The organism is Pseudomonas sp. DE0157 (assembly GCF_007678615.1).
Lineage (GTDB): Bacteria > Pseudomonadota > Gammaproteobacteria > Pseudomonadales > Pseudomonadaceae > Aquipseudomonas > Aquipseudomonas parafulva_B.
This window is the reverse complement of record NZ_VEJN01000013.1, coordinates 1-57,539: the sequence shown is the minus strand read 5'-3', so window position 1 is coordinate 57,539 and position 57,539 is coordinate 1. Positions and strand designations below refer to the sequence as shown.

The window sequence follows — 57,539 nt, the reverse complement described above, 5'->3', positions numbered from 1 at the left end:
CCCATGGACGCGGCGCTGTGCGGGCTGGTAAAGCCGGTCAGTACGCGGCGCGACGCCGGTCGACGATGTGCGGCGCTACCGGCTCACTTGGGGTACAGCGGTGGCAGGCTGCCGCTCTCGCCAGTGGGCAGCAGCACCTGTTCGGCCGGTGGAATGGTGCCGATCGCCCGCCACAGGTCTTCGCCTTGCCAGTGCTGGCCGCTTTCGCTGTACAGCGCACCGTTCAATCCATCCAGGGCGTCGGACAAGGGCACGAAGCGCGCTGCCATTTCGGCCAGGGTCTGCGGTTGTTGCCGCGCCCAGGCATCCAGGGCCTGGCGCGTGGCCTGGGGGTCGTTGGCCAGGCAGGCACGCTTGAGGTCGTCCAGCAGGGTCCGAGGGCTGGGCCCTGTCTGTGCCGCACGCAGCACCGCTGGCTGCGAACGGGCGCGCCACCACAGGGTGAAGCCCAGTAGCGTGGTCAACGCAAGCACAAGGGTCGCCACCTGCCAAGGCCACAGCAGCATGCTGCTGCCATTGCCCACTACCGGAGTCTCGGCCACCAGGGCGGGGTTGTCCTGCACGGTGATCGAGCGTGCAGGCAGGCCACTGTGCTCGAGGTGATCTTCGCGTGTGTTCCACCAGGTCACTTCCAGCGCAGGTAAGGCCAGCGGGCCGCTGTGGGTAGGGATGAGCGCCTCGCGTTCCTCGCGGGTGGCTGTCATGCCCCGTTCGCTGATCTCGTTGCGCAACAACGGCTGGTCGGGGTAGCGGCGCAGGCCGTTGGCCTCGGTGGGCGGCACTGGCGGCAACTGAGCACTGGACAGGCCTTCGGCGCGCAGGGTGACGGTGCGGGTCAACGAGTCGCCGATCTGGGTCTGCTGAGCGGCAGGATCGGGGCTCCAGCGTTCCTCCAAGGTCAGGCTATGCGCGGGCAGCCAGGGCAGTCCGGCTGGCCACTGGGCCGGGACGGGCCGTACCGTCAGGCGCAGCGGCAGTGAGCTGACCTGTATCTGGCGGCCGGCACGTCCAGCGCCGTTGCCGTTCTGCTCGGCCTGGCTGCTGGCCGCAGCCGTGGCGGTGAAGGTCAGTGAAGGAATGTCCAGGGTGCCGCTTTGCTGGGCATAGACCGCATAGCGCGTTTCGATCACGCCATGGCGCACACCCTGGATTTCCTTTTCGTAGGTGCGCGATTCGCCCAAGGGCTCGACCTTGGCGTTGTCCAGTTGCAGCGGGCTGAGGCTGCTGTCGTCATACAGCGCCACCGAATGGTAGATGCGCAGGGTCAGTACAGCCTGGGCCTGCACGTAGACATCGGTGCTGTCCAGGGTTGCCTCGATGAATACCTGGGCGTTGTCCTCGCGGTTGGCATCGGCTTGCAGCACTTGCAGGTCCACCGGCTGGCTGAACGACTGCCCCAGTTGCAGAGCAGGAATCTGCAGGCTGCCGCTGCGCCGGGGCAGGAGCGTGATGATCCAGCGGGTGCTGGCGCGGGTTTCGCCATCGAGGGTGTGCAAGCTATTCAGCTGCCGGGTGCTGCGCACCTCGAAGTCGCCTTCCAGGGCTCGCAGGTCAGGCTTGCCGAACTCGGTCACATCCTGGCTTTCGAGGGTCAGCTCCAGGCTCTCGCCGGCTTCCAGGCGGGTACGGTCGACACTGGCCTTGAGCGACGGCTCGGCATGAGCCAGCAGGTTCCAGAGCAGCATGAGGAGAAAGACGCCGCAGCGACTCATCGTGGGGTTTCCTGTTGCAATTGCTGTTCGTACCAGAATTTGCGCCGGAGCAACTGCGCGGGATTGTCGGGGATTTCTCGTAGCCATTGTTCAAGCGCCTGGCGTTGCTCGGCATCCAGCGCGGTGGTGACAGGCGTGTGGGGTGGTTCGACCACATCGTCATCCTCGCCTGGCGGGTTGCCAGGTGCACCCTGGTCACTGCCGTCGCCTTGCGCCGAGGCGCCGTCCCCCGCCTGCTCGTCGGAACCGGGCGCAGGCTCTGCCGGGCTGCCTTGTGCGCTGCTGTTCCCCTCGGTTTCACGGCCTGGCGAACTCTGGGCTTCGGTGCTGGCGGGCTGTTCGGCAGCTTTGCCCTGGCGCTGGGCCAGCATTTGCTCGACCAGGGCCTGATTGTCCAGCGCCGCCTGCAAGTCCGGCTGACGCTCCAGGGCTTGATCATACGCGTCCAGCGCTGCTTCCAGTTCACCACTGTACGCCAGGGCATTGCCGCGATTGTAGTGGGCGGCGGCGGTGTCCACCTGCAGAAAGGCCTCGGCGGCGCCGGCATAGTCGCCCGCCTGGTACAAGGCCATGCCCCGCCATTGGGGGTCACGGAAGCGGCCGGCGGCTTCGGCGGCTCGACCCTGTTCGAGCAAGCGCTGGCCTTGCTGGTCGGGGCGCAGCCACAGATCCTCGAGTTCGAACGCCTGGCCGGGCTGGGGCAGGGCGAGCAATAGGGGCAGGCAGAATAGCCAACCCCGCCGACCGGCACAGGCTGCCAGCAACAGCAATGGAATCAGCAGCCAGTACCCTTGGTCGGCCCAGCTGTCCAGTTGCAAGGTCTGGCCCTCGCTGCGTGTGCTGCGCGGGTTGTCGAACAGCCCGAGGCCGCGCAGGTCCAGGTCATCGATGCGGGCATGCCGGTAGCGCCCGCCGGTGCCGTTGATGAAGCCTCTAAGGGCTGCACTGTCCAGCCTTGGCAACAGGATCGCGCCCTGGTCATCCTTGAGAAATTCGCCGTTGGCCTGGCGCACTGGCGCTCCGTCACGGCTGCCGATGCCCAGCATCAGCAGGCTCGGACCATGGCGACCCAGTGCCTGGCTGATGCCTTGGCGCTCGGCGGCGCTGAGCGAGGACCCGACCAACAGCAATCGCCCCTGGCCAAGGCCGCTCTGGGCGAGCAGCGCCAAGCCCTTGTGCACGGCAAGGTCTGCCCGTTGGCCGGGCTTGGGCATGATCGAGGGGTCGAGCGCTTCGAGCAGGTTGCGGGTGGTGGCCAGGTCATCGGACAGCGGCACCAGGGTATGCGCCGACCCCGCGTAGACCACCAGTGCGGTCTGGCTGTCACGGCGGTGCTCAAGTACGTCGAGGACCTTGCGGCGCGCCTGCTCAAGGCGATTGGGCGGACTGTCCTCGGCCAGCATCTGCGGGGTCAGTTCCAGCAGAATGACCAGAGGGTCGGCAGGCCGCTGGTGGTTTTCCTCCACGCGTTGCCAACTCGGGCCCAGCAGGGCCAGCACCACCAGCAGCCAGGCCAGGCCCAGGGCTATCCAGGGTAGCTTGCTGGTGGCGCCGCTGCCGCCACCGAGCAGCACGTTGTGGAAGGCCGGGGGCAGGATCATTTGCCAACGCCCGGCGCGCCTGCGCCGGTGCCATAGCTTGAACAGCAACCAGCCGAGCACGGGCACGCTCAACAACCACAGCGGGCGTAGCCATTGGGGCCACAGATCAATCATCGCGGCCTCCTCAGGCGCAGGCGTTTGAGGCGCTGCCGCCATTGTGGGTGCGGTTGCAGAAAGCGCGGCTTGCGCAGCTGGCGCTGCAGCGGGTTGTCCGGCCACTGTTCGCTGATCACCAGCAGCACGCTCAGCAGCAACGCCAGGGCCAGCGGCCAGGCATACAGGGCCTTGGCGGTACGCGCCTGGGTCGGCTGCTGCGCCACAGGTTCCAGCCGGTCCAGCGTGTCGCCGATGGCGTCGAGTTCGGCGCCATCATGGGCGCGGAAATACGCGCCCTGGGTGGTCTCGGCGATTTCGCGCAAGGACGCTTCATCCAAGTCCAGGCTGGGGTTCAGGCCCAGCAGGCCAGGGGTGCCGGTGGCTTGCGGGTCGGCGCCAATGCCGATGGTGTAGATGCGCACGCCCTCCTGAGCGGCCAGACGGGCGGCGGTGAGGGGGTGGATCAGCCCGCCATTGTTGGCCCCGTCGGTGATCAGCACCAGTACCCGGCTCTGCGAGGGCCGCTGGCGCAGCCGCTTGACGGCCAGGCCGATGGCGTCGCCGATGGCGGTGTTCTTGCCGGCGATGCCGATCTGGGCTTCATCGAGGAAGGTGCGCACCGTGCGCCGGTCGAAGGTCAGCGGAGCCTGCAGGTAGGCCTGGCTGCCGAACAGGATCAGCCCCACTCGGTCACCTTCACGGTCCTGCAAAAAGTCGCCCAGCAGGGCCTTCACCAGGTCGAGCCGGCTGATGTCCTCGCCTTGCCACTGCATGTCCGGGAAGTCCATCGAGCCAGACACGTCCACCGCCACCAGTAGATCGCGCCCACTGGCTGCCACCGGCATCGGCTCGCCCAGCCATTGGGGGCGAGCGGCGGCGCACAGCAACAGCAGCCAGATCACGACGAACGGGGCCTGCTGGCGCCAGGTTGGCAGGTTCAGACGGGCGCGGCGCCCCGCCAGGCTTTCGAGCTCGTGCAGGAAGCCGACTTTCAGCACGGGCTCGCCACTGTCGGCGGCAGGCAGGACGAGCCGTGCCAGCCAAGGCAGGGGCAGCAAGGCGAATATCCACGGCCAGGCCAGTTCAAACATGCTTGCGAATCCAGGTTTCCACCGCCTGGCTGAGCCCGGCGATGGCCTTGTCGTCCAGGCGGCATTCGGGTTTGTAGGCCCCTTCGACCAACACCATCCAGCGGGTCAGGCCTGCCGCCGGGCAGCGGTTGTCAAGAAACGCCAGCCACTGCCGGCCATTGAGCGTGTGGCTGTTGGCCAAGGGGTAGTGACTGCGACACAGCCGTTTGAGCAGGGCGTTGATCTGCTGCAGCCAGGCGCCGGCAGGCGCTTTGTCATAAGGGCGGGGCAGGCGCGCCAGTTCCTCGAGGGCGGCCACGCGCACCGGGTCCAGCGGCTGCTCGGTGCGCGGCACCGGCCGTTTGCGGGGGCGCCAGTGACGCACGCGCCACAGGCCCCAGGCCAGCACGGGCACCAACGCCAGCAACAGCCACCAGCCAGGCGCCGGCGGCCATGGGCTGATCGGCGGGGGCGCGATCAATGGCTGCAACTGGTCAAGCGGGTTCATGAGGCGTTGCCCAGGCGTTGTGCGCTCAGGTAATCGCGCAATTGCTCGATCATCTCGCTTTGCGTGGTCAGGGGCATCAGCAGCACCCTGAGCTTTTGCGCCATCAATTCCCAGCGCTCGATGCGCGCCTCGGCCTGTTGCCGGTAGGCCTGGCGCAGCCCTTCGTCCAGCGTGTCCAGTTCCAGCTGCGCACCCCGTTGCGCGAACCTCAGCAAGCCGGCTGCCGGCAGGGCGTGGTCCAGTGGGTCCGATACCGGCATCAGCAACAGGTCGCAGTGACGGGAGAGCATGGCCAGGTGCTGTTCGCACTGGGGCGTCAACGAGCGCTCATCGCAAATCACGATGGCCAGGCTGCCAGGCCTCAATACTTCCCGCGCCCTGCGCAGCGCAAGGCCGAGGCTATCGGCCTGGGCCACGCCTTCGGTGTGCAGCGACTGGTTGACCTTGGCCAGGCGATTGAGCAGTTGCAGCAGGCTTTGCTTGCTGCGCCTGGGTTTGATCTCGTGGGGATCGTTGTCACCGAACACAAGCCCCCCGATCCGGTCGTTGTGCCCCAGCGCGGCCCAGCCGAACAGGGCAGCTGCCTGAGCCGCCAGTACCGACTTGAACACCAGCCCGGAGCCGAAGAACAGCCGCTGGCTCTGCTCAACGAGAATGAAGATCGGCCGCTCGCGTTCTTCGTGGAACAGCTTGGTGTGGGGCTCTTGGGTACGGGCAGTGACCCGCCAGTCGATATTGCGCACATCGTCACCGGCCTGGTACACCCGCACCTGATCGAAGTCCACACCCCGGCCCCGCAACTTGGAATGGTGGAGGCCCACCAGCGGGCTGCGTTGGCCGGGGTTGGAGAACAGTTGGATTTCGCGCACGCGGTGGCGCATGTCGATGAGTTCGGCAAGGGTGATGCGAATGCCGGGTTCGATCAGCGGGGCGCTGGACATGGGGTCAGGCAACGGCCACGACGTCAAGGATCCGCTGCACGACCCGGTCCTGGTCGACCCCCGCCGCCTCGGCTTCGAACGACAGGATGATGCGGTGGCGCAACACGTCGAACAGTACCGCCTGAATGTCCTCGGGGCTGACGAAATCGCGCCCGGCAAGCCACGCGTGGGCCCGTGCGCAGCGGTCCAGGGAAATCGAACCGCGCGGGCTGGCGCCGTAGGCAATCCAGTCGGCCAGTTCGTTGTCGAATTTGGCCGGCGTACGCGTGGCCATGACCAGTTGCACCAGGTACTCCTCCACCGCGTCCGCCATGTACAGACCGAGGATTTCCTTGCGTGCTGCGAAGATCGCCTGCTGGCTGACCCGCCGTTCGGGCTTGGTCTCACCCCCCAGCGCCTCGCCACGGGCCTGGGCCAGGATGCGGCGCTCCACGGCGGCGTCGGGGAAGCCGATCTTGACATGCATCAGGAAACGGTCGAGCTGCGCTTCGGGCAGGGGATAGGTGCCTTCCTGCTCGATCGGGTTCTGCGTGGCCATGACCAGGAACAGCGGCGACAGGTCGTAGGTACTGCGCCCCACACTGACCTGACGCTCGGCCATGGCTTCGAGCAGCGCCGATTGCACCTTCGCCGGCGCCCGGTTGATTTCGTCCGCCAGCACCAGGTTGTGAAAGATCGGCCCCTGCTGGAACACGAAGCTCCCCGTCTCGGGCCGATAGATCTCGGTGCCTGTTATGTCGGCGGGCAGCAGGTCAGGGGTGAACTGGATACGGTGAAATTGCGCCTCGATGCCCTCGGCCAGTTCCTTGATGGCCTTGGTCTTGGCCAGGCCCGGTGCACCTTCCACCAGCATGTGGCCATCGGCCAACAGCACGATCAGCAGCCGCTCGACCAGCTTTTCCTGGCCAAGGATCTGGGAAGAGAGAAAGGTGCGCAGCGCGATCAGCGCCTCACGGTGTTCCATCGGCGACGGTTCCTGATAGAGGACCAGGCGGCTGATGGCAGCGGCCCGGCAAGGGTTGATACTTTAATCCATCCGAGGGGGTGGCGACCAATGGCGGCTTGGAAATTTATCCATCCTCGGCTGCCTGGCACCCGGAAATGTCCTGCCCGATGATCGCCATTGCCTGATGGTTCGGCATCGTGCCGTGGCGCTTGCTTGTGCTTTTCAGCCAGGCAGGTAGCACTACAATGCAGACGCACATCACCGGGAGCCACAGGGCAGACGCCATCGAAATACGTCTGGGCCTATTCTTCGACGGCACGGGCAACAATCAGCACAACACCACGCTATCGCACGGCAAGGGTGCAAGTTATGGCAATGCCTTGAGCAACGTCGCACTGCTGCATGACCTCTATGCGCAGCAACCAGAAGGCGATGGGCAGCGCGTCGTGCTCAAGCACTATGTCCAGGGGATTGGCACCCAGGCTGGGGAAGCCGATGACATCTATGCATCGGCCACCGGTCGCGGGCGTACGGGCATCGAGGCGCGTGTGGAGCAAGCGCTGGCCGATATCGCCCCGCTGTTGCGCGACTGGCAGCAAGGCCATCGGCAAACGCGCATCGAGCGGATAAGTGTGGACCTGTTCGGTTTCAGCCGCGGTGCAGCGGCGGCCAGGCATATGGCCAATGTGTTGCGCAACGAGCCCGCGCGTTTGTTTCCACACTGCCCGATCGTCATCCATTTCATCGGCTTGTTCGACACGGTGGCAGCCATCGTTGCACCCCTGCAAGGGGATTTCGACCCCGCCGATACCCGTCAGGGTGGGCTGCAGCTCGGGTTGCCCGAAGGCATTGCCAACCATGTCGTGCAACTGGTGGCCGGGGATGAGCAGCGCCACAACTTTCCCCTGATAGGCAGTGGGCACGACATCGTGCTACCGGGTGTGCATTCGAATATCGGTGGTGGCTATCAGGATGTGGTCGACGAAGACGTGCTGCTGTGCAAGCCCCAGTCCCAGCGGGTAGCGGCTGGGGTGCCTGCACAACAGACCGGCGTCTACACAGCCGTCGCCGCATTGATGGTCACCGCGTTCAAGGACCTTGGCCAACCGCCTGCGCGGGTGGTTAGTTGGGAACATCCTGTGCCTGGTGGGGAGCCCCGTGAACCGCAGAAACAGGTTTATGCCGCCATCGGTCGAAGGCGACAGGTAGCCGGGCAGCTGTCACGGGTCTACTTGAGCATCATGCGCGAGTACGCAGCGCGCGCGGGCGTGCCCTTTGCACCGCTGGGCTGGCACAGGCAGCACGCTGTACCGGAGGAGCTGCGTGGCATCAGCGACAAGTTGCATGCCTATGCGTTGGGGGCCTGCCCATCGCTGGAACTGACCGAGCCGGAGCAAACCCTATTGCGCCAGCGCTACATCCATACCTCGGCGCACTGGAATGCCGTCAAGGGCATGCGCAGCAGTTCACTGGACGTGCTGTTCATCGACCGGCCGGGCGTAGCGGGGCGGGTGGTGCATCCTAATCCTGTCTAGGGTGTTCGGGTGCAGAGTGGGGCTGCCTTGCACCAAATCCGTAGGCTATCGGGTTTTCCGGGGGGGCAGCTTAGCCGCGATGGGCCGCAAAGTGGCTCCCCGACATTCTCGGCTGCAAAGCTGAAATATTGGGGCCGCTTCGCGCCCATTGCGGTCAGTCCGGCCCCCCGGCAAGCCCGCTCCCACAAAGAATCCCTCACACCTCGGTATCCTGAGCCCTGCACGCTATCGATCACAGCGATAACCACTATCGAGCGGCCGGCCTCTCGCCTGGCAGCCCTTGCTCTTATACTCGCGGCCTGATTTAGCCTCTCGTGCGCCTGTCTCAGGCGCCCTGTCATGGAAGTGTGCACAATGCCAAGCGTCAGCCCGGCCCCTCGTGGTCTGCCCGAACACCAACAGCAAAGCCTGCTCCAGCAGTGGCTGGCCATTCTCTCCGTGGCCGTGGGCGCGTTCGCCCTGGTGACCAGCGAGTTTCTCCCAGTAGGCGTGCTGAACGACGTCGCCAACGATCTGGGCATCAGCGCAGGGCTTGCCGGGCTGATGGTCACCTTGCCCGGCATCATGGCGGCCCTGGCGGCGCCGACCATTTCTGTCGGTGTCGGCAACCTGGACCGGCGCTACCTGCTGATTGGCCTGACCCTGATCATGATCCTGGCCAACGCCATCGTCGCCTTTGCCGGTAACTTCCACCTGTTGCTGCTCGGGCGCGTGCTGCTGGGGGTGAGTATCGGTGGCTTCTGGGCGACCGCCATCGCCTTGAGCAGCCGCCTGGCGCCCGAGGGCGTCGGGGTGGCCAAGGCCAATTCGATCATCATGGCCGGCGTCACCCTGGCCACGGTCATCGGCGTGCCGGTGGGTACCTGGCTCAGCGGGTTGATGGGCTGGCGGATGACGTTCCTGGTCACCGCTGTGGTAGGGGTGCCGGTACTGCTGGCGCAGGTCATGCTGCTGCCCCGGTTGATGCCGGAAAAGGCGATCCGCATCAGCGACCTGCCGGCGTTGTTCATCAACCCGCAAGCGCGCGTGGGCCTGATTGCCGTGTTGCTGATCGGCCTGGCGCATTTCGCGGCCTACACCTACGTGGCCCCTTTCTTCAAGCAAAGCGCCGGCTTCGATGGCCCAACCATTGGCTCATTGCTGCTGCTCTACGGTGTGGCAGGCTTCATGGGCAACATCTTCGCCGGCTTTGCGGCCAACCGCAGTGTGCGGCATACCCTGCTGCTGGTGGCATTGCTGATAGCCACCAGCACGGCGCTGTTCCCGCACTTTGCCACTGGCATGACGGGCGCTGCCATGCTGATCGCGTTATGGGGCTTTGCCTTCGGGGCGTTTCCTGCCTGCGCGAACATCTGGATGTTCGTGGTCGCGCCCAAGGATGTGGAACGGGGCATGCCGCTGTTCGTGGCCATGTTCCAGGTCATCATCGCCGTGGGCTCGTTCTTCGGTGGTCAGGTGGTCGATCACTTGGGCACCGGCGTGCTGCTGAGTGCGGCCACGGCACTGGTAGGTTGCGGTTTCGTGACGGTGCTGGTGCTCGGGCGCAGTGTCAGCAATGCGATGGTCAGCCAGCCGGGTTGAGCCTGGCAATGATCGACCCGCGTCTGGGCGGTGTGGGGGGATTGGAATGAACGCGGCGCACCGACTAAGGGTCGCATGTTCACACCCTCCAAGAAGGAAACCTGCAATGAAAGCGATGACTCGACTGTTCACTGGCCTGGCCCTGGTTGGCGCGATGGGCGCTTCTGTTGCCTGGGCCGATCAGCCCGGCGCCGACTGGAAAGTGAACAAGGATCAGGCCGAAGCTGCCCTCAAAGGCGCCGGTTACACCCAGATCACCAAGATCGAAGCCGATGACGGTCACTGGGAAGGCGAGGGGATGAAAGCTGACGGCAAGCAGTACGAGTTCAAGGTCGACCCGCACGATGGCCGTATCGTCAAGGATGAACTGGATAACTGAGTTCAGCCTGCATTCAAAGCCCATCAGGCCCACGCAACAGCGTGGGCCTGATGCATTGGGTCAGCGGCGCAGCAGGCGCGAGACTACCATGGCCAGCGCGGCACCGATGGCTACAGCTGCAAACGGCTTTTCCTTGACGAACGACGAGACGCAGTTCACGGCATCACCGTAAGTCTTGGTCACCTGGCCGGCAGCCTGACGGCCTTCGCCTTCGGCTTCCAGGGCCGGATCGTCGATCAGACGACCTACAGCGCTCTGGGCTTTACCGGCAATGTTCTCTGCTACACCTTCGATCTGTTCGCGTTTCATGGTTCGGTCATCCTTTCGCTAACGGGATTGGTTAAATAGCAAAAGGTTAGGGCTTTAGCGCCGCCCATTGGTTCCAACGAAAGCGGTCCCAACTACTGCCGCCCCGTGCACCTGCCGCTGCTACGTGCCCTCACGCACATGCCGTTCCAGGATCCTCGGCCCGCTGCCTTCCTCGCCCAATACATCCTGTGGGTTACGTAGCGGGCATTGCTCCAGCGACAGGCAGCCGCAGCCGATGCAGTTGTCCAGGTTGTCGCGCAACGCCTGGAGCAGACGGATGCGCTGGTTCAGGTCTTCTCGCCACGCGCTGGACATTTCGCCCCACTGAGCCGCCGTGAGCTTGCTGTTGGGCGGGTAGCGCCCCAGCGCCTGCTTGATGTCATCCAGGGCAATACCGGTACGCTGGGCCACCTTGATGATCGCCAGGGTGCGCAGCACCAGCGACGGATAGCGGCGTTGGTTGCCAGCTGTGCGCGTGCTGGCGATCAAACCTTTGCTTTCATAGAAATGCAGTGCCGATACTGCGATACCGCTGCGGCGAGCCACCTCACCTACGGTAAGCATCCGTGTCGAATCTGCTGCCATGCGGGTCGATCTCCAATGAGTGGCTGTGGTGCGTCAGAACGCTGGGGGGAAAGCAGCGGCGCTGGCGGGCATGCGGTCGCGGCGTAGCTGGTTGACCAGGCTGTAGCGATCAGCGGGGTAAAGGTTTTCGCAGACCGCCATCAGGTCGCCGTTTTCCTCGCGGTAGTGGCGCACCACGCACAGCGCCGGTGAACCCGGCTCGGCACTCAATACCTGTGCCTGTTGCAGGGTGAGCGACTGTGCCTGAATGTGCTGGTCGATCACCGCGATGACTCGCCCGTAATGCTGCTCGATCAGGCGGGCAATCAACTGCTCGGGATGTGCCTGGGCCAGCTCGATCACCTGCACGTAGTCGGATTGGGCATAGACGGCGCTTGCACACAGCGCCAAGGCGTGCCCGGCAGAGGTACGGTGCAGCGCCTCGATGCAGAAGTACTGTTCCCCTGGCACCAGTCCCAGGCGCTCGGCCTCTTCAGGGGCGGCCACGAATTGGCGGATATCGCGAATCTGACGCAAGGGTGCCTGAAGATGATGGGAGAGCTCTGCCAGGTTCGTGATCGATTGCCGGTAGCCAATCTGGGGGTGGCGCGCCTGGACACGTGTCCCAACGCGCTTGCGCCGGGACACCAGGCCCAGGCTCTGTAACTGCTCGACCGCCGCGCGAACCGTGTGCCGGCTTACACCATACAGCGCGCACAGCTCCATTTCAGTGGGCAACAGGCCCCCGACCGGGTAGCGGCTGCTGGCGATTGCCTCGATCAAGTCCTTGGCCACGGTGGCATAGCGGGCTTGGTGCATGGGTCGAACCTGTCTGGATGTTGTACAAAGGCGCCAGTGTACCAGCCGTCGGTCGCTCCCGAGCCAAGCTCCCCTCCATGGCCTCATTGCCCCTTGTGCGACCTCAGTAGCAACGCTGCCACCGCACAGCCGAGCAACGCCAGGCAGGCCAGGTAGAACGCATCGCTGTAGGCCATCAGGTAGGCTTCGCGGCCGATGGTGCCCGACAAACCTTCGAGCCACTGCTGTGAGTGCCAGAGCCATGTCTGCACGGTCGGGTCCAGGCGCGCGTGCAGCTGCGGCTCGAACACGGTCACGTGCTCATGGATGCGCGCACTGTGCAGGCGTTCGCGTGTGGCCACCAGTTGGGTCAGGCCGGCCGTGCCGATGGCGCCACCCAAGTTACGCAGCATCGAGAACACCGCCGAGGCGGACCCGGCCTCGCGCTTGTCCAGCCCGGCCACTGCCAGCACGGACAACGCGACCATGATGAAAGGCTGGCCGATGCCCCGCACCACGGTGGAAGGGATGATCACATTGTCGGCACTGTCAGCAGTCAGGCTGGCGCCCATCCAGCAGCCCAGCGCCATGATCAGGAACCCGCTGGCCACCATGAACTTTGCGCTGGTCCACCTCATCAGGCGCGGCATCAACGGCGCCAGCAGCAGCTGCACGAGCCCGTAGGCGATCAACGCCACACCCACGTCCCGTGCACTGAAGCCCTGCAGTTGCGACAGGTAGTTGGGCACCAGAAACACCAGCCCGAAGGTGGCCGCGCCGAATATGAACATCGCCAGGCTGGCCACGCCGAAGTTGTAACGGCCCAGCAACCGCAAGTTGATGAACGCGCGGGGGCCGAACAGCTGGGCCGTCACGAACAGCACCAGGGCCAATACCGACACCACGGTCATGCCGGTGATGAACGAAGACCCGAACCAATCCAACCGGCCGCCTTCTTCCAGCACGATCTGCAGCCCGCCCAGGCCGATTACCATGGCGGCGATGCCCAGCCAGTCACCGTGGCGCAGCAGCTGCAACTTCATCGGCCTGGCCTCGATGGACCAGGCAATGGCGCACAGCAACGCGATACCAGGAAACAGCTGCAGGTAGAAGATCCAGCGCCAGGAATAGGCATCGGTCAACCAGCCGCCGATCGAAGGGCCTGCGGCCTGCGCCACGCTGTTGGCCAGGCTGAACAAGGCCATGCCCATGGCCATCCGGCTGGCTGGCAATTCGGTGATGATCAGCTGGAACGACAGCGGAATCAGGACGGCGCCGGCGGCGCCCTGAATTACCCGGATCACGATCATGGTTTCAAGGTTCGGCGCCCACGAACAGGCCACCGACGCGATCAGAAAGACCAGCGAGCCCGTCCACATCACCCGGCGCAGGGAGAACACCTCCACCAGCCAGGCCGTCAGGGGGATCATCACGATCTCTGCCACCAGGTAGGCGGTGGATATCCATGAGCCTTCCTCGAAGCTGGCGCCTAGCGAGCCGCGTATCTCGGGCAGTGCGGCGCTGGTGACGTGCACGTTCATTCCGGCCATGAAACAGCCGAACAGCCCGCCCAGCACGGCCACCCAGGCGCGCAGGGATACCGGTTGTTCAGCGCGCATCGGCAGGCTCCGACGTGCGCGTGTCGACGGTGGTTACCACCGACATGCCGGGCAGTATCTGCGGCCCGTTTGCGGGCAGGTCGAGCAGGATGCCCACCGGAAAACGCTGGACGATCTTGGTGAAGTTGCCCGTGGCATTGTCCGACGGCAGCAGCGCGAAGACATTACCCGAGGCCGGCGAGAAGCTTGCCACGTGACCTTTGAATGCATGGCCAGGGAAACTGTCTACCTGAACCTGCACAGGCTGCCCTGGGCGCATCCGAGCCAACTGGGTTTCCTTGTAGTTGGCCACGACATAGGCTTGCGCCACCGGCACCACCGCCAGCAACGGCTGGCCTGGCGCCACGTATTGCCCTGCACGCACGCGGCGTTGGCCCACTACGCCTGCCACCGGGGCGCGCAGTACGGTGTCTTGAGCGTCCTGTTCGGCCAGCCGGCGTTCGGCGCTGGCGCTTTCGAAGGCGGCCTGGCGCTGCTGCAAGTCGGCCTCGGCCTGGGCAGCGCCGGCCTTGGCCATCCGTTGCTGTGCCTGTTGTTCACGCCATGCTGCCTTGGCCCCTTGCTCGACAGCCTTGGCCTGGTTGGCGGCGGCCAGCGCCTGCTCCAGCCGTTGGGTCGTGGCGGCCTCATCGCGTACCAAGCCCTGGTAGCGCTGCAGGTCCAGCTGGCTGCGACGACGTTCGGCGCTGGCACTGTGCACGGCGGCTTCGGCCTTGAGGGTTGCTTGGGCCTGCTGCTCGATGCGCTGCACGGCCAGCTCGCGGTGAGCCTGCGCCGCGTCTATGGCCGCCTGCGCCTGGCGTTCGGCAGCGCGCGCGCGATCCCTGCGAGCCTGGTAATCGCGATCCTGCAACCGCACCAGCACAGCGCCGGCTTGAACCGGCTGGTCATCTTCGACCTCTACCGTCGCCACATAGCCTGCCACGCGCGAACTCAATGCCACCCAATCGGCGCGGATGTAGGCGTCATCGGTACTTTCCAGGTAGCGCCCGGTGGTGAACCAGTAGCCAGCAAGGGCCAGTAGCGCCAGCACGCCCAGGCCTGCGCCGCCGATATAGACCAACCGCCGTCGTGTGCGAATGGTTGCATGCTCGGTAGTCGGGGTTGGGGTGGGCGTTTCTACAGCAGCGTTCATGGTGGGGTTCCATTGTCGAGTGGAGGCAGTTGCGCTTTGCGAGCGGTGGGCGTTGGGTGGTGAGCGGTGCCTGGGGCGTGGCGGATTCACCATCCCCCGCCCAGTGCGCGAAACAGGTCGATCTGCGCCCTGGCCACCTTGCCGCGCGGCTCGAGGAGCTGGTCATGCAGGGCAATCAGCTCGCGCTCGCTGTCAAGCAGGGCCAGCCCGTCCTGGGTGCCCGCACGGTAGCTGGCCTCTGCCAGGGCGAAGCCACGCTGGCTGTGCTCAAGCGCGGCCTGCAGCGAAGACAGGTGCTGCTGCTCACCGGCATGACGGGCCAAGGCCTGGCGCACATCCTTCAGGGCCTTGAGCGCGACGCTGCGATAGTGAGCGCGCTGGGCCTGCTGCAAAGCCTGGGCCTTGCCCAACCGGGCACGATTGGCTTGCAGGTTGGGAAATTCCCAGCTGATCAGCGGGCCGACGCCGAACGTGATGGCGCGGCTGGCACCCAGGCCATTGACGTGGCGATCAGCACTAGCCAGCTGGGCGCCAAAGCGAACCTTGGGGTACAGGTCGGCGCGCACGATGTCCGTTTCCAGGCCGGCGGCTTGCAACGCTCGTTCAGCCTGGCGTACGTCGGGGCGCCGCTCGAGCAGGTGCCAGCCATCGCCTGTGGGCAGCGCTGCCGTAAGCGAAGGGATGGCAGCGCAGGGTTGGGTGTGATCGACCGTGACCTCACCCGCCAGCGTGCTCAGCTCGAACAGTGCCACCTGGCGCCGCGCCTCGAAAACGGGTATCCGGGCGCGAACCTGCTCACGCAGGCCAAGCAGCCGCTCACCGTCCAGCGCCGTAGCGATGCCGGCCTGACGCTGGCGGTCGCTCAACAGCAGGCTGCGATCAAGGGTGTGTAGGGCTTGCCTGGCTTGACTCAGGCGAGCGGTGTAGACGCATTGTTCGATGTAGGCACGGCTGGTCTGGGCTGCCACCTGCAGCCCCACGGCATCGTGTGCGGCGGCCGCGGCCTGCGCTTGCGCCTTGGCGCGATCGATTTGGGCTTGCACCTGCCCCCACAGGTCCACCTGATAGGCCAGCTCCATGCCCGGATTGAACTGCCAAGAGGAAGTAGCTCGGCTGTCACGGGCCTGGGCCAGGGTCTGATCGTCACTGTCCCTGCCGTAGGTCGCAGCAATGCCCAGCGAGGTGGCAGGCAGGCGCTGCGCCTGGAACTCGCCAATGCCGGCCAGCAGTGCGCGCACGTTGGCTTGAGCCTGAGCCAGGTCCTGGTTATTGGCCAATGCGCGCTCCACCCAGTACTCGAGTTGCGGGTCCTGGTACAGCTGCCACCAGCGCCCGGGTAAAGGCTGTGCGCTAACCCCGGCCTGGGTCTCGGTCAAAGGGTTGACCCGCATGGCCGCAGGGGGCTGTTCGCAGACGACAGGGTGCGTGCAACCTGCCAGCAGGCCGAACGTCAGCACAGTGCAAAGGCGTACGGGGGAGGGGATCATCGACAAAGTGGGCATCATGAACATCGCTTGGCAGTCATGATGCAACGTTAACGAGACCAGTCAGGCCAAGGCTGCCGCAAGCGGGACAACCATGCGCGCCAGCCGGACAATCCGAGCCGTTTCAGCGGGGGCGTGCGCTACCGTCCTGCCAGTCGCTGGGCGCGCACCCCAGGATGCGCCTGAACACGGCTGCAAAGGCGCTGGGGCTCTGGTAGCCGTGTTCGAGCGCCACATTGATGATCGGCTGACCTGCCGCCAGGCACTGCTGGCTCAACATCACCCGTGCCCGAGCGCGCCATTGGCCGTGGGACATGCCCAGCTCGCGCTGGAACAGCCGGGCCACATTGCGTGTGCTCATGTTCAGCGCCGTGGCGCACTGTTCAAGGGCATGTTCCTCGGCTGGTGCCTGCAGCATGCGCTCGCACCAGGCCCTCAGGCGTGGGTGCGTCGGCAGTGCTATGAATGTGTCGATGCGCCTTGCATGGGCGAGCTCGCCCAGAATGAGCGCCCGTACGTGCTCGCCCTCCCGGATACCGAGCATGCGCGAGGCAGCCAGGATCAACTCACGCAGCAACCCCGTCACCACGATCACCTGGCAGTGGTCGACGTGGGGCGCCAGCAGCAGGGAGCGCATGCTGACAACGCCTTCCATGACAATCGCATGGCTGACGCCGGCCGGCACCCACAGCGCATTGCCCCCATGAATCACCCAGCTTCCCGAATCGGTACTCACATGCACAGTGCCACTGGCTGCGTAGATCAGCTGGTCGTGGGCGTGGCAGTGGCTGGCCACGTGATCGCCGGGGGCGTAATCCATTTCGAGTGTTTGCATGGCGGGATCCATTGTGGGAATGGATCCAATTGTAAGGGTGGATTGTGTGTAGATGTTGCGAAGCGTGGGGTAGCGTGCGTGATAAGTGCGATTGAATTGCTTGATCTTCTTAAAAGTTGAGGCTTGATTGCGGATTATTTGGTTTTTGCAGTTGTAACTGTGTAGCCGAGCGGAGTGTCTAGGGAGCGCTCAACGATCTATCCCTGGCATGCCGGCTGTCGAGGGAGGTCGGCATGCAGGAATTGGCCGTTACAAGCCTTCCTCAAGCGCGAGCAGCGCTTCGATGGTCTGCCGACGTCGGATCAAGCGCACGGCCTGGCCTTCGATCATGACCTCCGGCAGCAAGGGCCGGCTGTTGTAGTTGGACGACATGGAGGCACCGTAGGCACCGGCATCGTGAATCACCAGCAAGTCGCCGACCTGGGCCTGGGGCAAGTCCTGGGGGCAGAGTGCCTGGTCATCCTGAGTGAACACGTCGCCTGATTCGCACAGTGGGCCGGCCACCACGGTCGGTTGCCGCGGGCGGTCCACGGGGCGGCCATCGGCATCGAGCAGGGTCATGGCATGGTAGGCCCCGTACATCGCAGGGCGCATGAGGTCGTTGAAGCCAGCATCGACCAGCACGAACGTGTTGCGGCCCACCTGCTTGACGGCACGGACTTCGGTCACCAGATAGCCCGACTCGGCCACCAGAAAACGCCCTGGCTCGATCTCCATGCGCACCGGGTGGCCCAGCAGCGCTTCGATTTCCTGGCGTGCCACTGCCCAGGTTTGCGCGTAGCGCTGCAGGTCCACCGGCGTGTCGGTAGTGCGGTACGGCGTCGAGAGCCCACCGCCGATCGAGAACGCTTCGATATCGGTGTCCAGGCGCGCGATCAGCTCGATCATGGCGCGAGCCACCTGCTCCAGATGGGTGTAGTCCACGCCGGAGCCGATGTGCATGTGCACGCCCACCAGGTGCAGGCGATGGGCCCTGATGCAGGCGAGCGCCTGCGGCAAGTCTTCATGCCAGATGCCATGCTTGCTGTTCTCGCCCCCGGTATTGGTCTTGCGGCTGTGGCCATGGCCGAACCCCGGGTTGATGCGCAGCCAGACACGGTGCCCTGGCGAATGCTCGCCCAACTGGCGCAGCATGTCGATGGAGCCTGCATTGACTTCGATCTTTTCCACGATCACGCGTGCCAGGGTAGCGCGGTCCAGCACGTCGCAGGTCAGCACCACCCCCGCAGGCTCGCCCGCCACACTGGCGCCGGCTGCAAAGGCGCGTTCCATTTCCCCAAGCGATACTGCATCGAGTACCAGGCCGTGCTCGCGCATCAAGCGCAACACCTGCAGATTGGGATTGGCTTTCTGGGCGAAGCGTACGGTATCGAATGGCTTGAGCTGTTCTATCCGGCTGAGGATGGTGGCGGCGTCGTAGGCCCACAGGGGTGAACCGTACTGGCGAACGGCGTTGGCTAGGACAGAGAAGGGAATGGTCATGATCGAATCGCTCGGCACAGGTGGAAGCCGACAGCATGGCCCGTAGACTCGATTCAGAAAAATAGCTATTTTTGCGCCGTCCATTCATCTCTGATATGCCCTGAAAATGCAGTCGGTGCTCCCATGAAACTCTCCGCCCGCCACATCGAAGTGTTCCGCGCCATCATGGCCTCAGGTAGCGTCACAGGCGCGGCGCGTCTGTTGTTCACCTCGCAGCCGACCATCAGCCGTGAGCTGGCGCGGTTGGAGCACGTGACGGGCCTGCATCTGTTCGAACGCACGGCCGGTCGGTTGGAAGCCACCGCCCAGGCGTTGCTGCTGATCGAGGAGGTAGAGCGGGCGTATGTGGGGCTTGAGCGCATCGAGCGTTGTGCCCAGGCCATTCGCAACTTCCAGCAGGGCCAGTTGGCCGTCACCTGCCTGCCGTTGTTTTCGCAGACCCTGCTGCCCAAGGTCTGCCAGCGTTTTCATAAGCAGCACCCTGGGGTGAGCGTGAGCATCAAAGCCCAGGAGTCGCCGCTGCTGGAGGAGTCCCTGGCCACCCAGCAGCATGACCTGGGCCTGACGGAGGTCGCGCAGATACCCCGCGGGGCGAGCGGGGAATTGCTGTTCAGCGCCAACATGGTCTGCGTGCTGCCTGAGCAACACCCGTTGCAGGCCAGGTCACGGCTGAGCCTGGCGGATTTCCATGAGGTCGATTTCATCAACCTGGCCAGCCTGGACACCTATCGCCAGCGTCTGGACCACCATTTTCGCGCGGCTGGAGTGAACCGTCGCACGGTCATCGAGACCACCAGCGCCGCCTCGGTGTGCGCCATGGTCAGGCAGGGCCTGGGCGTAGCCATCATCAACCCCCTGAGCGGGCTGGAGGCCGCTCAGAGTGGCTTAACCATCAGGCCGCTGGACATCTCGATCGCCTACCAGGTGATGCTGGTCAGGCCAGACCATCGACCGGCCTCGGCGGCAGTCGAGCCGTTCTGCCAGACACTGCGCGAGCAGGCGCAGGCGATGCAGCGCGCCCTGGCTTAGCCCCCGTGGCACGCGGCAAGCCTGCCCAGTGATCGACGGATCAAAGCTCGCAGACGAAAGTGCCGGTGCCGCTCAGGATGTTCTCCAAGGTTTGCCTGATCTCGTCCAGGTCGCTCAGCGTGCTGGTCAGGTTGATCTGAAGCACCTCATCACCGCGCAAGGCGTCCCGGTCACCTGCTGCCACTTCGATCAACAGGCTCGTTGCCTTCAAGGTCACTTTCAAGCCGTCCAGGGTCGAGGGCTCATCGTCCAGGGTCAGATCAACCGTGTCTTCGTCAGGGTAGCGGGTCAGCAAGAACATCTGACCTTTGTCACTGTGGCAGCACAGGGTTGCCATGTTGTCCTCCTCTTCATCGCAGGGGGTGGCGAACAGCACGGCGGTGTCGATTTGCATGGCAAGCTCGGATCTAAGGAAACGGAAGGGAATTCTGACAGTCTTGCTTACATGCATAAACGTAAAGTTACCGCCCCTTGAACGAAATTGTCGCAGCGCTGCAAGCCTTGATGACCGGTCAGTCGTTAAGCTTCGCCCAGTCCTGGGCGTGCATGCACACGCTCAACGCCTGGTTTTCATCGTTCGCCCTGCCTGCAATCGTCTATCGTTGACCCCGGCACGGCGCACGCAGCGACGCTTCAACTATTACAAAGCCCAAGCGGAGTACCACAGATGGCGTTCTTCACCGCGGCCAGCAAAGCCGACTTCCAGCATCAACTGCAAGCGGCCCTGGCGCAGCACATCAGCGAACAGTCCCTGCCACAAGTGGCGCTGTTCGCCGAGCAGTTCTTCGGCATCATCTCTCTGGACGAACTCACCCAGCGCAGGCTTTCCGACCTGGCCGGCTGCACCCTGTCGGCCTGGCGCATCGTCGAGCGTTTCGACCCCGAGCACCCGCAGGTGCGCGTGTACAACCCCGATTACGAGCGCAACGGCTGGCAGTCGACCCACACGGTCGTCGAGGTGCTGCACCATGACCTGCCGTTTCTGGTGGACTCGGTCCGCACCGAACTGAACCGACGCGGTTACAGCATTCATACCCTGCAGACCACGGTATTGAGCGTGCGCCGCAACGCCAACGGCGAGTTGCTGGAACTGCTGCCCAAGGGCACCCACGGTGAAGGGGTGGGGCACGAGTCGCTGATGTACCTGGAAATCGACCGCTGCGCCAACGCTGCGGAGTTGAGCGTGCTGGCCCGGGAAATCGAGCAGGTGCTGGCCGAGGTCCGCGTGGCGGTCGATGATTTCGAACCGATGAAGAACAAGCTGCGGGAGGTCGTGGCGCTGGTCGAGCAGACCCCGTACGGGCCGGCCCAGCATGAAAAGGGTGAGGTCAAGGCATTCCTTGAGTGGTTGCTGGACAACCACTTCACCTTCCTGGGATACGAAGAGTTCACCGTCCAGGCCGATCAGGCTGGCGGGCAGATGGTCTACGACGAGCAGTCGTTCCTTGGTCTGCCGCGTCGCCTGCGCGTGGGCTTGACCCCTGAAGAGTTGCGCATCGAAGATTACGCCGTGGCCTACCTGGCCGAGCCACTGCTGCTCTCCTTCGCCAAGGCTGCGCTGCCAAGCCGCGTACACCGCCCGGGCTACCCTGATTACGTGTCCATCCGCCAGCTCGATGCCTCGGGTAACGTGCTCAAGGAACACCGCTTCATGGGCCTGTACACCTCCACGGTGTACGGCGAAAGCGTTCATGCCATCCCTTACATCCGGGTCAAGGTCGCTGAAGTCGAGCGCCGTTCCGGCTTCGATACCAAGGCTCACCTGGGCAAGGAACTGGCGCAGGTGCTCGAAGTGCTGCCGCGCGACGACCTGTTCCAGACCCCGGTGGATGAGCTGTTCAGCACGGTCATGTCCATCGTGCAGATTCAGGAGCGCAACAAGATTCGCGTCTTCCTGCGCAAGGACCCGTACGGACGCTTCTGCTATTGCCTGGCCTATGTACCGCGTGAAATCTATTCCACCGAGGTTCGCCAGAAAATCCAGCAGGTGTTGATGGAGCGCCTGAAGGCCAGCGATTGCGAATTCTGGACCTTCTTCTCCGAGTCGGTACTGGCCCGTGTGCAGCTGATTCTGCGGGTGGACCCGAAGAACCGCATCGACATCGACCCACAGCAGCTCGAGCGTGAGGTCATCCAGGCCTGCCGCTCCTGGCAGGACGATTTCTCGGCGTTGGTCGTGGAGAACTTCGGCGAGGCCCAAGGCACCAACATCCTGGCCGATTTCCCCAAAGGCTTCCCAGCCGGCTACCGCGAGCGCTTCGCCGCCCATTCGGCCGTGGTGGACCTACAGCATGTGCTGGCCCTGTCGGAAAGCAAGCCACTGGCCATGAGTTTCTACCAGCCGCTGACGCGGGTTGGCGAGCGCACCCTGCACTGCAAGCTGTACCACGCCGACACCCCCCTGGCGCTGTCGGACGTGCTGCCAATCCTCGAAAACCTCGGCCTGCGCGTGCTGGGCGAGTTCCCGTATCGCCTGCGCCACGCCAATGGCCGCGAATACTGGATTCACGACTTCGCCTTCACCTACAGCGAAGGCCTGAGCTTGAACATTCAAGAGCTCAATGACACCTTCCAGGATGCGTTCATCCACATCGTCGGCGGCGATGCCGAAAACGATGCCTTCAACCGCCTGGTGCTCACAGCGGGCCTGCCATGGCGTGACGTGGCATTGCTGCGTGCCTATGCACGCTACCTGAAACAAATTCGCCTGGGCTTCGACCTGGGCTACATTGCCAGCACGCTGAACAACCATACCGACATCGCGCGCGAGCTGACCCGCCTGTTCAAGACGCGTTTCTACCTGGCCCGCAAGCTGACCCAGGATGACCTGGAGGACAAGCAGCAGCGGCTTGAGCAAGCGATCCTCAATGCGCTGGACGAGGTGCAGGTACTCAACGAAGACCGCATCCTGCGTCGCTACCTGGACCTGATCAAGGCCACCCTGCGCACCAACTTCTATCAGCTCGATGCCAACGGCCAGAACAAGTCGTATTTCAGCTTCAAGTTCAACCCCAAGCTTGTGCCCGAACTGCCCAAGCCGGTACCCAAGTTCGAGATCTTCGTCTATTCACCCCGGGTCGAGGGGGTGCACCTGCGCTTTGGCAACGTTGCGCGCGGCGGCCTGCGCTGGTCGGACCGCGAGGAAGACTATCGCACCGAGGTGCTGGGCCTGGTCAAGGCGCAGCAGGTGAAGAACTCGGTAATCGTGCCGGTCGGCGCCAAGGGTGGTTTCCTGCCACGGCGCCTGCCACTGGGCGGCACGCGAGACGAGATCGCGGCAGAGGGCGTAGCGTGCTACCGCATCTTCATCTCGGGATTGCTCGACATTACCGACAACCTCAAGGACGGTGGCGTAGTACCGCCGGTTGGCGTGGTGCGTCACGACGATGACGACCCGTATCTGGTGGTGGCGGCCGACAAAGGCACGGCCACATTCTCGGACATCGCCAACGGCATCGCCATCGACTATGGTTTCTGGCTGGGTGATGCCTTCGCATCGGGTGGCTCGGCAGGCTACGACCACAAGAAAATGGGCATCACCGCCCGTGGGGCCTGGGTTGGCGTCCAGCGTCACTTCCGTGAGCGCGGCATCAATGTGCAAGAAGACCCGATCACCGTGATTGGGGTGGGCGACATGGCAGGCGACGTCTTCGGTAACGGCCTGTTGATGTCCGACAAGCTGCAGCTGGTAGCGGCCTTCAACCACCTGCATATCTTCATCGACCCCAACCCGGAGCCGGCCTCCAGCTTTGCCGAGCGCAAGCGCCTGTTCGACTTGCCACGTTCGGCATGGACCGACTACGACACCAGCATCATGTCCGAAGGCGGCGGCATTTTCCCGCGTAGCGCCAAGAGCATCGCCATCACGGCGCAGATGAAGGAACGCTTTGCCATCGAGGCCGACCGCCTGACGCCCACCGAGCTGCTCAATGCCCTGCTCAAGGCGCCTGTGGACCTGCTCTGGAACGGTGGCATCGGCACCTACGTCAAGGCCAGTGGCGAAAGCCACGCCGATGTGGGCGACAAGGCCAACGACGCCTTGCGTGTCAACGGCAACGAGCTGCGCTGCAAGGTGGTAGGCGAGGGCGGCAACCTGGGCATGACCCAGCTTGGCCGGGTGGAATTCGGCCTGCACGGCGGCGCCACCAACACCGACTTCATCGACAACGCCGGCGGCGTGGACTGCTCCGACCACGAGGTCAACATCAAGATCCTGCTCAACGAGGTGGTGCAGGGTGGCGACATGACCGAGAAGCAGCGCAACCAGTTGCTCGGCAGCATGACTGAGGAAGTGTCTGGCCTGGTGCTGGGCAACAACTACAAGCAGACCCAGGCGCTGTCGCTGGCAGCGCGCCGCGTGCGCGAGCGCATTGCCGAGTACAAGCGCCTGATGGCCGACCTCGAGGCCCGCGGCAAGCTTGACCGGGCCATCGAGTTCCTGCCTTCAGAGGAACAGCTGGCCGAGCGCCTCGCCGCAGGCCAGGGCCTGACCCGTGCAGAGCTCTCGGTGCTGATCTCCTACAGCAAGATCGACTTGAAAGAGCAGCTGCTCAAGTCCCAGGTGCCGGACGACGACTACCTGACCCGCGACATGGAAACCGCGTTCCCGCCGTCGCTGGTCAGCAAGTTCGCCGACTCCATGCGCCGCCACCGCCTCAAGCGCGAGATCGTCAGCACCCAGATCGCCAACGACCTGGTCAACAACATGGGCATCACCTTCGTGCAGCGGTTGAAGGAATCGACCGGCATGAGCCCTGCCAACGTGGCCGGGGCCTACGTGATCGTGCGCGACATCTTCCACCTGCCGCACTGGTTCCGTCAGATCGAGGCGCTGGACTACCAGGTTCCTGCCGAGATCCAGCTGACCCTGATGGACGAACTGATGCGCCTGGGCCGCCGTGCCACGCGCTGGTTCCTGCGCAGCCGTCGCAATGAGCAGGACGCTGGCCGTGATTGCGCCCACTTCGGGCCGAAGATCGCCCAGCTTGGGCTCAAGCTCGACGAATTGCTCGAAGGCCCAACCCGCGAACGCTGGATGGTGCGTTACCAGAGCTTCGTCGAAGCGGGGGTGCCAGAGCTGTTGGCACGTATGGTGGCGGGCACCAGCCATCTGTACACCTTGCTGCCGATCATCGAGGCAGCTGATGTGACAGGTCACGAGCCAGCGCAGGTGGCCAAGGCGTTCTTCGCCGTGGGCAGCGCGCTTGACCTGACCTGGTACTTGCAGGAAATCAGCAATCTGCCGGTGGAGAACAACTGGCAGGCCCTGGCCCGGGAAGCCTTCCGCGACGACATCGACCTGCAACAACGCGCGATCACCATCTCGGTATTGCAGATGGCCGATGCTCCGCAGGACATGGATGCACGGGTCGCGCTATGGGCCGAGCAGCATCGGGTGATGGTGGAACGCTGGCGCGCCATGCTCGATGACCTGCGCAGCGCTTCGGGCCATGACTACGCGATGTATGCAGTGGCCAACCGCGAACTGGTCGATCTGGCCATGAGCGGGCAGGCGACTGTGATGCCGTCTTGAGTCAATGCTGAACTGAAAAAGCCCCGGCAGTGATGCCGGGGCTTTTTTATTGTTGGGTGCTGTTCACGATGTTGGCGCTCAAAACCCACGGCATCATCAGGCAAACCCACTACTGCGTCATTTGAAACGCCGCTCCACACCTTTCTCGACCAGAATCTTGGCCGAGATCTCTTCCACCGAAAAATGCGTGGAATTGATGTTTGGGATGTTCTCACGGCGGAACAGGCTCTCGACTTCTCGCACCTCGAATTCGCACTGGGCAAAGCTCGAATAACGGCTGTTGGGCTTGCGCTCGTGGCGAATGGCGGTCAGCCGGTCGGGGTCGATGGTCAGGCCGAACAGCTTGCTGTGGTGCTTTTTCAATACCGCCGGCAGTTGCAGGCGCTCCATGTCGTCTTCGGTCAACGGGTAATTGGCCGCGCGGATGCCGAATTGCATGGCCATGTACAGGCACGTCGGCGTCTTGCCGCAACGGGATACACCCACCAGGATCAGGTCAGCCTTGTCGTAGTAATGGGTGCGGGCGCCGTCATCGTTGTCCAGGGCGAAGTTCACCGCCTCGATGCGCTCCATGTAGTTGGAGTTGCCACCAATGGAGTGGGATTTGCCCACCGAATACGAGGAATGGGCGGTCAGCTCCTGCTCCAGCGGTGACAGGAACGAGGAGAAGATGTCGATCATGAACCCATTGGAGGTGGCCAGGATCTCGCGGATGTCCTGATTGACGATGGTGTCGAAGATGATCGGTCGCATGCCGTCGCGCTCGGCGGCCGCATTGATCTGCTGGACCATGTTGCGCGCTTTTTCAGGGGAGTCGATGTAGGGCCGGGTGAATTTGCTGAAAGGAATGCTCTCGAACTGCGCGAGCAGGCTCTGGCCCAGGGTCTCGGCAGTGATGCCGGTGCCGTCGGAGATGAAGAACGCGGTTCGTTTCATTTGCGATCGGGGCCTTAGTGATGATGACGTTTCTTGATTATGATAAGTTCGCTTTGCCGAATGCGGCTGTCGGCATTCTCACTTATTTTCCAGGTACAGGCCACATGCGTCCGGCCCAGTCAAGAAGACAGGCGGGCGCCGTTGAGCTTTTCCAATACAGCTAGTGGAGAGATCACCTTGGTAGAGTACGTAGTTTCCCTCGAAAAGCTCGGCGTCCATGATGTAGAGCATGTGGGGGGCAAGAACGCATCCCTGGGCGAGATGATCAGCAATCTTGCCGGTGCCGGCGTGTCCGTGCCGGGCGGCTTTGCCACTACGGCTCAGGCGTACCGTGATTTCCTCGAGCAAAGTGGGCTCAACGACCGCATCCATGAGGCGCTCGAAGCCCTGGACGTGGACGATGTCAACGCCCTTGCCAAGACCGGCGCGCAGATTCGCCAGTGGGTGATGGAAGCCGAGTTCCCGGCGCGTCTGGACGCCGAGATCCGCACCGCCTTCGCCGAAATGGCCAATGGCAACGACAACATGGCCGTGGCCGTGCGCTCTTCGGCCACCGCCGAAGACCTGCCGGACGCCTCGTTCGCCGGCCAGCAGGAAACCTTCCTCAACATCCGCGGCGTGGACAACGTGATCCGTGCGGCGAAGGAAGTGTTCGCCTCGCTGTTCAACGACCGTGCCATCTCCTACCGTGTGCACCAGGGCTTCGACCACAAGCTGGTCGCCCTGTCGGCCGGTGTGCAGCGCATGGTTCGCTCCGAAACTGGTACCGCCGGCGTCATGTTTACCCTCGACACCGAGTCGGGCTTCCGTGACGTCGTGTTCATCACCGGTGCCTACGGCCTGGGTGAAACCGTGGTCCAGGGTGCAGTCAACCCCGATGAATTCTACGTGCACAAGCACACCCTGCAAGCCGGCCGCCCCGCCATCCTGCGCCGTAACCTGGGCAGCAAGGCGATCAAGATGGTCTATGGCGAAGAAGCCAAGGCCGGTCGTTCGGTCAAGACGGTCGAAGTCGATCGCGCCGAGCGTGCCCGCTTCTGCTTGACCGACGAGGAGGTCGTTGAGCTGGCCAAGCAGGCGATGATCATTGAGCAGCATTACCAGCGCCCGATGGACATCGAGTGGGCCAAGGACGGTGACGATGGCAGGCTGTACATCGTCCAGGCCCGCCCTGAAACGGTGAAGAGCCGCGCCAGCGCCAACGTCATGGAGCGTTACCTGCTCAAGGAAAAAGGCACGGTGCTGGTCGAGGGCCGCGCCATCGGCCAGCGCATAGGCGCCGGCAAGGTCCGCGTGATCAACGACGTGTCCGAGATGGACAAGGTGCAGCCAGGCGACGTGCTGGTCTCGGACATGACCGACCCGGACTGGGAGCCGGTCATGAAACGTGCCAGCGCCATCGTCACTAACCGTGGCGGGCGCACCTGCCATGCGGCCATCATCGCTCGTGAGCTGGGTATCCCGGCGGTTGTCGGTTGCGGCAACGCTACCCAGATTCTCAAGGATGGCCAGGGCGTGACCGTCTCCTGCGCCGAAGGCGATACAGGCTTCATCTTCGAGGGTGAACTGGGCTTCGACATCAAGCAGAACTCGGTGGACGCCATGCCCGAGCTGCCGTTCAAGATCATGATGAACGTCGGCAACCCGGACCGCGCCTTCGACTTCGCCCAGTTGCCCAACGCCGGTGTAGGCCTGGCGCGCCTGGAATTCATCATCAATCGCATGATTGGCGTGCACCCCAAGGCTTTGCTCAACTACGCCGGCCTGCCGGCCGACCTGAAGGACAGCGTCGACAAGCGCATCGCTGGCTACGACGACCCAGTCGGCTTCTACGTGGAGAAGCTGGTCGAAGGCATCAGCACCCTGGCAGCGGCGTTCTATCCCAAGAAAGTGATCGTGCGCCTGTCGGACTTCAAGTCCAATGAGTACGCCAACCTGATCGGCGGCAAGTTGTACGAGCCGGAAGAAGAAAACCCGATGCTGGGCTTCCGTGGGGCCTCGCGCTATATCAGCGAAGCGTTCCGCGATTGTTTCGAGCTCGAATGCCGCGCCCTCAAGCGCGTGCGTAATGAAATGGGCCTGACCAACGTCGAAATCATGGTGCCGTTCGTGCGTACCCTCGGTGAGGCCAGCCAAGTCGTCGACCTGCTGGCTGAAAACGGCCTGGCCCGTGGCGACAACGGTCTGCGCGTCATCATGATGTGCGAACTGCCGTCCAACGCCATCCTGGCCGACGAGTTCCTCGAATACTTCGACGGCTTCTCAATCGGGTCGAACGACCTGACTCAGCTGACGTTGGGTCTGGACCGTGATTCGGGCATCATTGCCCACCTGTTCGATGAACGAAATCCTGCGGTCAAGAAGCTGCTGGCCAACGCCATCGCAGCGTGCAACAAGGCCGGCAAGTACATCGGCATTTGCGGTCAGGGCCCTTCGGACCATCCAGACCTGGCCAAATGGCTGATGGAGCAGGGCATCGACAGCGTGTCGCTGAACCCGGACTCGGTGCTTGAAACCTGGTTCTACCTGGCCGAAGGCCAAAGCGCGACCTGATACCGAAAGATGCGAGGGGCGTCTGGCGCTCCTCGCCTGGTTTTTCCAGGGCGAGTTCCAGCGATGGATTTCGCCCTTTTTTGTGCGACAAGCAACCGACCTATGCAAAGCAGCAGTACATTATTTCCCGTCGCCTTGCTCAGTGCCGAGCGCCGCGGCGACCTCAGTGAAGATGTCTATCGGATCAAGGCCGGCCTGGGGCCCGATCCCAGCGTGGAGCTGGCCGTGACTCGCCTGGGCCTGGCTGATCAGAGCAGCGCCCAGGGTATACCGGTCATCCTGCTGCATGGCAGCTTTTCCAATCGGCGTTTCTGGTATTCACCCAAGGGGGGTGGCCTCGGGGCTTACTTGGCCCGGGCCGGCTTCGATGTGTGGATTCCCGAAATGCGTGGGCACGGGCTGTCGCCGCGCAATCGGGATTGGGCACAGAACACGGTGGCTGCCTATGCGCGTGATGACGTGCCGGCCATCGGTGCCTTCGTGCATGAGAAAGCAGGCAGGGCGCCCCTGTGGATCGGGCATTCGTTGGGCGGCACCACGCTGGCGGTCGCCCTGGGTAGTGGCGCATTGGCTGCGCAGCATGTAGCGGGCGTGGCGCTGTTCGGTTCCCAGGTAAGCCGCAGTTACTGGCCGTTGAAAGTGCCTCCGGTGGTGTGGGGCGTGCGCTGGCTGCTTCGCCGCTGGGGGCACCTGTCTGGCGCGCGCTTTGGGCGCGGCCCAGAGGATGAACCCGTCGGCCTTGCCTTTGAACACATGCGCTGGCACGGCTTGTTTGGGCGTTTTGGCGACAAGCAGGGTGATTGGTGGGCAGGCCTTGCGCAAGTCGACGTGCCGACGCTTGCCGTGGCCGCCGCGGCCGACCCGCAGAGCCCACCGTGGGCCTGCCGCATGTTGTTCGAGCAATTCGGGGGTGCACGCAAGCAATTCCTCTGCCTTGGGCCTGCGGCGGGCTTCGATGCCTTTGGCCATGCGGACATGCTGGCCAGCCAGGCTGCTCACGTGCAGGTATGGCCGCTGGTAGAACGCTGGCTACGTGAGCCCGGGTTGCCGGTGCATGCCTCCATCGAGGCCTTGGCGCTTGTGCCAGCTGTATGAAAGGCGCTGACCGAGCGGTCTCGGGTGACTGCGGTGTGCTCCAAGGTGTAGCCTTGGCCCACAATCGCTTTCGTTGTGACTGACAGGAGCTTGCCATGCAGCATTACGTAACGCCCGACCTGTGTGACGCCTACCCGGACCTCGTGCAGGTGCTGGAGCCGATGTTCAGCAACTTTGGTGGCCGTGATTCGTTCGGCGGCCAGATCGTCACCATCAAGTGCTTCGAGGACAACTCGCTCGTGCGTGAGCAGGTCGAGCTCGATGGCCGGGGCAAGGTGTTGGTGGTCGACGGCGGCGGTTCGCTGCGTCGCGCCCTGTTGGGCGACATGCTCGCCGAGAAAGCGGCTAAAAACGGCTGGGAAGGCTTGGTGATCTACGGTTGCGTACGCGACGTCGATGCACTGATCCAGACCAACGTAGGTGTACAGGCGCTGGCCAGTCACCCGCTCAAGACCGACAAGCGTGGCATTGGCGACCTCAACGTCGTGGTGAATTTCGCGGGCGTTACCTTCAGGCCCGGTGAATACGTCTACGCCGACAACAACGGCGTGCTGGTCTCGCCAAGCCCGCTGCAGATGCCGGAGTGACGCGCCGCAGGCGCTGATGGAGCTTTGATGTTCGAGGAAGACAACGCGCAGTGGGGGCTGGTGCATGCCCTGGTGCTCGACGGCAAGGGCGGGGCACGCGCCATCGCCCGAACCCAGCTGGGCGACTTGCAACTGCAGCCTGAGCAAAGCCTCTGGTTGCACTGGGATCGCAGTCATCCCCAAACCCGGTCTTGGCTGCTTAGCGAAAGTGGCCTCAGTGAATTCGCCTGTGAGCTGTTGCTTGAAGAGAACACGCGGCCGCGCTTGCTGCCGATGGCCGACGAGCAATTGTTGCTCTTTTTGCGCGGGGTCAACCTCAACCCTGGCGCCGAGCCTGAAGACATGGTTTCGGTACGCATCTTCGCCCAGGCCCAGCGCGTGATTTCCCTGCGCTTGCGCCCGCTCAGGGCCAGCGACGAAATCCTGCTGCAGCTGGAGCAGGGCAGGGGGCCCAAGACCGCTTCCGAGCTGCTGTTGCTGATGGGCGAGCTACTGACCGAGAAAGTCCAGGGTTTGGTCAGCGACCTGTCCGAGCTGGTCGATGTCGAAGAAGAAAAGGTAGAGGCTGACGAGCGGCACCAGCCTGATCAGGGCAGCTTGCAACAGATCCGCCGCCGCGCGGCCGGGCTGCGACGCTTTTTGGCCCCGCAGCGCGACATTTATGCACATCTGTCACGCAACAAGTGGAGCTGGTTTGCCGAGAGCGATGCTGACTACTGGAACGAGCTGAACAACAGCCTGATCCGCTACCTCGAGGAGCTCGAACTCACCCGCGAACGTGCGGCACTGGTGCTCGAGAGCGAAGACCGCCGCCGCAGCGAACGCATGAACCGCACCATGTACCGGTTCGGCATCATCACCTGCATCTTTTTGCCAATGAGCTTCATCACCGGGTTGCTGGGCATCAACGTGGGTGGCATTCCTGGGGCGCAGAACCCTTATGGGTTTCTCCTGGCGTGCCTGGTGGTAATAGGGCTGGCAGCAGGGCAATGGTGGTTGTTCCGGCGCTTGCAGTGGGTGTAGCCACCGGCGCGCCGGCGGCCTGGTCGACGCAAGGTGTGACCCGTCGCCAAGCCGTCTCGTCTCTTGCTGATACTACGCGAGGTGCCCATGCACGATCCGTTTGAACAATCCCTGCGTGACCTGCTCAAGGCATCCCCGTCCGGCAATGACCGCCATGACCAGGATGATGCCGCCTGCCTGGGTCGCGTGCTCAAGACCGCCAACCGCCAGGTTGGCGCCGGTGATCTGTTCAGCTTGCTTGGCCGTTGGAGCCAGGCGCTGATGATCGCCATCAACAATGGCTCGGCGCACGTCGCGCCGGTGCGTAGACATTCTTCCCGCAACGCTGCCGCTGGCAGCAAAGCTGATAAGGCCGACTGAATATGGAACTCGATCTCTGGACCCAGAGCCTGGTCACCGCCATGACCGCCCTATGGACCAAGGTGGCGAACTTCATCCCCAACCTGTTCGGCGCGTTAGTCGTGGTGCTGCTGGGCTTCGTGGTAGCCAAACTGCTCGATACCTTGCTCTCCAAACTGCTGGCCAAGCTTGGCCTCGATCGCCTGATGGCTGGTACGGGGCTGACCAAGATGCTGGGCCGCGTTGGCATTCAGGTACCGATTTCCACGCTGATCGGCAAGATCGTCTACTGGTTCGTGCTGCTGATCTTCCTGGTGTCGGCCGCCGAGTCGCTGGGCCTGGAGCGTGTCTCCGCCACGCTCGACATGCTGGCCTTGTACCTGCCCAAGGTATTCGGTGCCGCGTTGGTATTGCTCGCGGGCGTTCTTCTGGCGCAGGTGGCCAACGGCCTGGTGCGCGGCGCCGCCGAAGGCGTAGGGCTTGAGTACGCCGCAGGGCTTGGACGCATCGTTCAGGGCCTGGTGATCATCATCAGCATTTCGGTGGCAATCAGCCAACTGGAGGTCAAGACCGACCTGCTCAACCATGTGATCGTCATCGGCCTGATTACCGTTGGTCTGGCCGTTGCGCTGGCCATGGGCCTGGGTAGCCGCGAAATCGCGGGTCAAATCCTGGCCGGCATCTATGTCCGCGAGTTGTTCCAGGTGGGCCAGCAGGTGCGCATTGGCGAGGTCGAAGGGCATATCGAGGAGATTGGCACGGTCAAGACAGTGATTCTCACCGACGATGACGAGCTGGTTTCCCTGTCCAATCGGGAATTGCTCGAGCAGCGGGTCAATAGCCGCTGACCGAACAAAGCTGTTAATGTATGCCGCCGCAAAAAACGGCCCTCCGGGCACTTGCGGCGACATTGACCTGACTGTCGGCCAGATCCGTTTTGAATAAAGTTCCCACGCCGCCCATGCGCTACGACCCCCGCGAACTCACCGACGAAGAGTTGGTGGCGCGCTCGCATGAGGAGCTGTACCACGTCACTCGCGCGTATGAGGAGCTCATGCGTCGCTACCAGCGAACCCTGTTCAACGTGTGTGCACGTTATTTGGGGAACGACCGAGACGCGGACGATGTCTGTCAGGAAGTGATGTTGAAAGTGCTCTATGGCCTGAAGAATTTCGAGGGAAAATCCAAATTCAAGACCTGGCTTTACAGCATCACCTACAATGAATGCATCACCCAGTACCGCAAGGAGCGCCGCAAGCGCAGGTTGATGGATGCCCTGAGCCTGGACCCCGTCGAAGAGGCGTCCGAGGACAAGGCACCCAAGGCCGAAGAAAAGGGCGGGCTGGACAAGTGGCTGGTCCATGTGAACCCGATCGATCGGGAAATCCTGGTGCTGCGATTCGTCGCCGAACTGGAGTTTCAGGAGATCGCGGACATCATGCACATGGGGCTCAGCGCGACAAAAATGCGTTACAAGCGTGCGCTTGACAAGCTTCGGGAGAAATTTGCCGGTCTCGATGAAACTTAACGACCAGCAAATATCTCTAACGAACCGGCGAGTTCTGCTAGACTCGCCGACGAGTTGTCCCCCCGGTTTTGGTGGGACTGCTTAACTATCACCAGATGGGGATTTAACGGATGAAACTGAAAAACACCTTGGGCTTGGCCATTGGTTCGCTCGTAGCCGCCACCTCGATTGGCGCTATGGCACAAGGCCAAGGCGCCGTCGAAACTGAAATCTTCTACAAGAAAGAATTCTTCGACAGCCAGCGCGACTTCAAAAACGACGGTAACCTGTTCGGCGGCTCCATCGGTTACTTCCTGACCGACGACGTTGAACTGCGTCTGGGCTACGACGAAGTCCACAACGCTCGTGGCGACGACGGCAAGAACATCAAGGGCTCCAACACTGCCCTGGACGCCGTTTACCACTTCAACAACCCGTACGACGCCATCCGTCCGTATGTTTCCGCTGGTTTCTCGCACCAGTCGATCGGCCAGACCGGCCGCGGTGGTCGTAACCACTCCACCTTCGCCAACGTTGGCGCTGGCGCCAAGTGGTACATCACTGACATGTTCTACGCCCGTGCCGGCGTTGAAGCTCAGTACAACATCGACCAGGGCGACACCGAGTGGGCTCCAAGCGTTGGTGTTGGTCTGAACTTCGGCGGTAGCCCGAAGAACCAGGCTGCTCCTGCACCTGCTCCAGTTGCTGAAGTCTGCTCCGACTCCGACAACGACGGCGTTTGCGACAACGTCGACAAGTGCCCAGACACCCCGGCTAACGTCACTGTTGACGCCGACGGCTGCCCGGCTGTTGCCGAAGTCGTTCGCGTTGAGCTGGACGTCAAGTTCGACTTCGACAAGTCGGTCGTTAAGCCAAACAGCTACGGCGACATCAAGAACCTGGCTGACTTCATGAAGCAGTACCCACAGACCACCACCGTGGTTGAAGGTCACACTGACTCCGTAGGTCCAGACGCTTACAACCAGAAGCTGTCCGAGCGTCGTGCTAACGCTGTCAAGCAGGTTCTGACCCAGCAGTACGGCGTAGAATCCAGCCGTGTTGATTCGGTTGGCTACGGCGAAACCCGTCCGGTTGCTGACAACGCCACCGAAGAAGGCCGTGCTATCAACCGTCGCGTTGAAGCTCAGGTAGAAGCCCAGGCCAAGTAATTGGTTTGAAGCCTCATGAAAAACCCGGCCTAGGCCGGGTTTTTCTTTGCCTGCCTGACAGCACGTGATGTCTAGCAGGCAAGCACTGGTATAAGGCCCAACCAAGGCAGTGTTTGCCTGCTACACATTTGTCTATACGTTCACCTGCAGCAAACCTGCAGGCCAACATCGGGCTGTCCTGTCCCGTCAGCGATAGCTATAATCGCCCCCTCACTCACCCCGAGTCTTGTCTGCCCATGTATAACCTGGCCCGCCAGCTGCTGTTCAAAATGTCACCGGAAACTTCTCATGATCTGTCGTTGGACCTGATCGGTGCCGGCGGCCGACTTGGCGTGAACGGCAAGCTGTGCAAGCGCCCGGCCTCATTGCCGGTGAAGGTCATGGGCCTTGATTTTGCAAATCCGGTAGGTCTGGCGGCTGGCCTGGACAAGAACGGTACGGCTATTGACGGCTTCGCCCAGCTGGGTTTCGGGTTCGTCGAGATCGGCACCGTCACGCCTCGCCCGCAACCGGGCAACCCCAAACCGCGCCTGTTCCGCTTGCCAGAGGCAACTGCCATCATCAACCGCATGGGTTTCAATAACCTGGGTGTTGATCATCTGCTAGGCCGTGTTCGCGCTGCACGTTATACGGGTGTGCTGGGTATCAATATTGGCAAGAACTTCGACACCCCCGTCGAGCGTGCGGTGGACGACTACCTGATCTGCCTGGACAAGGTCTACAGCGCGGCCAGCTATGTCACGGTCAATGTCAGCTCTCCAAACACACCGGGGCTGCGCAGCCTGCAGTTCGGGGATTCGCTCAAGCAATTGCTCGATGCCTTGGCAGAGCGGCGGACGCAGCTGAGCGTGCGCCATGGCCGGCACGTTCCCTTGGCCATCAAGATTGCCCCTGACATGAGCGATGAAGAAACGGCACTGGTAGCCGCTGCGCTTGTGGAGTCAGGCATGGACGCGGTCATCGCGACCAATACCACGCTCGGGCGTGAGGGCGTGGAGGCGCTGCCCTATGGCGGCGAAGCGGGCGGACTCTCAGGTGCGCCAGTGCGCCAGAAAAGCACGCGTATCGTCCAGGTATTGGCCGGTGAAATGGGCGGCAAGCTGCCGATTATCGCAGCTGGGGGCATCACGGAAGGAAAGCATGCGGCAGAAAAAATCGCCGCAGGTGCGAGCCTAGTGCAGATTTACTCAGGCTTCATCTATAAAGGGCCGGCACTCATTCGTGAAGCCGTGGACGCCATCGCCGCCATGCCCAAGCGGTAAGCCCACCCATAAAAAAGGGCCCCTTGACGGGGCCCTTGGGCCTCAGCCCGCCGCCCTGGTGGGGCGTGCCTGGTAAATCGGGTGAATGTCCTCTATCAGCCTACGGCGTGATTTTCGTTGAGCCTGTGGATACCGGCGGTGCCAGTCATACCGTCCCAGTTGTCACCGCGGCCCTCCCGCCAGCCATTGATCCAGGCTTGACGAACAGATGGCAGGGTAAAGGGGCAAAGCTCCCGGGATTTGCCGGTGACTCCATATTGGTAGCCACGTGAAAATGCTCTTTCCAACGGATCACGCTTAAGTCTTCTCATAGGGTGTTGCCCTCACTTGTTGACTGTAATGTCCCGTCGGCCTCCTGGAGGCCGGGCAGAATCGTTCTGCCGGTGTGGGCTCGCTGCCGGCGTCGCGAGCCTGAAGTGCCGCTTCGTTGCGATGCGACCTGTGCTCAGTTCTAACCAATGCGGGTGACGGTGGGAATGATCGATTTGTCATAAGCACGTAACCTTTCCAAGGGTGAGGGGATAAGTAAATAAATGCGACTCATCTTTATTCCCGCTGTCAGCCCGCAGAATCAAGGGTTCGTCGAAGTTTGACGCCATTTTGCCATCACCCTTGCGAGGCGTTTGAAATAGCTCGAAATGCGACGAAGGGTCACATCGGCCCCGGCTTCGCAAGAATTTTATGTACTGCTCGATGATCTAAGCTGTCTGTGCCGTCAGGCAGAGATGGGTAAGTCGGGCGGCCCGGTCATTGCGCCTCCGCAAGGGGCAGATGGCCACTTGCACACCTGTTGGAAAGGCGTGCAGGTAAACAGGGCGTTGCGATGCGTCGCAGCGCCAGTCTAATAGCCCTAATGTGCTGGATAACTCATGTCGGACCGTTTCGAACTCTACCTCACTTGTCCCAAAGGCCTTGAAAGCCTGCTTGCAGAAGAGGCCCGCAGCCTGGGTCTGGACGAGGTCCGTGAACACACCTCGGCCATCCGCGGGGCTGCCGACATGGAGACCGCCTACCGCTTGTGCCTGTGGTCTCGGTTGGCAAACCGCGTATTGCTGGTACTCAAGCGTTTTTCCATGAAAAACGCCGACGACCTGTATCACGGTGTCAACGCCGTGGAGTGGGCTGATCACCTGGCCGCCGATGGTACCCTGGCAGTTGAGTTCAGCGGTCATGGGTCGGGAATCGACAATACCCATTTCGGCGCCCTCAAGGTCAAGGATGCCATTGTCGACAAACTGCGCAACCGTGACGGGCTACGCCCGTCGGTGGAGAAGATCGACCCGGATGTGCGCGTCCACCTGCGTCTTGACCGGGGCGAAGCGATCCTGTCGCTGGACCTTTCCGGCCATAGTCTGCATCAGCGGGGCTATCGCCTGCAGCAAGGTGCAGCACCGCTCAAGGAAAACCTCGCCGCCGCGGTGTTGATTCGCTCCGGCTGGCCACGCATCGCGGCCCAGGGCGGCGCACTGGCCGACCCCATGTGTGGTGTCGGCACCTTCCTGGTCGAGGCGGCCATGATCGCCGCGGACATCGCTCCCAACCTCAAGCGTGAGCGTTGGGGGTTCACGGCGTGGCTGGGCCATGTGCCCGCGCTCTGGCGCAAGGTGCATGAACAGGCGCAGGCGCGCGCCGAGGCTGGCCTGGCCAAACCTGCATTGTGGATCCGCGGCTATGAAGCCGATCCGCGCTTGATCCAGCCAGGGCGCAACAACGTCGAGCGTGCAGGCCTGAGCGATTGGGTGAAGATCTATCAAGGCGAAGTGAGCACATTCGAGCCGCGCCCGGACCAGAACCAGAAAGGCTTGGTCATCAGCAACCCACCCTACGGGGAGCGTCTGGGTGACGAAGCCAGCCTGCTTTACCTTTACCAGAACCTTGGCGAACGCCTGCGTCAGGCATGCATGGGTTGGGAAGCTGCCGTCTTTACCGGCGCTGCGCAGCTGGGCAAGCGCATGGGCCTGCGTAGCCACAAGCAGTACGCATTCTGGAACGGTGCACTGCCCTGCAAACTGCTGTTGTTCAAGGTCCAGCCGGACCAGTTCGTCACCGGCGAGCGCCGGACCGAACAGCCGCAAGCCCCGCAAGCACACGAGCCGGCGCCATTGGCCAGCGAGCCTGCACGCCTGTCCGAGGGTGCGCAGATGTTCGCTAACCGCCTGCAGAAAAACCTTCGGCAACTGGGCAAGTGGGCTCGCCGCGAACAGGTCAGCTGTTACCGTCTGTACGATGCGGATATGCCCGAATACGCCCTGGCTGTAGACGTGTATCAGGACTGGGTGCACGTGCAGGAATACGCGGCACCGCGTTCGATCGACCCCGACAAGGCACAGGGTCGTCTGCTCGACGCGCTGGCGGCCATCCCCCAGGCCCTTGGTATTTCGCCACAACGCGTAGTGCTCAAGCGCCGAGAGCGTCAAAGCGGAACCCGTCAGTACGAGCGCCAGGGCACGGAAGGTCGTTTTCAGGAAGTGTCGGAAGCTGGGGTCAAGCTGCTGGTCAATCTTACCGACTACCTCGATACCGGCCTGTTTCTGGACCATCGGCCGATGCGCGTACGCATTCAGCGTGAGGCGGCCGGCAAGCGTTTCCTGAACTTGTTCTGCTATACCGCGACGGCGACTGTACATGCCGCCAAAGGCGGGGCGCGCAGCACCACTAGCGTCGACCTGTCGAAAACCTATCTGGATTGGGCGCGGCGCAACTTGGCGCTCAACGGCTTTTCAGAGCGCAATCGTCTGGAGCAGGGCGATGTCATGGCGTGGTTGGAGGCCGAACGTGAAAGCTACGACCTGATCTTCATCGACCCGCCCACGTTCTCCAACTCCAAGCGCATGGAAGGTGTGTTCGACGTCCAGCGCGACCACGTTCAGTTGCTGGACTTGGCGATGGCGCGTCTGGCCCCAGGTGGCGTGCTGTATTTTTCCAACAACTTCCGCAAGTTCCAGCTCGACGAGCACCTGTCTGCTCGTTACGCCGTGGAAGAAATCACCGCCCAGACGCTTGACCCGGACTTCGCCCGCAACAACCGCATCCACCGTGCCTGGAAGCTGCAGTTGCGTTGATGCGCCGTTGCCTGTGCCCTTGCAGGGCACAGGCCGTGCAGGTCACTTGGCGGCTGTACTGGCGCCTGCGCTGGGCTGGCGGTAGAGGTCCAGCAGCACCTGGTCAAGCACTTGAGAGGCGCCCCACGGTTTGGGGTCGTTGAGGATAGCAGCGACTGCCCAGGTATGGCCGTTGCTGTCACGGCTGAAACCAGCGATTGCGCGTACGGTGTTGAGCGTACCGGTCTTGATGTGGCCCTCACCGGTCATGGCGGTACGCTTGAGCCGTTTGCGCATGGTGCCATCCATACCCACCAGCGGCAGCGAGCTCATGAACTCGGCAGCGTAAGGGCTTTTCCAGGCCGCTTGCAGCATGGCTGCCATCTCACGAGTGCTCACGCGCTCGGCCCGGGATAGGCCTGAGCCGTTTTCCATCACCAGATGCGGTGCAGTGATGCCTTTCTTGGCCAGCCACTGGCGCACGACACGCTGCGCGGCACGGGCGTCATCGCCATCGGCATCGGTCCGGAACTGGGCACCCAGGCTCAGGAACAGCTGCTGAGCCATGGTGTTGTTGCTGTACTTGTTGATGTCACGGATGATTTCGACCAAGTCCGGTGAGAATGCACGCGCAAGCAACCGGGCGCTTTTGGGCACGTTTTCGATGCGATCGGCACCTTGGATGGTACCCCCCAGCTCGCTCCAGATGGCACGTACCGCACCGGCGGCATAGGTCGGGTGATCGAGCAGCGAGAGGTAGGTCTGGGAGTTGCAGCCATCGCCCAGTTGACCACTGACCGTCACGGTGATGCCGTCCGGCTGTGGCACGGGGTTGTAGCGTACGTCGCCGGCGCAGTTCTTGCTGTTGATAGCCTTGACCTGATTGTCTATGCGAATGCTGGCAATCGGTGGCTCCACGGCAACGCTGACCCTGCCGCCATCGTTGCGCGCCACGAAGCGCAAGGCCTTGAGATTGACCAGCAATGCGTCAGGCTTCACCAGGAACGGCTTGTTCTGATCACCCCCGTCGTCATTGAATTGCGGAAGATTGGGCTGCACGAAATGGCTGCGGTCGAGCACCAGGTCACCTGTAATGGTGCGCACACCGTTGGCGCGCAGGTCACGCATCAGCAACCACAGCTTTTCCATGTTCAGCTTCGGATCGCCTCCACCTTTGAGATAGAGGTTGCCGTTGAGTACACCGTTGCTGAGCGTGCCGTCGGTGAAGAACTCGGTTTTCCACTGGTAGGTCGGCCCCAGCAGCTCCAGGGCAGCATAGGTGGTGACCAACTTCATGGTCGAGGCAGGGTTCACGGACACGTCGGCGTTGAACACCGTGGCTGTGCCGGGGCCATCCAAGGGCAGCATCACCAATGACAATGCCGTGTCTTGTAGCTTATTGGCCTTGAGTGCCTGCTGCACCTTGGGTGGAAGGCTTGTATTGACCGCAGCGGCCTGGCTGGTCAGGGCCAAAGGCAGCAACAGGCCGGCGAGTAGGATGGGGCGGAGCGTTTTGATCATGATCAACGGATACCCTGCAAAGAGGAGAAAGGGCATTGGGGCTGTAGAGGAATGATGGCCCCAGAACGAATGCACACGCATTATGCCCCAAGCCCCCCGGGGTTGCGCCAGTTCGATGCACATGGGTTTCACATCGGACCGCTACGGTGAGTTTGTTCTGCACTGCGGCTTGTGTGCAGATCCGAAAGTAAAAAGGCCACCCCTGGGGGTGGCCTTCTGCGAACGAACCCGACAGAGATTACTCTGCCTTGTTGATCGGCTTTTCCGGGTACCAGGCGTCGAGCAGTGGGCTGACTTCGACCTTGGTCAGTTCGCTGCGGCCTTTGAGCCAGCTTTCGACGGCAGCGCGCTGCTCTTCGGTGACCGAGCCACGCTTGACCGAGCACACCAAGCCGTAATCGTCACCGCCGACATAGTCGAGGCCGTTGGCATCCATGGCTTCGGCAAGGAACGCGTCGAGGAATGCATCGATTGCCTGGTCATCCAGATCCTCTTTGAATTCCAGGTTCAGCTCGAAGCCCAATTCCTGAAACTCGTCGACACACAGCTTCTTGCGCAGACGACGGGAGCGGTTTGTGGCCATGAAACAATCCTCTTAGGTAATAACGCCGCGCAGTCTATCAGTTAACACGTCCGGTTGCCCGCCTGCGTGCACGTGGTTGTCGACAAGTCCAGCGTCAGCGCTCGGTGCACACGGCGCATGTGCCTGGCCAGGGCTTGTCGTCGCACTCGCACTTGGGCAGGGGTGAGGTCCTCACTTTCAAGGGCGGCGCAGGCCCGCATCAGCGCTGCCGCTTCCAGCATGCGTGCTGCGCTCAGGATTTTGTGCGCTTGGGCGGCGATGGCCTGTTGATCTTGATCAGGCTTCAGGTCCATCAAGAGCGTGAAGTCTGTCTCCAGGCTTCGTTGCAGCGTCTGCAGGAATCGCAGATGATCAGCCGGGTCATGCCCAACCACCGCGTTGAGTCCATCCAGGCAATAGGGTTTGCGTCGGTTCTTTTTTCGGCGCTGCATGTTCACTGCTGCAAGGTGCTGACTCAGGGTGCTGAGGCTGATGGGTTTGAGCAGGCAATCGTCCATGCCCGAGTCAAGGCATTTGCGCCGTACCTCGGGTTGTGCGTTGGCGGTGTAGCCCAGGATCGTGCAGCGTCTGCGTCCTGTTCGTTGCTCTTCGGCACGTACCGCAGTCGCCAATTGGTAGCCGTTCATGTGGGGCATGTTGCAATCGAGTACCAGCACATCGAAGTCGCCTGCACGCCATGCCGACAGGCCTTCGCGACCGTCCTCAGCCGTCGCGTGCTGCAGCCCGAGGTAACCGAGCTGCTGCGCCATCAGTTGCAGGTTAGCAGGGTGATCGTCGATCACCAGCACTTTGAGGTGAGGGTCGGGTGTCAGCAAGCGTTCGGCAGCTGGTACCGGTGCCGATTGCACTGCAGTGTCGGCCTGTTGCAGCGGCATCTTCACCCGGACTTGTGTGCCCAGGCCTTCCAGGCTCTTGATACTGAGGTCGGCTCCCATCATTTCGCAGAGTGTGCGGCAGATAGTAAGGCCCAACCCGGTGCCGACGCGTGCGCCCTGGCTGTGCGGGTTCGCCTGAACGAACGGATGGAATAGCCGTTCTATGTCGTCCGGGCGGATACCAATGCCACTGTCGCGCACCTCCATGTCTAACAGCGAGCTGGCGCTGTCTTCGTTCTGTAGTAGCTTGGCGTGGATGCGTACCTGCCCGTGCTCGGTGAACTTGATGGCATTGCTCACCAGGTTGGACAGCACTTGCTTGAAACGCAAGGGGTCCAGCAGGACATGACAACGTGCCGCGGGCTCGATGATGACTTCCAGCGCCAGTCCTTTCTGCCTAGCCTGGCCTTCGAATATGCGCCCTACCGACTCGAGCAATTCAGCCAGGTCGACCACTTCAGGGACCAGCGTGAGGTGCCCTGACTCTATGCGCACGATGTCCAGGATATCGCCAATCAAGCCAAGCAGGTCCTTGGCCGAATGGTGGGCCAGCTGAAGGGCGCCGCGATCGACCTGACCCTGTTCGGCGCGCTTGACGGCGAGTTCGAGCATGCCGATGACGGCGTTCATGGGCGTGCGGATTTCATGACTGATGGTGGCCAGGAACGTGCTCTTGGCCCGGTTGGCGTCATCGGCCTGCTGCTTGGCTTGACGCAACTCGTTGACCAGCTGGCGGCGGTCGCTGATATCGATCCATCCGCCAATGATGCCCTGTACCTCGCCCAACGAATCCCGGTAGGGCAGGATCCAGTGGTAGATGGTGATTTCCCGGCCCTTGATGCGCAAGGGACGGTCCATGATCAACGGCGTACCAGCCGCCATCACCTTGGCGTAGTCGTTCTGGATTTGTCGGGTCTGTTCGCAGTCGGCAAACAGGCTGCTCTCCAGTTGCTTGCCCAGGACCTCCTCGGCGCTGGCCTGGACCGCTTCGAGGTAGCTGTAGTTGCAGCTTTGCAGGCAGCCTTCGCGATCACGGACGTACATCGGGTGTGGCGTACCGTTGAGCAATGCGCGCATGAATGCCACCTGATCGTTCAGGGCGCGCTCTGCTTGCTGGCGTTGACGGATCTGCAAACGCAGGCGGGCATTCCATAACAGGGCCAGCAGCAGCAATACCGCCGCACCCAGGGCTACCAATACCGTCAAGCGGCGCACCCCCTCGCCCTTGGCATCTTCGAACAGGGTGAAGCCTCGCCAGCGGTTGTTGATTACCCCCAGCTCTTCAGGTGAAATGCTCGAAAGTGCCTTGTCCAGAATTGAAATGAGGGTTTTGGAGGGGGTACTGGTGGCCATTGCATAACTGGCAGGCTCGCTGCCCACTGTGGTGCGGATGATCAGGTCGGGATTGCTGGCCAAGGCATGGTTGGCGTCGATCAGTGTAGTGATGACCGCATCCACTGCTCCGCTGTTGAGCAGGGCCATGGAGTAGTACGAGCTTTCCGTTTCTATCCAGCCAATTTGCGGGTGGTAGCGCGAGAGCATGGTGTCCAGGGCGCTGTAGCGCGTGATTGCGATCCGCTTCCCACGCAGATCGTCAAGCGAAGTGGCTGCCGCGTTGTCCTTGTGATTGACCAGCACGTAGGTGCTGTCCAGATATGCCTGACTGATCTGCAGATCGTTCTGGTCGATGCCGCCGCTTGCCAGTGCAGCGATCACATCGGCGCGCCCGTCCTTGACCCGGGCAATCATGTCCGCGATGCCACTGGCCCGTTGCACCTCGAAACGCAAGCCCGTACGCAGGCTGATCAGTTCCAGCAGGTCGGCGGTGATGCCGCGGAAATAGCCCGATTTGTCGAAGTAGGACAATGGCGCCGCCGTACCGTCGACAACGACACGCATGACTGGATGACGCTGCAACCACTGCTCTTCGGTGCGCGTCAGTCGAAGCTTGCGGTCGGTCAAAAGCAAATCGCTGCCTGCACTCCAGCGTTTGAATATGCTCGAACGCAGGGCGGGGGACTGACTGTCGAGCGCAGCATTGACCAGCGCGAGCAGTACCGTGTCTTGCTTGCGTAGGGCGAAGCCGAAGCCAAATGCTTCATGGTTGCCAAAGCTGGCCATACGCAGCCTTGGCAGGTGCCCGCGGTTGAGTTGATAGTGGGTGGAAATCGTGTCGCCGATGAAGACATCGGCCTGGCCGAACGCCACCGCATTCAAGGCTTCGCTGGATGATCCGAAGGCCAGGACCTTGGCATCGGGATAGACACTGAGTACTTCTTTCCTGGGCAGGTAGTGATACAGCATGCCAAGGCGCATGCCCGCCAGGCCAGTGTCCAGCGCCCGATGTTCGTCCTCTCGCGTGACCAGCACGGGTTGGTCGATGGCGTAGGCGTGCGACAGCACCACGCCTTCATAGTTGGCGTCATAGCCGTTGGCACTGCCTAGCAGATCGATGTCGCCTTGTTTGAGCGCCTGCAGCGCCGCTTGGCGGCTTGGATAGCGCAGCACGCGTACCGGCAGGTCAAGCGCCTTGCCCAGCAGGCTGGCGTACTCTGCGGTAAGGCCTTGGTAGTCGCGCCCCCCACTGCTGATGTCAAAAGGTGGATAATCCGGGGCAGAGGTGCCGACCACCAGTTCGTGGCGAGCATTCAGCCATTGCTGTTGTTCAGGGGTGATCGCAGGCATGGCGGGCCGTGCGGTGGAGCGAGCGACCAGGGACAGCTGGGACGCGCCTTGCTGCCCGGCGTTCGCCAGGTTGCCTGGCAGTGTGGCGACCAGGAGCAGGAGGGCGATAAAACGTGCCATGGAGCCCTCAGACCAGTGCGTTGCGCTTAGCCATGTCGATCAGATCGACCAGCGTGCTGGCTTCGAGTTTGTGCATGAGGCGTTTCTTGTAGGTACTGACCGTCTTGCTGCTTAGAAACATGCCTTTTGCAATCTCCTTGTTGGTTCGCCCTTGTGCGAAAAGTTGAAGAACCATCAATTCCCGATCATTGACGGTACTTAGAAGTTGCAGGTCGTTGTCAACAGGTGCATGAGTCTGCATCGCCTGGCTGGGAAAGTAGTTGTACCCAGCCAAAACCGCCTTGACCGCGCTGAGTAGTTCGCTCAGGTCTTCTTGCTTGCAGACATAGCCCGCTGCCCCTGATTGCATGCAGCGCACTGCGAACAGCGCTGGCGACTGCGCGGTCAGCACCAGGATTTTCTGTGACATCGCCATCGACTGAAACCGTGCCAGTACTTCCAAGCCATCGAGCTTGGGAATGCTGATATCCAGGATGATCAGGTCTGGATTGGTTTCGCGAATCATCTGCATGGCATCCACGCCGTTGTCCGATTCGCCAGCGATTTTGTAATTCTGATTTTCCAGAAGCATGCGCACTGCCAGCCGGATTACCGGATGGTCGTCGACGATGAATATGGAGTACATGTTCTACTTCCCTGCTATCAATGAGGGTGACAGTTGGCACCTTAACCCAGTTGAAAGCGGCAAGTAATGCGGGGGCGGCTCAATAACCGTATATAGGAAATGGCCTACAAATTTAACAAAAACTACTTACGTACGGTTGCATCAACAACCAAAGTCAAACCTTGTTTGTTAGCTGATGTTTATGGTTTGAACTTGGTATCCAAGGTTGGTTGAATTGGATGTAAGTCTTTCCTGATTCACCCGTTTGAAAGCGCAGGCCGACAGATTTTCTGCGCATCTTCATGCAGAGCCGGAACGCCCTGTCATCTCCCGTGCCATTTCGCTGGCGTAGCTGTCGGTCATACCGGCTATGAAATCGATCATGCGCAGGAAAGCCTGATAAAGCGAACCATGGGGGTCGGGGGCATTGTTGCCTAGCAGGTCCAATACCCTACGGCTCTTGAACGAGGGAGTGCGCCCCCCATGTTGCTCCAGTGCGGCGCCACAGAAGGTGTTCAACAGGATTTCCAGCGTGGTGTAGGCACCGATTTCGTGAAGCGTCTTGCGCTTGTCCTGAAAAATCTTGTTTCGCGCCATCGCCTTGGCGTGCAGTACGCAACGTTTAGCGGGGCCGTGCATGTGCTCGACAAGATCACCGGTCAAATGGCCGGCGAGCAGTGCATCCTGCTGTTCCACGAAGGCCAGTGCCGCCGCATTGGTCAGGTGTTCGATAGCCTTGCCGCGCAGGATCGCCAACTTGCGGCGCCTCGAGTCACTTGGACCGAGCTGCCTGTAGGTTTCCGGCAGGTCGCTGCCTACCAGATCGAGCAACAGCGTTTCAACTTCAGCGTACTGCAGAAGCTCCATTTCCAGGCCATCTTCCAGGTCGATCAGGCCATAGCAGATGTCATCGGCAGCCTCCATCAAATACACCAGGGGATGCCGTGCCCAGCGCTGATCGTCTACTTGAGGCAGGCCCAGGCGACCTGCAATCTGTTCCAACAGCGGCAATTCGCTCTGGTAACTCCCGAACTTATGCTTTTTATAGCCCAGAGCATCGGCATGACGCGCGCTCCAGGGGTACTTGAGATAGGTTCCCAGGGTGGCATAGGTCAAGCGGGTGCCCCCATCGAACTGGTGGTACTCCAGCTGCGTCAGTACCCGAAAGCCTTGGGCATTGCCTTCGAAATTGAGGAAGTCGGCACGTTCATCATCGCGCATGTCGTCCAGCCAACCACGATTGGCGGCCTGCTGAAACCAATGACGGATGGCATCTTCACCGGAGTGTCCGAAGGGGGGGTTGCCGATGTCATGGGCAAGGCAGGCCGACTGCACCACCATGCCCAAGTCACTCGGATCACACCAGTCGGGCAGGCTTGTACGTAGCGTTTCCCCAACGCGCATGCCAAGGGACCGGCCTACGCAACTCACCTCCAGCGAATGTGTCAGGCGCGTGTGAATGTGATCGTTGCTGGTGACAGGATGAACTTGCGTCTTGCGCCCCAGGCGACGAAATGCGCCGGAGAAAATGATGCGGTCATGGTCTTTGTGAAACGGGCTGCGTCCCAATTCTTCAGCACTGTACTGAGCTTTGCCCAGGCGTTCGCGGGTGAGCAGGGTATGCCAATCCAAGGCGCAGTCTCCAGAAGGGGTTGCAGCGAAGCATACGCCGTGTCAGTGGTTCTTGTTCGCGAACAACCACTGACGCGGCGTGAGGTGGGGATCACCGGCGACGACGGTTGCTCTGCATGAAGAGCTTGACCAAGGGAATCAGGCTGGCACCTAGACGGACAAGGCGGGGAAGACCACCACTTCGAACGCCCTTGCCTGTCAGAAAGCCCATGGCCACTACCGCCCCTATGCCCCACAAGGGTGCATGCTTGATGCCAAGCCCGGCATGGAGCGAGCTACCCATGCCGCGTATGCGCCGCACAGGCTCGAGCAATTGGCCGGTTTCATGGCGGATTTCCTGGCGGTGCATTTCCATGCGCAGGCGCAGCAGCGCTTTGCGCAGTTCACGCGGATTACGTGTATTGGGCAAGTCAGGCAGGTTCATGGCAGAAGGCGCTCCCGATCTTTGGCCAGTTCCTCAAGCGTGGAGTGGAAGGGCGAGGACTCGTCGAACACCGCGCCTTTTAGGCGCAGCCCACAGTACAGCGCTGCCAGTCCATAGAACACGCACAGACCAATTATGCCGGCCAGGCGATAACTGTCCCAGAGCAGAACAAGCACCAACCCGGAAAGCGCTGTCAACAGCAGCAGCGCGAAAACCAGTGCCAGGCCTGCGAACAGCAACAGGCGCAGGGTTCGTCCTTTCTGCTCCTGCAGTTCGATGCCGAACAGTTCTATATGGCTGTGCAGCAGCCCAAGAACAGCTGCACCGAGCCGCTTGCCGGTGGCACCGGTGCCGATGGCGTCATTGTCCATGAAAACCCCTTAACGACGGTTCGCCAGCAGGCCGATTAACAGGCCAACGCCGGCGGCGATACCAATGGCATGCCAGGGTTTTTCCTGGACATACTGCTCGGCGCTGCCCAGTGCCTCCTGGCTGCGTTCGCGCAATGATTCCTGGGTGACTTCCAGCGCCTCGCGTGCTTGCGCCAGGCGCTCGTGCATCTGTTCGCGCAGCACTTGCGCCTGGTCACCTGCCAGGTTGGCGGTATCGGCCAGCAGCTTCTCCGTGTCGCGGACCAGTGCCTGGAAGTCAGCCATCAGTACATCTTGTGCATGCTTTGCCGAATTGCTGGCCATGTGTCTCTCCCTGTCGGTTGATGTTGGTACTTCGAGTGACGTGGCTACTGGAAGGTTCAAGTCAGCACACTGGTACAGGCTTTGCTTGGTTTATGCATCGTTGCAGGGCGCCCTCTCAACGCGCTGCGCTGCTTCGGGGCGCGTGCCACCCGCCACGCCTAAACATTAACCCAAATTGCCCAGACTGCCAGATTGGGCTCCCGTCCATTCGTGGCAAGTGCCCATAACCGCCTTGCCAGGCACCGAATCGGTGCAGGAAGGGGGTCGACTGAGCATTGTTGGTGCCGCCGACAGGTGCTGCTGCTTCATGGATATGACTTCAAGCGCGATTCAGTCTCAGGTAAACGGTTCAAATACGTTGTTCATCCTGGTAGGCGCCATTCTGGTGCTCGCCATGCATGCCGGCTTCGCGTTTCTTGAGGTCGGCACCGTACGCTACAAAAATCAGGTCAACGCCCTGTCCAAGATTTTGAGCGATTTCGCCGTGTCGGCGATCGCCTATTTCTTCGTCGGCTATTGGGTGGCCTACGGGGTTGCGTTTTTCCAGCCTGCCGCAACCCTGGCGGCCGATAATGGCTACGCCTTGGTCAAATGCTTTTTCCTCCTGACGTTCGCAGCTGCCATACCGGCGATCATCTCTGGCGGGATTGCGGAGCGAGCGCGCTTTGCACCCCAACTGTGCGCCACGGCATTGATCGTGGCACTGGTGTATCCCTTTTTCGAGGGGATAGTGTGGAATGGCAACTTTGGCGTCCAAGCGTGGTTACAGGTGCATGTCGGTGCGCCGTTCCATGATTTTGCCGGCTCGGTGGTGGTACATGCCATGGGCGGCTGGCTGGCGCTGGCTGCGGTTGTGCTACTGGGCCCCAGACGCGGGCGCTACCGTGAAGGGCGATTGGTCGCGTTCGCGCCCTCGAGCATCCCGTTTCTGGTCTTGGGCTCTTGGATACTGATCATCGGCTGGTTCGGCTTCAATGTGATGAGTGCGCAAACCTTGCAGGGCGTCAGCGGCCTGGTCGCTATAAATTCATTAATGGCCATGGTTGGCGGCACGCTGGCCGCGCTGCTGGTGGGTCGCAACGACCCAGGGTTCCTGCACAACGGCCCGCTGGCAGGGCTGGTCGCCATTTGCGCAGGCTCCGACATCATGCATCCCGTGGGCGCGCTGGCTACGGGCCTGGTGGCCGGAGTTCTGTTCGTGTGGGCATTCACCGCCGCGCAGAACCGTTGGAAGATCGATGATGTTCTGGGTGTGTGGCCCCTACATGGGTTGTGTGGGGTATGGGGCGGAGTCGCCTGCGGTATTTTTGGGCAGGTCTGGATGGGGGGGCTGGGTGGGGTCAGCGTTTACAGCCAACTGCTGGGAAGCCTGGCCGGTGTAGCCGTGGCGCTGGTGGGTGGCCTGGCCGTCTATGGCGTGATCCGCAAGGTACTTGGCTTGCGGCTCAGTCACGAACAAGAGTTCGAGGGGGCAGATTTGTCCTTGCATCGAATAGGCGCTACGAGCCAGGACTGATACTCAACGGATGCAGACGTCAGTAGGGCGGCATAGAATAACGGCCTGTGCAACTGAGTGAGGATATGTGCCATGTTGCCTGAATGCCAGCTGTTCGGCACCTTGGGTTGTCATTTGTGCGAGGTCGCTGAGGCCATACTGATGCCTTTTGTCGATCATGGATTGCTCGTCGAACTGGTCGACATTGCCGAAAGCGATGCGCTGTTCGAACGTTATGGCCTTGCAATCCCCGTGCTGAGACGTCGAGACAGCGCGGCGGAATTACTTTGGCCGTTCGATACCGAACAAGTGGCGGCCTTCTTGAGGCACCCAAACCTCTAGTGGAGCTGTCACCCTGCTCCACTTTAGAAACATCGATACGATGATCCGGTTCAGGCACTGGGCGCAGACCTGGGTGCCGACTCCGCCTCCCGTCACCGGATCTTACCGTTATGCTGCTCACCTCACATTTTACGCTCAACGAAATGACCGTCTCCCAGGTCGCGGCCCGGAACGGTGTCGATAACACGCCTTCCCAACCGATCATCGACAATCTTCGTTTGCTGTGCGAGACACTTGAACAGGTGCGTGCCCTGTGGAACGCGCCGATCATCATCAGCAGCGGATACCGCAGCGAGCAAGTCAACCGGTTGCTCGGTGGCGCCTCCAACAGTCAGCACATGCAGGGGCTCGCCGCTGACTTCACGGTCGTCGGGCATTCCCCCAGGGACACGGTGCAGCGCATCAGCACGAGCCCGATCATGTTCGATCAGCTCATAATGGAATTCGAACGCTGGGTGCACCTGTCTGTAACCCCTGGCATTCCACGCCGACAGGTGCTCACCCTGCGCAAGGGAGGTGGTTACCTCGCGGGTCTGGTATGAGACGGATTGACGGCAACGGAAGGATGTTCGTATGCTGTACATAAATACAGTATCAAGGTGAGCCCATGCTCAACGTCGAGCAATTGAAGTACAGCGTCAACCGGATGCCCGTCGACAGGGTGGCCGATGCTGTCTTGGAGCTGCGGCTTGAAGGCCTGGTCACCGACGACCGAACGCCTTTCGGCAAGGTGCACTTCAACACCTGCTTTGCAGAGGTGGAGGCGCTGTTCCAGCGGGCTGGCTACCACCGGGGGCTGGATGTGGTGGGTTATGAAGGGCTGGTGTATGCGCTGTACGACCCCAGCCGCTGGGAGCCCGTTCAGGTGCTGCGCTGGCTCAAGGCGCGCAGCGAGTCGCTGGCCCAGGCTGGCTGATCAGCGGGGCTTGAAGGATAATACGCCGCCAAGCCAGGTTCCGAGCCCGACGATGACGCCATTCGACCCCGCCCGACTGCAAGCCAGCACGGTATGTCTGCCTCCTGGTCCATGGGCTACGGTGCTCGATTGCTTGTGCGATCACTTCAAGGCCATTGATCGTAGCCAGTGGGTGGACCGTTTTGCCCGGGGACGGGTGCTGGGCGCGGACGGCCAGGCTATTTCGGCCGGTCATCCCTACAAGCGCGGTCTGCGTCTGCACTATTTTCGCGAAGTGCCGAACGAGCGAGTGATTCCCGTGCAGGAAGCGATATTGCATGTGGACGAACACCTGGTGGTAGCTGACAAACCCCATTTTCTGCCGGTCACCCCAGGGGGTGCGTACGTGGAGCAGACCTTGCTGCACCGTCTCATCCATCGGCTGGACAATCCGCACCTGGTGCCCCTGCACCGCATCGATCGGCACACGGCGGGGCTGGTGCTGTTCTCGGCCAACCCTGAGTCACGCAGCGCTTACCAGCGCTTGTTTCCAGAGCGGCGGATCGAAAAACGCTATCAGGCCATTGCCGCAGCGCTTGGGCAGCATACCTTCCCACTGGTGCACCGCAGCCGCCTAGAACACGGGGAGCCGTTCTTTCGCATGCATGAGGTGCAAGGGCCGGCCAACAGTGAGACGCACGCCCGCGTATTGGAAAAGAACGAGGAGCAGTGGCGGTATGAGCTCTCGCCTGTCACGGGCAAGACGCATCAGCTGCGGGTGCACATGGCTGCTTTAGGAGCAGGCATCAGCAACGACCCGTTCTACCCAGCATTGCTTGATGTAGAGGATGACTATCAACGGCCGCTGAAGTTGCTGGCGCAAAGCCTGAGTTTCGATGATCCGTTGACCGGGCAGGCCCGTCGTTTCGAAACCCGTTTGCGGCTTGACTGGTAACGTTGGTCATGCAAAGGGTCGACGATGCCGACCCTCGCGAGTTATCCGATCTAGCGGTTAAAGCGCTCCACCAGTGAATATTGGCTACCGGCCGTGCTGTTGAGGGCCTCACTCAGGACTGCCGAGTGCTGTGCCTGCTCGGCAGTCTGGTCGGCCAGGTCGGCAATGGTGCTGATGTTACGGCTGATCTCGTCGGCCACCGCAGTCTGTTCCTCGGTCGCAGCGGCAATTTGCGTGGCCATGTCGGTGATGTTCGCCACGGCTTCACTGATGCCCACTAGCGCCTCGTCAGCCTGCATGACCCGATCAACACCTTCCTGGGCCTGGCGGTGCCCACTTTCCATGGTCGTCACGGCGTTGCTGGCAGTTTGCTGGAGCTTAGCGATCAGGCCGTGAATCTGCCCGGTCGATTCAGCCGTGCGCTGGGCCAGCTGCCGCACTTCGTCGGCAACCACGGCGAAGCCCCGGCCCATTTCGCCTGCCCGTGCCGCTTCGATGGCGGCGTTCAACGCCAGCAAGTTGGTCTGGTCGGCAATGCCCTTGATGACATCGACCACACCGCCGATCTCGTCGCTGTCCTTGGCCAATTGCGTCACGGTCTGCCCAGTTTCTCCAACTGCGGCTGACAAGCGTTCGATGGCTGCCCGGGTTTCACCGGCAATTTGACGGCCCTGGCCTGTCAAGCGATTGGCCTGCTGGGTCGCATCGGCGGTGCGTTGTACATGGTTGGCCACCTCCTGGGTGGTGGCGGCCATCTGGTTCACTGCGGCAGCGACCTGTTCGGTTTCCACACGCTGGCGCTCTAGGCCTGATGAACTCATATGCGCCAGCTCGTCTGACTGCCGCGCCTGATCGCTCAGGTGCTCGGCGCTGTCCTGCAACCGTGTCAGGCAGGTCTTCATCCGAGCATCCTGGCTGAGCATGGCCATTTCCAGGCGCGCCTGCACGCCACGGCTGTCGGTATACATCTGCGCAATCAGTGGATCGGACGTGGTCTGTTCGGCCAGGCGCAACAAGCGCTTGAGCCCACGTTGTTGCCAGGTCAGGCCGAGCAGGCCCAGGGGGACCGACAACGCTGCCGCCAAGGCAAAACCCCATGAGTGTCCGAGCCAGTTGCCGATGAGGAAGCCTATCTGGCTGATCAGGATGAATGGCAACCAGTCCTGCAACACGGGTAACCAACGATCACGGCGCGGCACAGCAGGCTTGCCTTGGTTGATACGCTGGTACAGGGCCTCGGCCCGGCGAATTTGCTCGGCAGTGGGCTTGACGCGCACCGACTCGAAGCCGACGACCTGATTGTTGTCGAAAATCGGTGTGACGTACGCATTGACCCAGTAGTGGTCACCCGACTTGCAACGGTTTTTGACGATGCCCATCCAGGGCAGCCCCTGCTTGAGGGTCTGCCACATGTGAGCAAACACGGCAGGCGGCACATCAGGATGACGCACCAGGTTGTGCGCTGCGCCCATCAATTCATCGCGGGTGAAGCCACTGATTTCGATGAAGGCATCGTTGCAGTAAGTGATCACGCCTTTGGCATTGGTGGTGGAAATCAACCGCTGCTTGGCAGGGAAAGTCCGTTCTCTCTGGGTAATGGGCTGGTTGTTGCGCATGGCTAGGATGTCCGCAGGGCTTTGGACTGGTATCGGCACGGTGCGCGCTTTATTGAGGGAATATTTCCAGGAATTGACCCATGGCAGTGCATGGCAGATACGGGTGGGCTACTGGCATTTCGCGGTCGGTTCCCACTGCGATTTTCATAGGTACTTTGGTGGAGGGGAGGCTAGCAAGGGCAGATTGGAAGAAGGAGGGTGCCAGCCTGCGCACAGACTGGCACCCGCGCGGGGCCTACGCGGCGATCAACTGACGCAGCACGTAGTGCAGGATTCCACCCGCCTTGAAGTACTCCACTTCATTGAGGGTGTCGATCCGGCAGAGCACGTCGATCTGCTCCTTCGTGCCGTCTTCGCGGAGGATGGTCAGTGCCAGGCTCATGCCCGGCACAATGGCAGCCCCCTCCAGGCCAGTGATATCGATCTGCTCTCTACCCGTCAGGCCGAGTTGTTTACGGTCCTGGCCTGCCTTGAACTGCAACGGCAGCACGCCCATGCCAACCAGATTGGAGCGGTGAATACGCTCGAAGCTTTCGGCCAGCACTGCCTTCACGCCAAGTAAATTCGTGCCCTTGGCAGCCCAGTCGCGGCTGGAGCCTGTGCCGTATTCCTGGCCGGCGATCACCACCAGGGGCGTGCCTTGCTGCTGGTAGCGCATGGCGGCGTCGTAGATCGAGAGTTTCTCGCCGCTTGGCACATGCACGGTATTGCCGCCTTCTTCGCCTGCAAGCATCTCGTTGCGGATGCGAATATTGGCGAACGTACCGCGCATCATGACTTCATGGTTGCCGCGCCTTGACCCGTAGGAATTGAAATCGCGAGGCTCCACACCCTTCTCGCGCAGATAGCGACCCGCAGGGCTATCGGCCTTGATATTGCCGGCCGGAGAGATATGGTCCGTTGTGACCGAGTCGCCCAGCAACGCCAGGATGCGGGCGTTGTGGATATCGGTGATCCGAGGCGCCGGTCCTTCGATACCTTCGAAGAAAGGGGGGTGCTGAATATAGGTCGAGTCTTCTTGCCATACATACGTGGCAGCCTCTGGCACTTCGATAGCCTGCCACTGCTCGTCGCCCGCGAACACTTCGGCATATTCCTTGTGGAACATGGCCGTGCTTACCTTGGCCACAGCCTCGGCGACTTCTTGCTGGCTAGGCCATATGTCCTTCAGATAGACCGGCTGCCCGTGCTTGTCGGTGCCCAATGGATCCTGGGTCAGGTCGACTTTCACGCTACCAGCCAGTGCATAAGCCACGACCAGAGGCGGTGAGGCGAGCCAGTTGGTCTTGACCAGTGGATGCACGCGTCCTTCGAAGTTACGGTTGCCGGACAACACCGAGGCGACGGTCAGGTCGGCGCTGCTGATGGCGTTTTCGATAGGCTCGTCCAAGGGGCCTGAGTTGCCGATACAGGTGGTGCAGCCATAACCGACGAGATCAAACCCGAGCTCGTCGAGGTAGGGCGTGAGACCCGCCGCCTCGAAGTATTCGGTGACCACCTTGGACCCCGGTGCCAGCGAGCTTTTCACCCATGGCTTGCGCTGCAAACCTTTCTCGAGGGCTTTCTTGGCCACAAGGCCGGCCGCCATCATCACACTGGGGTTGGAGGTGTTGGTGCAGGAGGTGATAGCCGCAATGACCACGGCGCCGTCGCGCAGGGTGTGGGTCTGGCCTTGGTGACTGTAGTCGGCTTCGCCCGCCTGATCGGCATTGCCCACGGCAACGCCACCCCCGCCCTCGCTCTCAAGCCTGCCGACTTCCTTGGCGGCAGGTTTGGGTTGCAGCTCGACGAACTGTTCGAACGCCTGCTTGACCTGGGCTAGGGCAACCCGGTCTTGCGGACGTTTGGGGCCGGCCAGGCTGGACTCAACCTCATTCATGTCCAGCGCCAGCGTGTCGCTGAAGATGGGCTCCTGCCCAGGCAGGCGCCACAACCCCTGAGCCTTGCAGTAGGCCTCGACCAGTTGCACGGTTGCTTCAGGTCGACCCGACAGGCGCAGGTAATCCAGCGTCACTTGATCGACGGGGAAGAAGCCACAGGTTGCGCCGTACTCCGGAGCCATGTTGGCAATGGTGGCGCGGTCAGCCAAGGGCAGTTCGGCCAGACCGTCGCCATAGAACTCCACGAACTTACCTACCACGCCTTTCTTGCGCAGCATCTGGGTGACCGTCAGCACAAGATCGGTGGCTGTGATGCCTTCGCGCAGCTTGCCCGTGAGCTTGAAGCCGATGACCTGTGGGATCAGCATCGACACAGGCTGGCCAAGCATGGCGGCCTCCGCTTCGATGCCCCCCACGCCCCAGCCCAGCACGCCCAGCCCGTTGATCATGGTGGTGTGGGAGTCGGTGCCGACCAGCGTGTCCGGGAAGGCATAGGTGCGGCCGTCGGCTTCGCGGGTCCACACGGTACGCCCCAGGTATTCGAGGTTCACCTGGTGGCAGATGCCAGTGCCAGGCGGTACCACACTGAAGTTATCGAAGGCACTCTGGCCCCAACGCAGGAACGCATAGCGCTCGCCGTTGCGTTGCATCTCAATGTCGACGTTCTCGCCAAAGGCCTGCGGTGTCCCATATCGATCGACCATCACGGAGTGGTCGATCACCAGGTCCACAGGCGAGAGCGGGTTGATGCGCTGGGGATCGCCGCCAGCCTTGGCCATGGCCGCGCGCATGGCGGCGAGGTCCACCACGGCTGGCACGCCGGTGAAGTCTTGCATCAGTACACGCGCGGGACGGTACTGGATTTCGCGGTCCGAGCGCTTTTCAACGAGCCACTGGGCCAGTGCCTGCAGGTCTTCGCCGGTAACGGTCTTGCCGTCCTCCCAGCGCAGCAGGTTCTCCAGCAGCACCTTGAGCGACATGGGCAATTGCTGCAGGTCCCCGAGCTGCCGAGCAGCTTTCGGAAGGCTGAAGTAGTGATAGGTATTGTCACCGACATCGAGCGACGTGAGGGTATTCAGGCTATCGAGCGAGGGCATTGCCAACTCCTTCTGAGCCGGTGCCCCGGCAACGTCTCTAAGGGCTGCCGGTGGCACCGCTGTGTACAGGCCCGCACGGCACGGGTCCGACTGAATGGTCAGGTTAGTCCTGTTTGCCTGACCTGACCCTTTTCTGGACCAGCGGGGCATGTCCCAGGTTCCGATCTTCCTTTATCATCGCCGCCCTGCCGGCGCCTGTGTCGCGCCAGCCGTCGTGGAGTGAGAGATGGAAACCCTGTTCATGCATTGCCGGCCCGGCTTCGAGGGTGAGGTGTGCGCCGAAATCAGTGAACATGCCGCCCGCCTGGGGATTGCCGGCTATGCCAAAGGCAAGCCTGGCAGCGCCAGCGCCGAGTTCGTCTGCAGCGAGCAAGGCGGTGCCGAGCGCTTGATGCAGGCAGTGCGGTTCAACCAGCTGATTTTCCCAAGGCAGTGGGCGCGTGGCGCGTTCATCGAGTTGCCCGAGAGCGATCGTATCAGCGTGTTGTTGGCGCACCTTGCAGACCAGCCGGTGTTCGGCAGCCTGTGGCTGGAGGTGCTCGACAGCAACGAGGGCAAGGAACTGTCGACGTTCTGCCGCAAGTTCGAAGCACCATTGCGCAAGGCGTTGGAGAAGGCCGGTCGCCTGGTGGATGACCCGAATCGCCCACGACTGCTGTTGACGTTCATCAGTGGCCGCCGGGTGTTTGTCGGGCAGGCTTTTGCTGACAACAGTGCCTTATGGCCGATGGGCATTCCCCGCCTGAAATTCCCGCGTGAAGCGCCCAGTCGCTCGACCTTGAAGCTGGAGGAGGCCTGGCATCAGTTCATCCCACGCGAGCAGTGGGAGCAGCGGCTGGGCGATGACATGACCGGTGTCGACCTGGGGGCCTCACCGGGTGGGTGGACGTATCAGTTGGTACGGCGGGGCATGTTGGTGACCGCCATCGACAATGGTCCGATGGCCGAGAGTCTGATGGACACAGGGCTTGTCCAGCATTTGATGGCCGATGGCTTTACCTGGCAGCCCAGGCACCCGGTGGATTGGATGGTGTGCGACATCGTCGAGAAACCGGCGCGCACCACGGCCTTGATCGAGACGTGGTTGGGGGAGGGGTTGTGCCGCGAGGCGGTGGTGAACCTGAAGCTGCCGATGAAGCAGCGGTATGCTGAGGTACGGCGGTTGCTCGATCGCATGGAGGCGACATTCAAGGCCCGGAAGGTGAGGGTGCTGATTGCGTGCAAGCAGCTGTATCACGATCGTGAAGAGGTGACGTGTCATTTGCGGCGGGTTGATTTGAAGGGGCGGTGAGGGTCTAACGAGGCCGAGCCAGGCGTGGCCTGTACTGCTTTGCGCTGAATCGGCCGCGATGCTCGAAATCAGGCCAAATCGATCCGTTGCCGTTGCCGTTGCCGTTGCCGTTGCCGTTGCCGTTGCCGTTGCCGTTGCCGTTGCCGTTGCTTTGGCTTTT

Annotated in this window: 49 protein-coding genes; 22 read left to right on the top strand and 27 right to left on the bottom strand. The window is 62.1% G+C overall.

Annotated elements, in window-relative coordinates; all coding sequences use genetic code 11:
- Nucleotides 1–83 precede the first annotated feature (83 nt).
- Genes FS777_RS16135 through FS777_RS16110 form a run of 6 tightly spaced genes read right to left on the bottom strand, consistent with a single transcriptional unit; the run spans nt 84 to nt 6,892 of the window.
- On the bottom strand, nt 84–1,712 hold the full coding sequence (locus FS777_RS16135) for a BatD family protein (RefSeq protein ID WP_058637652.1): 1,629 nt from the start codon (nt 1,710–1,712) through the stop codon (nt 84–86).
- Complete coding sequence (locus FS777_RS16130) at nt 1,709–3,427, bottom strand: tetratricopeptide repeat protein (RefSeq protein WP_058637651.1); 1,719 nt, start codon at nt 3,425–3,427, stop codon at nt 1,709–1,711. The genes FS777_RS16135 and FS777_RS16130 overlap by 4 nt, the downstream gene beginning before the upstream one ends.
- On the bottom strand, nt 3,424–4,500 hold the full coding sequence (locus tag FS777_RS16125) for a VWA domain-containing protein (RefSeq protein ID WP_078478242.1): 1,077 nt from the start codon (nt 4,498–4,500) through the stop codon (nt 3,424–3,426). Before FS777_RS16125 ends, FS777_RS16130 begins: the two co-directional genes overlap by 4 nt.
- Nucleotides 4,493–4,987, bottom strand: a complete 495-nt coding sequence (locus tag FS777_RS16120) for a DUF4381 domain-containing protein (RefSeq protein ID WP_058637649.1) — start codon at nt 4,985–4,987, stop codon at nt 4,493–4,495. The genes FS777_RS16125 and FS777_RS16120 overlap by 8 nt, the downstream gene beginning before the upstream one ends.
- Entirely contained in the window at nt 4,984–5,928 is a 945-nt protein-coding gene (locus tag FS777_RS16115) for a DUF58 domain-containing protein (protein WP_078479398.1), read from the bottom strand. Before FS777_RS16115 ends, FS777_RS16120 begins: the two co-directional genes overlap by 4 nt.
- Before the next feature lie 4 nt (nt 5,929–5,932).
- A complete protein-coding gene (locus FS777_RS16110; protein WP_023533720.1) occupies nt 5,933–6,892 on the bottom strand; it encodes a MoxR family ATPase in 960 nt (319 codons plus the stop codon).
- A gap of 227 nt (nt 6,893–7,119) precedes the next feature.
- On the opposite strand from FS777_RS16110, the gene FS777_RS16105 reads away from it, so the two are divergent.
- The 3 genes from FS777_RS16105 (at nt 7,120) to FS777_RS16095 (ending at nt 10,369) form a co-directional block, all read left to right on the top strand.
- On the top strand, nt 7,120–8,409 hold the full coding sequence (locus FS777_RS16105) for a DUF2235 domain-containing protein (RefSeq protein ID WP_145256379.1): 1,290 nt from the start codon (nt 7,120–7,122) through the stop codon (nt 8,407–8,409).
- Between the two features lie 354 nt (nt 8,410–8,763).
- Nucleotides 8,764–9,990 carry an MFS transporter gene (locus tag FS777_RS16100; RefSeq protein WP_058604510.1) on the top strand — a complete coding sequence of 409 codons (1,227 nt, stop codon included), beginning with the start codon at nt 8,764–8,766 and terminating at the stop codon, nt 9,988–9,990.
- A gap of 106 nt (nt 9,991–10,096) precedes the next feature.
- Nucleotides 10,097–10,369, top strand: a complete 273-nt coding sequence (locus FS777_RS16095) for a PepSY domain-containing protein (protein ID WP_023533665.1) — start codon at nt 10,097–10,099, stop codon at nt 10,367–10,369.
- Between the two features lie 60 nt (nt 10,370–10,429).
- Here the strand turns inward: FS777_RS16095 and FS777_RS16090 are convergent, their stop codons facing one another.
- From FS777_RS16090 to lysA, 8 genes are all read right to left on the bottom strand, one after another.
- Entirely contained in the window at nt 10,430–10,678 is a 249-nt protein-coding gene (locus FS777_RS16090; RefSeq protein ID WP_023533700.1) for a CsbD family protein, read from the bottom strand.
- 120 nt (nt 10,679–10,798) lie between these two features.
- A complete protein-coding gene (gene soxR / locus FS777_RS16085; RefSeq protein ID WP_058604511.1) occupies nt 10,799–11,263 on the bottom strand; it encodes a redox-sensitive transcriptional activator SoxR in 465 nt (154 codons plus the stop codon).
- A 33-nt stretch (nt 11,264–11,296) separates the two neighbouring features.
- Nucleotides 11,297–12,061, bottom strand: coding sequence for a GntR family transcriptional regulator (locus tag FS777_RS16080; RefSeq protein ID WP_058637647.1), 765 nt, complete (start codon nt 12,059–12,061; stop codon nt 11,297–11,299).
- A gap of 83 nt (nt 12,062–12,144) precedes the next feature.
- Nucleotides 12,145–13,659 (bottom strand): MDR family MFS transporter, encoded by a 1,515-nt coding sequence (locus tag FS777_RS16075; RefSeq protein WP_145256376.1) that lies wholly within the window; start codon nt 13,657–13,659, stop codon nt 12,145–12,147.
- Nucleotides 13,649–14,794 carry an HlyD family secretion protein gene (locus FS777_RS16070; protein ID WP_145256373.1) on the bottom strand — a complete coding sequence of 382 codons (1,146 nt, stop codon included), beginning with the start codon at nt 14,792–14,794 and terminating at the stop codon, nt 13,649–13,651. Before FS777_RS16070 ends, FS777_RS16075 begins: the two co-directional genes overlap by 11 nt.
- Before the next feature lie 86 nt (nt 14,795–14,880).
- Nucleotides 14,881–16,296 (bottom strand): efflux transporter outer membrane subunit, encoded by a 1,416-nt coding sequence (locus tag FS777_RS16065; protein WP_372239222.1) that lies wholly within the window; start codon nt 16,294–16,296, stop codon nt 14,881–14,883.
- A 106-nt stretch (nt 16,297–16,402) separates the two neighbouring features.
- Nucleotides 16,403–17,113 carry a helix-turn-helix domain-containing protein gene (locus FS777_RS16060; RefSeq protein WP_078478247.1) on the bottom strand — a complete coding sequence of 237 codons (711 nt, stop codon included), beginning with the start codon at nt 17,111–17,113 and terminating at the stop codon, nt 16,403–16,405.
- 249 nt (nt 17,114–17,362) lie between these two features.
- Nucleotides 17,363–18,595, bottom strand: a complete 1,233-nt coding sequence (gene lysA / locus FS777_RS16055; protein WP_058637643.1) for a diaminopimelate decarboxylase — start codon at nt 18,593–18,595, stop codon at nt 17,363–17,365.
- Between the two features lie 123 nt (nt 18,596–18,718).
- Between lysA and FS777_RS16050 the strand changes: the two genes are divergently transcribed.
- Nucleotides 18,719–19,624 carry a LysR family transcriptional regulator gene (locus tag FS777_RS16050; RefSeq protein WP_145256370.1) on the top strand — a complete coding sequence of 302 codons (906 nt, stop codon included), beginning with the start codon at nt 18,719–18,721 and terminating at the stop codon, nt 19,622–19,624.
- A gap of 40 nt (nt 19,625–19,664) precedes the next feature.
- On the opposite strand, the gene FS777_RS16045 is transcribed toward FS777_RS16050, so the two are convergent.
- The gene (locus tag FS777_RS16045; protein ID WP_058604518.1) at nt 19,665–20,018 is read right to left on the bottom strand and encodes a hypothetical protein; all 354 of its coding nucleotides are present in this window, start codon (nt 20,016–20,018) and stop codon (nt 19,665–19,667) included.
- 77 nt (nt 20,019–20,095) lie between these two features.
- Here FS777_RS16045 and FS777_RS21720 point away from each other — a divergent pair, with 77 nt between their 5' ends.
- Complete coding sequence (locus FS777_RS21720) at nt 20,096–20,230, top strand: hypothetical protein (protein WP_256675187.1); 135 nt, start codon at nt 20,096–20,098, stop codon at nt 20,228–20,230.
- 61 nt (nt 20,231–20,291) lie between these two features.
- Nucleotides 20,292–25,157, top strand: coding sequence for an NAD-glutamate dehydrogenase (locus FS777_RS16040; protein ID WP_145256367.1), 4,866 nt, complete (start codon nt 20,292–20,294; stop codon nt 25,155–25,157).
- Between the two features lie 117 nt (nt 25,158–25,274).
- Here the strand turns inward: FS777_RS16040 and FS777_RS16035 are convergent, their stop codons facing one another.
- Entirely contained in the window at nt 25,275–26,093 is an 819-nt protein-coding gene (locus FS777_RS16035) for a pyruvate, water dikinase regulatory protein (protein WP_027916539.1), read from the bottom strand.
- A gap of 177 nt (nt 26,094–26,270) precedes the next feature.
- On the opposite strand from FS777_RS16035, the gene ppsA reads away from it, so the two are divergent.
- The 9 genes from ppsA to FS777_RS15990 all read left to right on the top strand — a co-directional run bounded on the left by ppsA (nt 26,271) and on the right by FS777_RS15990 (nt 35,628).
- Nucleotides 26,271–28,646: a phosphoenolpyruvate synthase gene (gene ppsA, locus FS777_RS16030; RefSeq protein WP_145256364.1), complete on the top strand. Its 2,376-nt coding sequence runs from the start codon at nt 26,271–26,273 to the stop codon at nt 28,644–28,646.
- A 102-nt stretch (nt 28,647–28,748) separates the two neighbouring features.
- Nucleotides 28,749–29,741, top strand: a complete 993-nt coding sequence (locus FS777_RS16025) for an alpha/beta fold hydrolase (protein ID WP_230379159.1) — start codon at nt 28,749–28,751, stop codon at nt 29,739–29,741.
- A 95-nt stretch (nt 29,742–29,836) separates the two neighbouring features.
- Nucleotides 29,837–30,328, top strand: coding sequence for a ribonuclease E activity regulator RraA (rraA, locus tag FS777_RS16020; RefSeq protein WP_058604522.1), 492 nt, complete (start codon nt 29,837–29,839; stop codon nt 30,326–30,328).
- A 27-nt stretch (nt 30,329–30,355) separates the two neighbouring features.
- Nucleotides 30,356–31,351, top strand: a complete 996-nt coding sequence (locus FS777_RS16015) for a zinc transporter ZntB (RefSeq protein WP_078478253.1) — start codon at nt 30,356–30,358, stop codon at nt 31,349–31,351.
- A gap of 87 nt (nt 31,352–31,438) precedes the next feature.
- Nucleotides 31,439–31,711, top strand: coding sequence for a hypothetical protein (locus tag FS777_RS16010; protein WP_023533663.1), 273 nt, complete (start codon nt 31,439–31,441; stop codon nt 31,709–31,711).
- A gap of 2 nt (nt 31,712–31,713) precedes the next feature.
- Nucleotides 31,714–32,538, top strand: coding sequence for a mechanosensitive ion channel domain-containing protein (locus FS777_RS16005; RefSeq protein WP_058637638.1), 825 nt, complete (start codon nt 31,714–31,716; stop codon nt 32,536–32,538).
- A 113-nt stretch (nt 32,539–32,651) separates the two neighbouring features.
- Nucleotides 32,652–33,218 carry an RNA polymerase sigma factor SigX gene (sigX, locus tag FS777_RS16000; protein ID WP_023533721.1) on the top strand — a complete coding sequence of 189 codons (567 nt, stop codon included), beginning with the start codon at nt 32,652–32,654 and terminating at the stop codon, nt 33,216–33,218.
- Between the two features lie 110 nt (nt 33,219–33,328).
- On the top strand, nt 33,329–34,366 hold the full coding sequence (locus tag FS777_RS15995; protein ID WP_023533705.1) for an OmpA family protein: 1,038 nt from the start codon (nt 33,329–33,331) through the stop codon (nt 34,364–34,366).
- 236 nt (nt 34,367–34,602) lie between these two features.
- Nucleotides 34,603–35,628, top strand: a complete 1,026-nt coding sequence (locus FS777_RS15990) for a quinone-dependent dihydroorotate dehydrogenase (RefSeq protein ID WP_145256361.1) — start codon at nt 34,603–34,605, stop codon at nt 35,626–35,628.
- Nucleotides 35,629–35,723: 95 nt separating this feature from the next.
- Here FS777_RS15990 and rmf read toward each other — a convergent pair whose 3' ends face one another.
- On the bottom strand, nt 35,724–35,939 hold the full coding sequence (gene rmf, locus FS777_RS15985) for a ribosome modulation factor (RefSeq protein ID WP_023533691.1): 216 nt from the start codon (nt 35,937–35,939) through the stop codon (nt 35,724–35,726).
- Between the two features lie 558 nt (nt 35,940–36,497).
- Here rmf and rlmKL point away from each other — a divergent pair.
- Nucleotides 36,498–38,690: a bifunctional 23S rRNA (guanine(2069)-N(7))-methyltransferase RlmK/23S rRNA (guanine(2445)-N(2))-methyltransferase RlmL gene (gene rlmKL, locus FS777_RS15980; RefSeq protein ID WP_058637636.1), complete on the top strand. Its 2,193-nt coding sequence runs from the start codon at nt 36,498–36,500 to the stop codon at nt 38,688–38,690.
- 42 nt (nt 38,691–38,732) lie between these two features.
- On the opposite strand, the gene dacB is transcribed toward rlmKL, so the two are convergent.
- The 8 genes from dacB to FS777_RS15940 form a co-directional block, all read right to left on the bottom strand.
- Nucleotides 38,733–40,190: a D-alanyl-D-alanine carboxypeptidase/D-alanyl-D-alanine-endopeptidase gene (gene dacB / locus FS777_RS15975; protein WP_058637687.1), complete on the bottom strand. Its 1,458-nt coding sequence runs from the start codon at nt 40,188–40,190 to the stop codon at nt 38,733–38,735.
- A 238-nt stretch (nt 40,191–40,428) separates the two neighbouring features.
- Nucleotides 40,429–40,773 (bottom strand): YggL family protein, encoded by a 345-nt coding sequence (locus FS777_RS15970; protein ID WP_023533709.1) that lies wholly within the window; start codon nt 40,771–40,773, stop codon nt 40,429–40,431.
- Nucleotides 40,774–40,814: 41 nt separating this feature from the next.
- Entirely contained in the window at nt 40,815–44,453 is a 3,639-nt protein-coding gene (locus FS777_RS15965) for an ATP-binding protein (protein WP_145256358.1), read from the bottom strand.
- Nucleotides 44,454–44,460: 7 nt separating this feature from the next.
- Nucleotides 44,461–45,078, bottom strand: a complete 618-nt coding sequence (locus FS777_RS15960) for a response regulator transcription factor (protein WP_058604528.1) — start codon at nt 45,076–45,078, stop codon at nt 44,461–44,463.
- A gap of 279 nt (nt 45,079–45,357) precedes the next feature.
- Complete coding sequence (locus FS777_RS15955) at nt 45,358–46,689, bottom strand: deoxyguanosinetriphosphate triphosphohydrolase (RefSeq protein WP_058639625.1); 1,332 nt, start codon at nt 46,687–46,689, stop codon at nt 45,358–45,360.
- Between the two features lie 91 nt (nt 46,690–46,780).
- Nucleotides 46,781–47,113 (bottom strand): hypothetical protein, encoded by a 333-nt coding sequence (locus FS777_RS15950; protein WP_027916551.1) that lies wholly within the window; start codon nt 47,111–47,113, stop codon nt 46,781–46,783.
- Nucleotides 47,110–47,484, bottom strand: a complete 375-nt coding sequence (locus FS777_RS15945) for a phage holin family protein (RefSeq protein WP_058604530.1) — start codon at nt 47,482–47,484, stop codon at nt 47,110–47,112. The genes FS777_RS15950 and FS777_RS15945 overlap by 4 nt, the downstream gene beginning before the upstream one ends.
- A 9-nt stretch (nt 47,485–47,493) precedes the next feature.
- Nucleotides 47,494–47,808, bottom strand: coding sequence for a YqjD family protein (locus FS777_RS15940; RefSeq protein ID WP_078478256.1), 315 nt, complete (start codon nt 47,806–47,808; stop codon nt 47,494–47,496).
- Between the two features lie 307 nt (nt 47,809–48,115).
- Here FS777_RS15940 and FS777_RS15935 point away from each other — a divergent pair, with 307 nt between their 5' ends.
- The 5 genes from FS777_RS15935 (at nt 48,116) to FS777_RS15915 (ending at nt 51,495) form a co-directional block, all read left to right on the top strand.
- A complete protein-coding gene (locus FS777_RS15935) occupies nt 48,116–49,324 on the top strand; it encodes an ammonium transporter (protein ID WP_145256354.1) in 1,209 nt (402 codons plus the stop codon).
- 72 nt (nt 49,325–49,396) lie between these two features.
- Nucleotides 49,397–49,645 (top strand): glutaredoxin family protein, encoded by a 249-nt coding sequence (locus FS777_RS15930; protein WP_058639847.1) that lies wholly within the window; start codon nt 49,397–49,399, stop codon nt 49,643–49,645.
- A gap of 110 nt (nt 49,646–49,755) precedes the next feature.
- On the top strand, nt 49,756–50,187 hold the full coding sequence (locus FS777_RS15925) for a D-Ala-D-Ala carboxypeptidase family metallohydrolase (RefSeq protein WP_145256351.1): 432 nt from the start codon (nt 49,756–49,758) through the stop codon (nt 50,185–50,187).
- Between the two features lie 65 nt (nt 50,188–50,252).
- Nucleotides 50,253–50,561, top strand: coding sequence for a hypothetical protein (locus tag FS777_RS15920; protein WP_058639849.1), 309 nt, complete (start codon nt 50,253–50,255; stop codon nt 50,559–50,561).
- Nucleotides 50,562–50,613: 52 nt separating this feature from the next.
- On the top strand, nt 50,614–51,495 hold the full coding sequence (locus tag FS777_RS15915) for a pseudouridine synthase (protein WP_145256348.1): 882 nt from the start codon (nt 50,614–50,616) through the stop codon (nt 51,493–51,495).
- A gap of 50 nt (nt 51,496–51,545) precedes the next feature.
- Here the strand turns inward: FS777_RS15915 and FS777_RS15910 are convergent, their stop codons facing one another.
- Nucleotides 51,546–53,111 (bottom strand): PAS domain-containing methyl-accepting chemotaxis protein, encoded by a 1,566-nt coding sequence (locus tag FS777_RS15910; RefSeq protein WP_058604537.1) that lies wholly within the window; start codon nt 53,109–53,111, stop codon nt 51,546–51,548.
- Between the two features lie 235 nt (nt 53,112–53,346).
- A complete protein-coding gene (gene acnA / locus FS777_RS15905; protein ID WP_058639851.1) occupies nt 53,347–56,088 on the bottom strand; it encodes an aconitate hydratase AcnA in 2,742 nt (913 codons plus the stop codon).
- Between the two features lie 226 nt (nt 56,089–56,314).
- Between acnA and rlmM the strand changes: the two genes are divergently transcribed.
- Nucleotides 56,315–57,379: a 23S rRNA (cytidine(2498)-2'-O)-methyltransferase RlmM gene (rlmM, locus tag FS777_RS15900; RefSeq protein ID WP_058639852.1), complete on the top strand. Its 1,065-nt coding sequence runs from the start codon at nt 56,315–56,317 to the stop codon at nt 57,377–57,379.
- Nucleotides 57,380–57,539 lie beyond the last annotated feature (160 nt).

Bases quoted from the DNA above. Each gene is read 5' to 3' on its own strand.
- FS777_RS16135 (WP_058637652.1), bottom strand. From the start codon at position 1,712: ATGAGTCGCTGCGGCGTCTTTCTCCTCATGCTGCTCTGGAACCTGCTG.
- FS777_RS16130 (WP_058637651.1), bottom strand. From the start codon at position 3,427: ATGATTGATCTGTGGCCCCAATGGCTACGCCCGCTGTGGTTGTTGAGC.
- FS777_RS16125 (WP_078478242.1), bottom strand. From the start codon at position 4,500: ATGTTTGAACTGGCCTGGCCGTGGATATTCGCCTTGCTGCCCCTGCCT.
- FS777_RS16120 (WP_058637649.1), bottom strand. From the start codon at position 4,987: ATGAACCCGCTTGACCAGTTGCAGCCATTGATCGCGCCCCCGCCGATC.
- FS777_RS16115 (WP_078479398.1), bottom strand. From the start codon at position 5,928: ATGTCCAGCGCCCCGCTGATCGAACCCGGCATTCGCATCACCCTTGCC.
- FS777_RS16110 (WP_023533720.1), bottom strand. From the start codon at position 6,892: ATGGAACACCGTGAGGCGCTGATCGCGCTGCGCACCTTTCTCTCTTCC.
- FS777_RS16105 (WP_145256379.1), top strand. From the start codon at position 7,120: ATGCAGACGCACATCACCGGGAGCCACAGGGCAGACGCCATCGAAATA.
- FS777_RS16100 (WP_058604510.1), top strand. From the start codon at position 8,764: ATGCCAAGCGTCAGCCCGGCCCCTCGTGGTCTGCCCGAACACCAACAG.
- FS777_RS16095 (WP_023533665.1), top strand. From the start codon at position 10,097: ATGAAAGCGATGACTCGACTGTTCACTGGCCTGGCCCTGGTTGGCGCG.
- FS777_RS16090 (WP_023533700.1), bottom strand. From the start codon at position 10,678: ATGAAACGCGAACAGATCGAAGGTGTAGCAGAGAACATTGCCGGTAAA.
- soxR (WP_058604511.1), bottom strand. From the start codon at position 11,263: ATGGCAGCAGATTCGACACGGATGCTTACCGTAGGTGAGGTGGCTCGC.
- FS777_RS16080 (WP_058637647.1), bottom strand. From the start codon at position 12,061: ATGCACCAAGCCCGCTATGCCACCGTGGCCAAGGACTTGATCGAGGCA.
- FS777_RS16075 (WP_145256376.1), bottom strand. From the start codon at position 13,659: ATGCGCGCTGAACAACCGGTATCCCTGCGCGCCTGGGTGGCCGTGCTG.
- FS777_RS16070 (WP_145256373.1), bottom strand. From the start codon at position 14,794: ATGAACGCTGCTGTAGAAACGCCCACCCCAACCCCGACTACCGAGCAT.
- FS777_RS16065 (WP_372239222.1), bottom strand. From the start codon at position 16,296: ATGCCCACTTTGTCGATGATCCCCTCCCCCGTACGCCTTTGCACTGTG.
- FS777_RS16060 (WP_078478247.1), bottom strand. From the start codon at position 17,113: ATGCAAACACTCGAAATGGATTACGCCCCCGGCGATCACGTGGCCAGC.
- lysA (WP_058637643.1), bottom strand. From the start codon at position 18,595: ATGACCATTCCCTTCTCTGTCCTAGCCAACGCCGTTCGCCAGTACGGT.
- FS777_RS16050 (WP_145256370.1), top strand. From the start codon at position 18,719: ATGAAACTCTCCGCCCGCCACATCGAAGTGTTCCGCGCCATCATGGCC.
- FS777_RS16045 (WP_058604518.1), bottom strand. From the start codon at position 20,018: ATGCAAATCGACACCGCCGTGCTGTTCGCCACCCCCTGCGATGAAGAG.
- FS777_RS16040 (WP_145256367.1), top strand. From the start codon at position 20,292: ATGGCGTTCTTCACCGCGGCCAGCAAAGCCGACTTCCAGCATCAACTG.
- FS777_RS16035 (WP_027916539.1), bottom strand. From the start codon at position 26,093: ATGAAACGAACCGCGTTCTTCATCTCCGACGGCACCGGCATCACTGCC.
- FS777_RS16025 (WP_230379159.1), top strand. From the start codon at position 28,749: ATGCAAAGCAGCAGTACATTATTTCCCGTCGCCTTGCTCAGTGCCGAG.
- rraA (WP_058604522.1), top strand. From the start codon at position 29,837: ATGCAGCATTACGTAACGCCCGACCTGTGTGACGCCTACCCGGACCTC.
- FS777_RS16015 (WP_078478253.1), top strand. From the start codon at position 30,356: ATGTTCGAGGAAGACAACGCGCAGTGGGGGCTGGTGCATGCCCTGGTG.
- FS777_RS16010 (WP_023533663.1), top strand. From the start codon at position 31,439: ATGCACGATCCGTTTGAACAATCCCTGCGTGACCTGCTCAAGGCATCC.
- FS777_RS16005 (WP_058637638.1), top strand. From the start codon at position 31,714: ATGGAACTCGATCTCTGGACCCAGAGCCTGGTCACCGCCATGACCGCC.
- sigX (WP_023533721.1), top strand. From the start codon at position 32,652: ATGCGCTACGACCCCCGCGAACTCACCGACGAAGAGTTGGTGGCGCGC.
- FS777_RS15995 (WP_023533705.1), top strand. From the start codon at position 33,329: ATGAAACTGAAAAACACCTTGGGCTTGGCCATTGGTTCGCTCGTAGCC.
- FS777_RS15990 (WP_145256361.1), top strand. From the start codon at position 34,603: ATGTATAACCTGGCCCGCCAGCTGCTGTTCAAAATGTCACCGGAAACT.
- rmf (WP_023533691.1), bottom strand. From the start codon at position 35,939: ATGAGAAGACTTAAGCGTGATCCGTTGGAAAGAGCATTTTCACGTGGC.
- rlmKL (WP_058637636.1), top strand. From the start codon at position 36,498: ATGTCGGACCGTTTCGAACTCTACCTCACTTGTCCCAAAGGCCTTGAA.
- dacB (WP_058637687.1), bottom strand. From the start codon at position 40,190: ATGATCAAAACGCTCCGCCCCATCCTACTCGCCGGCCTGTTGCTGCCT.
- FS777_RS15970 (WP_023533709.1), bottom strand. From the start codon at position 40,773: ATGGCCACAAACCGCTCCCGTCGTCTGCGCAAGAAGCTGTGTGTCGAC.
- FS777_RS15965 (WP_145256358.1), bottom strand. From the start codon at position 44,453: ATGGCACGTTTTATCGCCCTCCTGCTCCTGGTCGCCACACTGCCAGGC.
- FS777_RS15960 (WP_058604528.1), bottom strand. From the start codon at position 45,078: ATGTACTCCATATTCATCGTCGACGACCATCCGGTAATCCGGCTGGCA.
- FS777_RS15950 (WP_027916551.1), bottom strand. From the start codon at position 47,113: ATGAACCTGCCTGACTTGCCCAATACACGTAATCCGCGTGAACTGCGC.
- FS777_RS15945 (WP_058604530.1), bottom strand. From the start codon at position 47,484: ATGGACAATGACGCCATCGGCACCGGTGCCACCGGCAAGCGGCTCGGT.
- FS777_RS15940 (WP_078478256.1), bottom strand. From the start codon at position 47,808: ATGGCCAGCAATTCGGCAAAGCATGCACAAGATGTACTGATGGCTGAC.
- FS777_RS15935 (WP_145256354.1), top strand. From the start codon at position 48,116: ATGGATATGACTTCAAGCGCGATTCAGTCTCAGGTAAACGGTTCAAAT.
- FS777_RS15930 (WP_058639847.1), top strand. From the start codon at position 49,397: ATGTTGCCTGAATGCCAGCTGTTCGGCACCTTGGGTTGTCATTTGTGC.
- FS777_RS15925 (WP_145256351.1), top strand. From the start codon at position 49,756: ATGCTGCTCACCTCACATTTTACGCTCAACGAAATGACCGTCTCCCAG.
- FS777_RS15920 (WP_058639849.1), top strand. From the start codon at position 50,253: ATGCTCAACGTCGAGCAATTGAAGTACAGCGTCAACCGGATGCCCGTC.
- FS777_RS15915 (WP_145256348.1), top strand. From the start codon at position 50,614: ATGACGCCATTCGACCCCGCCCGACTGCAAGCCAGCACGGTATGTCTG.
- FS777_RS15910 (WP_058604537.1), bottom strand. From the start codon at position 53,111: ATGCGCAACAACCAGCCCATTACCCAGAGAGAACGGACTTTCCCTGCC.
- acnA (WP_058639851.1), bottom strand. From the start codon at position 56,088: ATGCCCTCGCTCGATAGCCTGAATACCCTCACGTCGCTCGATGTCGGT.
- rlmM (WP_058639852.1), top strand. From the start codon at position 56,315: ATGGAAACCCTGTTCATGCATTGCCGGCCCGGCTTCGAGGGTGAGGTG.